The 41,892-nt window shown below is 72.9% G+C and carries 27 protein-coding genes and 1 pseudogene; 11 read left to right on the forward strand and 17 right to left on the reverse strand.

Features of this window, described 5'->3' with window-relative positions; all coding sequences use genetic code 11:
• Both G446_RS17150 and G446_RS17155 read left to right on the forward strand, forming a co-directional pair.
• The coding region (locus G446_RS17150) for a transposase family protein (RefSeq protein ID WP_034469950.1) at positions 1 to 257 on the forward strand (257 nt) is incomplete at its 5' end.
• Between the two features lie 140 nt (positions 258 to 397).
• A complete protein-coding gene (locus G446_RS17155; RefSeq protein ID WP_084779136.1) occupies positions 398 to 1,768 on the forward strand; it encodes an AAA family ATPase in 1,371 nt (456 codons plus the stop codon).
• A 540-nt stretch (positions 1,769 to 2,308) separates the two neighbouring features.
• On the opposite strand, the gene G446_RS0109420 is transcribed toward G446_RS17155, so the two are convergent.
• The 5 genes from G446_RS0109420 to G446_RS0109440 all read right to left on the reverse strand — a co-directional run bounded on the left by G446_RS0109420 (position 2,309) and on the right by G446_RS0109440 (position 13,299).
• A complete protein-coding gene (locus tag G446_RS0109420) occupies positions 2,309 to 3,634 on the reverse strand; it encodes a glycoside hydrolase family 1 protein (RefSeq protein ID WP_026409956.1) in 1,326 nt (441 codons plus the stop codon).
• Positions 3,635 to 3,802: 168 nt separating this feature from the next.
• A complete protein-coding gene (locus G446_RS0109425) occupies positions 3,803 to 5,650 on the reverse strand; it encodes a CocE/NonD family hydrolase (protein ID WP_026409957.1) in 1,848 nt (615 codons plus the stop codon).
• Positions 5,651 to 5,855: 205 nt separating this feature from the next.
• Positions 5,856 to 8,693 carry a family 78 glycoside hydrolase catalytic domain gene (locus G446_RS0109430; RefSeq protein ID WP_026409958.1) on the reverse strand — a complete coding sequence of 946 codons (2,838 nt, stop codon included), beginning with the start codon at positions 8,691 to 8,693 and terminating at the stop codon, positions 5,856 to 5,858.
• 700 nt (positions 8,694 to 9,393) lie between these two features.
• Positions 9,394 to 12,408 carry a family 78 glycoside hydrolase catalytic domain gene (locus tag G446_RS17160; protein WP_084779140.1) on the reverse strand — a complete coding sequence of 1,005 codons (3,015 nt, stop codon included), beginning with the start codon at positions 12,406 to 12,408 and terminating at the stop codon, positions 9,394 to 9,396.
• A gap of 258 nt (positions 12,409 to 12,666) precedes the next feature.
• Positions 12,667 to 13,299, reverse strand: coding sequence for a TetR/AcrR family transcriptional regulator (locus tag G446_RS0109440; protein WP_245574656.1), 633 nt, complete (start codon positions 13,297 to 13,299; stop codon positions 12,667 to 12,669).
• Between the two features lie 207 nt (positions 13,300 to 13,506).
• On the opposite strand from G446_RS0109440, the gene G446_RS0109445 reads away from it, so the two are divergent.
• Together G446_RS0109445 and G446_RS0109450 are read left to right on the forward strand one after the other, a co-directional pair.
• Positions 13,507 to 14,862, forward strand: coding sequence for an MFS transporter (locus G446_RS0109445; protein ID WP_026409960.1), 1,356 nt, complete (start codon positions 13,507 to 13,509; stop codon positions 14,860 to 14,862).
• A gap of 145 nt (positions 14,863 to 15,007) precedes the next feature.
• A complete protein-coding gene (locus G446_RS0109450) occupies positions 15,008 to 16,294 on the forward strand; it encodes a glycoside hydrolase family 1 protein (protein ID WP_026409961.1) in 1,287 nt (428 codons plus the stop codon).
• Between the two features lie 89 nt (positions 16,295 to 16,383).
• On the opposite strand, the gene G446_RS17165 is transcribed toward G446_RS0109450, so the two are convergent.
• From G446_RS17165 to rhaI, 5 genes are all read right to left on the reverse strand, one after another.
• Positions 16,384 to 19,329: an alpha-L-rhamnosidase gene (locus G446_RS17165; RefSeq protein ID WP_051285884.1), complete on the reverse strand. Its 2,946-nt coding sequence runs from the start codon at positions 19,327 to 19,329 to the stop codon at positions 16,384 to 16,386.
• Between the two features lie 758 nt (positions 19,330 to 20,087).
• A complete protein-coding gene (locus G446_RS0109470; RefSeq protein ID WP_026409962.1) occupies positions 20,088 to 20,915 on the reverse strand; it encodes a class II aldolase/adducin family protein in 828 nt (275 codons plus the stop codon).
• A 126-nt stretch (positions 20,916 to 21,041) separates the two neighbouring features.
• Entirely contained in the window at positions 21,042 to 22,202 is a 1,161-nt protein-coding gene (locus G446_RS17170) for an alpha/beta hydrolase fold domain-containing protein (RefSeq protein WP_051285885.1), read from the reverse strand.
• 72 nt (positions 22,203 to 22,274) lie between these two features.
• Positions 22,275 to 23,798 (reverse strand): rhamnulokinase, encoded by a 1,524-nt coding sequence (locus G446_RS0109480; protein WP_026409963.1) that lies wholly within the window; start codon positions 23,796 to 23,798, stop codon positions 22,275 to 22,277.
• A gap of 110 nt (positions 23,799 to 23,908) precedes the next feature.
• Positions 23,909 to 25,093 (reverse strand): L-rhamnose isomerase, encoded by a 1,185-nt coding sequence (gene rhaI / locus G446_RS0109485; RefSeq protein WP_026409964.1) that lies wholly within the window; start codon positions 25,091 to 25,093, stop codon positions 23,909 to 23,911.
• Positions 25,094 to 25,404: 311 nt separating this feature from the next.
• On the opposite strand from rhaI, the gene G446_RS0109490 reads away from it, so the two are divergent.
• Positions 25,405 to 26,445 (forward strand): LacI family DNA-binding transcriptional regulator, encoded by a 1,041-nt coding sequence (locus tag G446_RS0109490; protein ID WP_026409965.1) that lies wholly within the window; start codon positions 25,405 to 25,407, stop codon positions 26,443 to 26,445.
• Positions 26,446 to 26,450: 5 nt separating this feature from the next.
• Here the strand turns inward: G446_RS0109490 and G446_RS17175 are convergent, their stop codons facing one another.
• On the reverse strand, positions 26,451 to 27,761 hold the full coding sequence (locus tag G446_RS17175) for a chloride channel protein (protein ID WP_084779137.1): 1,311 nt from the start codon (positions 27,759 to 27,761) through the stop codon (positions 26,451 to 26,453).
• Between the two features lie 164 nt (positions 27,762 to 27,925).
• Here G446_RS17175 and G446_RS17180 point away from each other — a divergent pair, with 164 nt between their 5' ends.
• A complete protein-coding gene (locus G446_RS17180; RefSeq protein ID WP_084779138.1) occupies positions 27,926 to 29,260 on the forward strand; it encodes an MFS transporter in 1,335 nt (444 codons plus the stop codon).
• A gap of 56 nt (positions 29,261 to 29,316) precedes the next feature.
• Here the strand turns inward: G446_RS17180 and G446_RS0109505 are convergent, their stop codons facing one another.
• From G446_RS0109505 to G446_RS21545, 3 genes are all read right to left on the reverse strand, one after another.
• Positions 29,317 to 29,874, reverse strand: a complete 558-nt coding sequence (locus G446_RS0109505; protein ID WP_026409966.1) for a hypothetical protein — start codon at positions 29,872 to 29,874, stop codon at positions 29,317 to 29,319.
• A gap of 538 nt (positions 29,875 to 30,412) precedes the next feature.
• Positions 30,413 to 31,051 (reverse strand): hypothetical protein, encoded by a 639-nt coding sequence (locus G446_RS18825; RefSeq protein ID WP_156916604.1) that lies wholly within the window; start codon positions 31,049 to 31,051, stop codon positions 30,413 to 30,415.
• Between the two features lie 720 nt (positions 31,052 to 31,771).
• Positions 31,772 to 32,143 carry a transposase family protein gene (locus G446_RS21545; protein ID WP_425393882.1) on the reverse strand — a complete coding sequence of 124 codons (372 nt, stop codon included), beginning with the start codon at positions 32,141 to 32,143 and terminating at the stop codon, positions 31,772 to 31,774.
• Between the two features lie 252 nt (positions 32,144 to 32,395).
• Here G446_RS21545 and G446_RS0109520 point away from each other — a divergent pair, with 252 nt between their 5' ends.
• The gene (locus G446_RS0109520) at positions 32,396 to 32,695 is read left to right on the forward strand and encodes a DUF7668 domain-containing protein (protein WP_026409967.1); all 300 of its coding nucleotides are present in this window, start codon (positions 32,396 to 32,398) and stop codon (positions 32,693 to 32,695) included.
• A 238-nt stretch (positions 32,696 to 32,933) separates the two neighbouring features.
• On the opposite strand, the gene G446_RS0109525 is transcribed toward G446_RS0109520, so the two are convergent.
• Together G446_RS0109525 and G446_RS0109530 are read right to left on the reverse strand one after the other, a co-directional pair.
• Entirely contained in the window at positions 32,934 to 33,410 is a 477-nt protein-coding gene (locus tag G446_RS0109525) for an SUKH-4 family immunity protein (RefSeq protein WP_026409968.1), read from the reverse strand.
• Between the two features lie 233 nt (positions 33,411 to 33,643).
• Positions 33,644 to 34,117, reverse strand: coding sequence for an SUKH-4 family immunity protein (locus tag G446_RS0109530; RefSeq protein ID WP_026409969.1), 474 nt, complete (start codon positions 34,115 to 34,117; stop codon positions 33,644 to 33,646).
• 647 nt (positions 34,118 to 34,764) lie between these two features.
• On the opposite strand from G446_RS0109530, the gene G446_RS0109535 reads away from it, so the two are divergent.
• Both G446_RS0109535 and G446_RS0109540 read left to right on the forward strand, forming a co-directional pair.
• Positions 34,765 to 36,507 carry an ABC transporter ATP-binding protein gene (locus G446_RS0109535; RefSeq protein ID WP_026409970.1) on the forward strand — a complete coding sequence of 581 codons (1,743 nt, stop codon included), beginning with the start codon at positions 34,765 to 34,767 and terminating at the stop codon, positions 36,505 to 36,507.
• The gene (locus tag G446_RS0109540; RefSeq protein ID WP_026409971.1) at positions 36,504 to 38,528 is read left to right on the forward strand and encodes an ABC transporter ATP-binding protein; all 2,025 of its coding nucleotides are present in this window, start codon (positions 36,504 to 36,506) and stop codon (positions 38,526 to 38,528) included. The genes G446_RS0109535 and G446_RS0109540 overlap by 4 nt, the downstream gene beginning before the upstream one ends.
• A gap of 138 nt (positions 38,529 to 38,666) precedes the next feature.
• Here G446_RS0109540 and G446_RS0109545 read toward each other — a convergent pair whose 3' ends face one another.
• Positions 38,667 to 41,021 carry a 6-phosphofructokinase gene (locus tag G446_RS0109545; protein ID WP_026409972.1) on the reverse strand — a complete coding sequence of 785 codons (2,355 nt, stop codon included), beginning with the start codon at positions 41,019 to 41,021 and terminating at the stop codon, positions 38,667 to 38,669.
• 175 nt (positions 41,022 to 41,196) lie between these two features.
• On the opposite strand from G446_RS0109545, the gene G446_RS0109550 reads away from it, so the two are divergent.
• Together G446_RS0109550 and G446_RS0109555 are read left to right on the forward strand one after the other, a co-directional pair.
• Positions 41,197 to 41,454: a hypothetical protein gene (locus G446_RS0109550; RefSeq protein WP_026409973.1), complete on the forward strand. Its 258-nt coding sequence runs from the start codon at positions 41,197 to 41,199 to the stop codon at positions 41,452 to 41,454.
• Positions 41,455 to 41,629: 175 nt separating this feature from the next.
• Positions 41,630 to 41,892: pseudogene (locus G446_RS0109555) on the forward strand (IS1380 family transposase); the annotation flags it as partial.

Below are 41,892 nucleotides of genomic sequence, written 5' to 3' on the forward strand. Positions count from 1 at the left end.
TGGGGATGCCGGTGCTGGCCGACAAGGGGTACCAGGGGGCGGGGATCGGCGTGCTGACCCCCACGAAGAACCCCTGCCCGACACCGGACGAGGAGACCCGCAACAACCTGCTGTCCGCCATGCGGGCCCCGGCCGAGAGGGCCAATGCCATGTTCAAGCACTTCAGGGCCCTGCAACGAGTCTCCCTCGACCCCGCCGCCATCACCACGATCATGGCCGCCGCCCTCGTCATCATCACCCTCTGGCGCGATTCCTGACACGAACCCTGGTGAGAAAGGCTCAATGGGCCGCACTTTTGCGCGAGCAGTCTGAATAGGTCGCAATTAATTTTCACATGCTCGGCCAGTGGAATCGTCCGCAGCCTCGACGGAGAGGGGTATTGGGGTAGGTTATCGGTATGGTGATAGCGCGATTGACGGAAGTCAGGCTCCTCCGTTTCAAGTCCTTTCGCGGAGCGACGGTCCCTCTCGGGGGTCTGACGATCCTGACTGGGCGCAATTCGAGTGGCAAGTCGAATGTTCTCGATGCGATCGGGGTGCTGTCACGAATCTCCGGCGGAGAACCTCTCGGCGATGCCCTCGACGGCGGACGCCGAGAGGGCGGTCCGGTGCGCGGCGGCTCGCGCGGGTGTGCCCCTTACGGGGAGACCTCATTCAAAATCGGGTGCCGGATCGAAATCGGCGGCGACGGGACCGTCCTGGACTACGATGTCGAGATCGGGGTGGATCCGACTCTGAATATCCTAGACGAGAGGCTCGCGCAAACCGGCGCCGGGGAGGAGAAGATCTGGTTCGAGGTCAAGCGTGCGAGTCGGGAGAGCCTGGAGGTATCCTACAGAAGCGGCGTGAACGGATCCAGCCGGTTAGTTGCGATGCGCAACGACCGGAGTGTTCTGGGGCAGATCGGGACCGCACTGATTGTCGAGACGGCAACCGTTCGGCAACTGGTCGGACGTGCGATGACGGTGGCGGACGCGCTGGCCAACACCTTCGACCTGGATCCCGCGCCGCAGTTGATGCGGAATTATGTCCCGCCGGGGGAGTACCGGCTGAGAAGGAACGGCGAGAATCTGGCCGCCACCGTTCTTCATCTTCGGACTGCGGATCCGGGGCGGTTCCAGGATCTGGAGGACATGGTGCGCATCGTCTCGGATTGCAATGTGGAATCCCTCGATTTTTCCCGGACCGATGAGGGTCGGGTCATGCTTGCTCTTGACGAGGGGAGGGGAAGACGCACTACGGCCAGGCTCATGAGTGACGGGATCCTGCGTTTCAGCGCGGTGACCACGGCCCTGATGACGGCGTCGACATCGCTTGATATCGGTGGATCCGGTCCGGCCAGTCCCGCGTTCGATGCACCCGCCCCCGGAGTCGTGCTCGCGATCGAGGAGATCGAGAACGGACTCCACCCCTCTCACGCGGCGCGTCTGCTCGACCTAGTCGAAAGCGTCTCCCGGCAGCCGGGCGTTTCGGTGCTGCTGACGACGCACAGTCCGGCCCTCCTCGACGCAATCGATGGAAAGGCGATCCGTGATGTTCTCGTGTGTTATGGCGGTCGAGTCTCCCCCCCTGATCGATATGCCGGGGTACGCGACGGCAATGGCCGGAGGAGGTCTCGGGCGCGTGGTGAGCCAGGGCGGCCTCGTATCAGCCGGGACTCAGGGCGCCGACGACTACTCCGGGTTCCTGCACCTGATCGGGGCGGAATCATGAACGTCTGGTTCATCGATACTTCTGTTCTCGATCAGATAATGAGCCTTTCTCACTAGAAGCGGCGTCCCAGAGGCTGGAATCGGTGCGGCGGAGCCTGATTCCCGGTGTGGTCCTGGCGGAGGGCCGCTCCCGGGTGATGCGGTTCCTCTTGGGTCGTGCGGGGGTGTTGCACATTCGAGGGCGGCGCCTCCGCGGGCGGATTCCGAGTTTTCCGCATGATTCCGCACCCTTACTAGAACGTCGGTTTCCAGTGGAAGGGCTCCCATGTGCACAGGAACCCGCCCTGCACATGGGAGAATTTCAACGGCGTTGAGCGCCGAGGCGTTTCCGCATGATTCCACCGATCCGCCGCCAACCGATCCCGGTCGAATGTGCAACACCGCCCCGACCGGTCCCAACAGCGTATCCGGGCCCGACGACACCACCCCGACACCGCGGACACGACGCCGTCCCGCGCCCGTCCTCCCGCGCCATAGCGCCGGTCCTAGACCCCGCACCACCACTCCTGGTGAGAAAGGCTCAATCCCGGTTCCGCCGGTCTCGCGTGTCTTTTCCGCCGGTTTCGGTGAAGGGGCGGGCGGCGGGTGGCGGCGGGTTCAGGCCTGCGGCTCCAGCGAGGCGGCGTTCTCCGCGGCGACGCCCCCCAGCCAGGCCAGCGAGGGCTTGGGGGCGCGCTCGAAGTCGTGGGCGCGGTCGACGGCGATGAGGCCGAAGGTCGGTTCCCAGCGGCCCCACTCGTAGTTGTCGAGCAGGGACCAGTGGCAGTAGCCGCGCACGTCGACGCCGTCGGCCGCGGCCGCGACGAGGCCGCGCAGGGCCTCGCGGGTGTAGGCGATGCGGCGGGCGTCGTCGGCGGTGGCGATGCCGTTCTCGGTGACGACCATGGGCTTGCGGTAGCGCTCCCAGTAGCGGCGCAGGTTGATGGCCAGGGCGTCGGGGCGGTAGGCCCACCCGGTGAGGGTGTTGTCGGGGGAGTCGGGGTGGGGCACGGGGCCGTCTGCGTCGACCGGCTGGGAGGTGTAGGACTGCACGCCGATGAAGTCGTCCTGCTCGCAGGCGTCGAGGTAGACGCCCTCCCACTGGCGGAAGACGCGCTCCCAGACCTCCTCGTTGCCGGGCGTGGGCGTGAAGGCCTGGCCGGCGGGCGACCATCCGATCCTGGCGCCCGGCACCCGATCGCGCAGCACCTTCCTGGCGGCCTCGTGCATGGCGATAATGGGGGCGGCCATCTCCGGGGGAGGGGCGGGCAGCGCGGGACGGGCATCGGCGGACCCGTCATCGTCCCCGGTCTCGGCCCCGTCGCCGACCCCGTCGCCGTTCCCGGGCCCGTCGTCCTTCTCATCGTCGCCCGCGGGCCGGGCGATCCCGTCCCCGGCCGCCTGCCGGGAGTGCTCGGCGTCCTGGGCGGCCAGCGTCATGAGGCCGAACAGGGCGAGTATGTTGGGCTCGTTGATGGTGATGATCCAGGGCACGTCGTGGAGGATCTCGCTGACGCAGTCGACGTAGCGGGCGAAGAGCCCGGGCGTGCGGGGCCCCGCAATGCCGCCCTCGGCGGCGAGCCAGGCCGGGGAGGTGAAGTGGTGGAGCGTCACCAGCGGGGTGAGGCCGTGCTCGTGGCAGGCGTCGATCATGTCGCGGTAGTGGAGGAGCTCGGCGCGGGAGAAGCGGCCCTTGACCGGCTCGATGCGGGCCCACTCGATGGAGAAGCGGTAGGCGTTCAGCCCTCCCTCGGCCGCCAGGCGGACGTCCTCGCGGTAGCGGTGGTAGGAGTCGCAGGCGTCGCCGGAGCGCTCCTGGAACATCGGGTTGCCCGGACCGGCCGCGTTCTCGGCGGCCCAGAAGTCCGAGGCGAGGTTGTTGCCCTCGATCTGATGGGCGGCCGTGGAGGCTCCCCAGAGGAAATCTTCGCGCAGGATGGTCATGGTTCGGCCTCTTTCGTTGTCGAAGGTCTCGGGTGAATCGTCTCAGGTCCTGGTGGCGGGGAGCAGGGGTGGGCGAAGCGCAGCGGCGGCTTGGCGGGCAGCTCGGGTCCCGGCGGCGGGGCGGGGGGCCGACCCCGGCGCCGGGGAGCGGGGCCGCCCCCGGCGCCGCTACGACCGGTCCCGGCTGAGGACGGCGAGGTCGACCAGGGGCAGGAGCAGCGCGCTCGGGCGGGCGGCGTCGTGGTGCACGGTGATCTCCACCGGCGCCCCGCCCGCCGGATCGGCCACGTCGTAGCGCGGCCAGCACGAGCCCGCCAGGTCCAGGCGGAGGCGGTGCCCGGCGGGCACGTGCACGCCGGTGGCCCACATGTCCACCTCCACCTCGACCGCCACGCCCGGGGTCAACGGGTCGCGCCGGTCCGTCCCGCGTCGGGCGGACAGGCGCAGCACGCCGTCGGTGAGCAGGACGGAGGCGCCGTCGGGCAGGACCTCGGTGAGGGCGGCGTGCAGGTGCGCGTCGACGGCGTCGGCGCTCACCCAGGCGCGCAGCCGCACCGGCCCCAGGACGGTGACCGGCTCGGCCAGGGGCGGTCCGGTGAACACGGCGACGTCGTCGCGCGCCTCGACGCCGCGCTGATCGTGCGGCCCGGCGCTCTCCGGCGGGCCCATGAGCATCTGGCCGCCCTGCGTGGGGACGGGGTCGGCGGGGTCGTGGGTCCAGGATGTGGCGCCGACGGCGGCCCCCGCCTCGTCGGGCGCGAGCAGGGCGCCGCCGTCGGCGAGCCTCCAGGCCGTCTCCTCGGCGTCCGGTGCCGGCCAGGCGGGCAGGTCGATCCAGCGCCCGGCCCCCATGATGTAGACGCGCACCGGGTCGCGGGGCAGGCGCGCGGCGGCCGCCCCGTCCCCCAGGGCCGCCCTCCAGAAGTCGACCGTGAGCTCGCCCAGCCCCGACTCCCGCGTGCCGCCGCCGGGGAAGGAGCGCCCGGCCAGGTGCCCGTCGAAGGCCAGGTGCGTCCACGGGCCGATGACCAGGCGCTGGCCCGCCCCGGCCGGGCCGTCGGCCATGGCGCGGTAGTTGCGCAGGGTGCCGCCCAGGAACAGGTCGTACCAGCCGGCGACGTGGAGCGCGGGCACGTCCAGGGCGGCCAGGGCCCGCCAGGGGTAGGCGATCGACTCCCAGTGGGCGTCGTGCAGCGGGTGGGCGAGCCAGTCGGCCACGTGGCCGCCGGCCGTGTGCGCCCGCGCCAGCCTGCGGGCGGCCTCCGCCATGCCCACGCGCGCCAGGAAGGGCGTGAAGTCCTCCATCGGCTCGGGCAGGAGCTCCTGGGGCGCGTCCTCCCGCCCGTCGCGCGCCAGTCCCGCGCGCACCTGCTGGCGCGCCCACTCGTAGACGGGGCCGGCCATGAGCACGCCCCCGCGCATGGCCAGGTCCTCGTCGTAGGTGGAGGGGGCGACCCAGGCGGTCATCGCCGCCAGGTGCTCGGTGGAGGCCAGGGCCGCGGTGAACTGGGTGGTGGTCAGGTAGGAGTTGCCGAAGGTGATGACGCGCCCGTCGCACCAGGGCAGGTCGGCCAGGGCCCGGCGCGCGGCCACGCCGTCGGAGGCCTCATCGGCGTGGAAGCGGAAGTCGCCGTCGGAGATGTCCGTGCCGCGGCAGGCCTGGGCGACGACGGCGAAGCCCTCCTCGACGGCCCGGTCCAGGCCCACCGCCGTCTGCATCCCCAGGCAGGCCGCCATGAGGCCGGGCGCGGCGGGATCCTCGCCCAGGTCCTGGGCGATCATGGGGCGCCAGGACCCGAAGTAGGGGCAGCGGGTCAGCAGGACCGGGTGGGCGGCGCCGTCGTCGGGGCGCACGACGTCGGCCCGCAGGATCGTGCCGTCGGGCATCGGGATCGGCAGGATCTCGTGGGCGGCGCGCGAGGCGGCTCCGCCCGGCTCGGGCATCAGGAGCTCCTGGTGCAGCTGCCCGGGGCTCTCGGGCGGGGCGGCGTCGGCGGCGTCAGCGGTGTCGGTCATGTCGGGCTCCTTGCGCTTCTGGGCGGCCACTGTGCTCGAGGGTACGGGTCCGGGCCGGTCCCGGCGGCCGTTTCGAACGGGAGCCCGTCCGGGGCGCCGCGCGGGACGGGCGGACCGGTCCCGGGGTGGGGGCCGGATTGCTGCGAGGCGACGGCGGACCGGTCCCGGGGGCCGGACCGGCCGATCCGGCCCCCGCCGGCGGGCCTCAGCCCACCAGGTGGTGGCGGCCGTGGCCCAGCTCCACCGGCGCCGTCGAGCCCGGCAGCCTCACCCGGGCCCTGGCGCCCACGGGGACGACGACGTCGAGCTCGAGGCGCCCGCCCCCGCCCAGGCGCCACGCCGAGGCGGCCCAGCCGTAGGGGGTGCGGTGGACCGACTCGGCCGAGCTCAGCCCGCCGCCGGGCACCGGGGCGACCTCGATGACCCGGTAGCCGGGCTCGGCGGGCGCCAGCCCCCCGACCGTCCGCTCCAGCCAGGCGGCCACGGCCCCCAGGGCGTAGTGGTTGAAGCTCGTCATGCCGCCGGGGTTGATCGAGCCGTCCGGCAGCATGGAGTCCCAGCGCTCCCACGTCGTCGTCGCCCCCATGGCGACGGCGTAGAGCCAGGAGGGGCAGGAGGTCTCCAGCAGGAGGCGGTAGGCGGCGTCGGCGTGGCCCGTGTCCGACAGGGCGCCGGTGAGCACCGGCGTGCCCGCGAAGCCCGTGGCGACGTTCCCGCCCGAGGCCTCCACCAGGGCGGCCAGGTGCTCCCCGGCGCGCTCGCGGTTGTGCGCCGAGCCGGTCAGGTCGAAGGCGATGGCCAGCGCGTAGGCGCACTGCGTGTGCGAGGTCATCCGGCCCTCGCCGTCGGTGTAGCGGGCGCGGAAGCCCTCGCCGACGGCGTCGGCCAGGTCCCCGTAGCGCCGGGCGTCGTCGTCCCGGCCCAGGACCGCCGCCCACTGCGAGACGATCCGGGCGGAGCGGGCGAAGAAGGCGGTGGCCACCAGGTGGGGGTCGGTCATGGCCTGGAGGGGGTTGTCCGGCGGGGCGCTCGGGTCGAGCCAGTCGCCCAGCTGCATCCCCGAGTCCCACACGTGGTCCTCGGCCGTCAGCGAGTCCACCAGGTCCACCCAGGCCCTGGCGGAGTCGTACTGCCGCTCCAGGAGGCCCGCGTCGCCGGTGGCGCGGAACAGCTCCCAGGGGACCACGGCCGCGGCGTCGCCCCACACGGCCGCCGGCTCGGGCGGGGTCCAGAAGCCGCCGGGGATGACCGGCGCGTACCACGGGACCGTGCCGTGGGCCCTCTGCTCGATGGCCAGGTCGGTCAGCCACGAGCCGAGCAGCCCGGCGCAGTCGTAGTGGAAGGCGGCGGCGGGGGCGAAGGCCTGGATGTCGCCGGTCCAGCCCAGGCGCTCGTCGCGCTGGGGGCAGTCGGTGGGCAGGGCGACGAAGTTGTCGCGCATGGACCACCGGGAGTTCTCGTGCAGGCGGGTGACCCGCTCGTCCGAGCAGGCGAAGGCCCCCAGGCGCTCCATCTGCGTGTGGATGACGACGGCGAGGACGGCCCCGTCCTCGATGGCCGCCTTGGCGGCCGCGGCCCCGCCGGGCCAGCCGGTGACGTCGGCGTAGCGGAAGCCGTGGATGGCGAAGGCCGGCTCCCACTCCTCGACGCCGCCGCCGGCCAGGGTGTAGGTGTCGGTGGCCTGGGCCTCGCGCAGGGTGCGCATGCCCAGGACCCCGTCGTCGAGGACCTCGGCGTGGCGCAGGGTGATCGTCCGCCCGGCCGGCCCGCTCACGCGGATGCGCAGGCGGCCGGAGATGTTCTGGCCGAAGTCGATGAGGACCCGCTCGGGGGACAGCTCCGCCTCGCCCCCGCCCAGGGGCAGGACCCGCCGCTCCTGGACGCTCACCTCGACGGGCCTGAGAGTCTCCACGGCGCGCACGGGGGCGTCGGTGGGCATGACCAGGCGCTCGGCGTCGGAGGCGCCGACCTCGACCGGCAGCCAGGAGGAGTCGTCGAAGCCGGGGCGCGACCACCCGGGGGCGACCCGGCGGGCGTCGACCTTCTCGCCGTCGTACAGGTCGGTGAACAGGATCTCGCCGACGCCGGCCCTCCAGTCCGCGTCCGTGGCGATGAGGCTGCGGCTGCCGTCGTCGTGGGTGACCTCGAGCTGGACGACGGCGGCGATGTCCTCGCCGTAGAGGTTGCGGTAGCCGCCGTCGAAGCCGATGTGACCGCGGTACCAGCCGTCGGCGAGCTGGGCGCCCAGCGCGTGCGCGCCGGTGCCGTCGCCGGAGGCGGTCAGCAGGTCGGTGACGTCGTAGGTCCGGGCGATCAGCCGCTCGCCGTAGACGGTCCATCCGGGCACGAGCTCGTCGGCGCCGATGCGCCGCCCGTCGATCTCGGCGCGGATGAGGCCGTGGGCGCTGATGTAGGCGCGGGCGGCGACGACGGGGCGGGGCAGGTCGAACTCGGTGCGCACGCGCGGCGGGCGGCGGTCGGCCAGCGGGTTCTCCGGCCAGGACGGGCCCACGGGCAGGGCCCGCCAGTCGGCCGGGTCCAGGAGCCCGACCTCGTAGGCGATGGGCTCGGACCAGCCGGTGTCGGCGGGGGAGGCGGTGGCGGGGGAGTCGGCCTCGGCGGTGGTGCCGGCGGCGTCGGAGTCGGTGCCGGCGGCGGCGTCGGGAGTCTCGGATGAGCGGCCGGTCACGCGCACCCGCAGGACCACGCGGTCGCGGGAGGCCAGGGGCGGGGCGGGCCAGGGCGCGAGCACGCCGTCGGCCGCCTCAAGGGGGAGGATTTCGGGCTCGCCCAGGGGGGTGCCGGCGGCGTCGGTGCGGGTGATCTCCAGGTCCGCGCCGGTGGGCGCCCAGCCGGCCGGGGCGGAGGCGATCTCCCAGGACAGGCGGGGGGCGGGGTGGGCGCCGCCCAGGACGTCGCCGGGCAGGTACTGCTCGATCTTGAGATGGGTGGGGGCGGCGAGATCGCCCAGGGGATCGGCCAGGCCGCCGGCGGTGATCTCGGGCTCGGGGACGGTGGGGCGGATGGTCGTGAGGGGCGGCATGAGGACTCCGGTCGTTCGTCGTTGAAACGAATCAATAGTAGGTTCCCGAGGCGCGCGAGGTCAATGATCGGAGGAGCCGGCTGCCCGCTCGCCTCGTCGTCATGGGCGGGCCCTGATCGTCAACGGCCGGGGCGCGCTGCCCCCGCGGTTCCCGCCTGCGAGCCGGTCGGGGCGGATCCCGCCGGAGGCCTTGACGCCCAGGCGGGCGGCTGCCGCACGCGAGTCGGTCAGGGGCGTCCGCCGCGGCCGCCGTCCGGCCCGCGGCGGCGCGAGTTGTCCAAATCTGTTGCAAAGGCCCGGATCGAGTCGCGGTGCCGGAGGAGGATCGTTGATATTCCGCGCTTCTTCTCGGGGCCGATCCCGGTCCGGGGCGCCTTTGCAACAGATTTGGACAACTGCCCGCCCCGGATCGTCCCAGGAGTCCCATGCGCACCACCGTGCGGGCGCCCCTGCGGCGGCGAGCCCGGATGAGGACGGCGGGAGACCCTGCGGGGCGGAGCGATCCCCCCGGGGCGCCATATTCCCGCTTCGGACGGGCCCGCAGGGGCCGGCGCACGGGTTTGATGAGACGCATGGGGCGCCCGGGACTCGGCCCTCCCGGCCGATTCTCGCGAGCGCGCAGGTTTCCAGTCGAACGCGCGGCTGGGAGGTGCGCGTTCGACTGGAAACCTGCGCGCTCGCGAAGGAGCAGCGGGACGGGTCAGCCGCGCTGGGCGGCGGGCGGGGCGGGGGCCGCGGGCGCGACCTCGGCGATGACCGCCTCCAGAGCGGAGGCCGCCTCCTCCATGTCGGGGATGAAGCCGTACATGGTGGCGGCCCCCGGGATCACCCTCGCCGTGGTGTCCAGTTCGTGGGTGAGGAAGCCCGCGAGCGCGCGGGCCGGGTCCTCGGCGTAGACGGGGTGCTTGCCGGCGACGGCGTCCACGACCCGGATCCAGGCGGCCTCGTCGTCGATGAGGTCGCGCACCGTGAGGATCTCGCCGCCCCCGCCGGGCCGTGCGCCGCCCTCGCCCGCCCCGGCGGCGCCGGACGCCTCGCTCGGCACCGTCACGGCGCGCTCGTGCAAGCCGTGCCCGACGGTCTCGGGCGCAGCGCCGGGCAGCACCAGTTCGGCGGTGGCGCCCACGGGCACCCGCGCGCTCACGCGCAGCCGGTCGCCGTCGAGCTCCCAGGCGACGCGGGCGACCCCCAGCGGCAGGCGCCGCACGACGCCCGCCGAGGTGAAGCCGTGGCCGACCTGCGGGGCCACGCGCAGCGCCGCGCCCCCGGGGGCGGCCAGGTCCAGGCCCGCCAGGTCGGAGATGAGCCACTGGGTGACCGCGCCCAGCGCGTAGTGGTTGAAGCTCGTCATCTCGCCGGGGTTGATGGAGCCGTCGGGGAGCATGGAGTCCCAGCGCTCCCAGATGGTCGTGGCCCCCATGGTGACGGGGTAGAGCCAGCTCGGGCAGCCCCTCTCCAGCACCAGGCGCGCCGCCGTGGCCGCTTGCCCGCCCTTGACCAGGGCCGCCGGAACCAGCGGCGTGCCCACGAACCCGGTGGAGATGCGGAAGGAGCGCAGGCGCACCAGGTCCGCCAGCCGCCGCCCGGCGCCTGCCACGCGCCGGGGCGTGTCCAGCAGGTCCCAGGCCAGGGCCTGGGCGTAGACGGTCGCGCAGTCGGAGAGGATGAGTCCGTCGGCGGTGACGTAGGCGTCCAGGTAGGCGGCGCGCACGGCGGCGGCCAGGGCCTCGTAGCGGGCGGCGCGCTCGGTCTGGCCCAGGATCGCGCAGGCGCGCGCGGTGATGCCGGCGCTGCGGGCGAAGTAGGCGGTGGCCACGACGTCGGGGTCCGCCTTGGCGGCCCCCGGGTTCTGCGGCGGGGCGTCGGGGTCGAGCCAGTCGCCGAACTGGAAGCCGCCGCGCCACAGCCGCGAGGGCCCGGCGGCGCGCTCCACGCCGTCGACGAAGCGGGCCATGGCGTCCACGGACGCGGCCAGCACCGCCGCATCGCCGCTCGCCTCGTAGACGGCCCAGGGCACCAGCGCAACGGCGTCGCCCCAGGCGCACGTCAGGCGCGTGCCGCCCAGCACGTCGGGGATCACCACCGGCACGGCGCCGTCGGGCGTCTGGGCGGCGGCCAGGTCCGTCGTCCACGAGGCCAGGAAGGCGGCGGCGTCGTACAGGGACAGGGCAGTGGGCGCGAAGACGCCGATGTCGCCGGTCCAGCCCAGGCGCTCGTCGCGCTGGGGGCAGTCGGTGGGCACGGTGATGAAGTTGTCGATGGTGGACCACCGGGTGTTCTCCACCAGCCTGGCGACCGGCTCGCTGGAGCAGTCGAACCAGGCGGCGCGCTCCATGCCCGCCGAGACGACCCGGGCGGCGGCCGCGGCCAGGAGGGTGTCGTCGTCGCCGGGGAAGCCGTCGACCTCCACGTAGCGGAAGCCGTGCTGGGTCAGGGTGGGGGCGAAGACGTCGTCGCCGCCGGACAGGATGGCCCGGTCGGTCGCCTCGGCGCGGCGCAGGGGGCGGGTGCCCAGTTCGCCGTCCTCCAGCACCTCGGCGTGGCGCAGCGTGACGACGGCGCCCGCCTGCCCCCGCACGGCCAGGCGGACGTGGCCGGTCAGGTTCTGGCCGAAGTCGAGGATCCGCCCGCCCGAGGGCGTGGTCACGACTTCGACGGGCGCGACCTGGCCGATGACGGTGGGCAGCGGCAGCACGGTGGGCTCCAGGGCCGCCCCGGGCAGGGGCAGGACCTCCACGGGCGCCTCGGCGCCGGCCTCGCCGAGCGCGGGCAGGCGCAGGTCCGTGGACTGACCGTTGTACAGGTCGTTGGCGGTGACGTTGGAGGGGCGCCAGGCCCAGGTCCCGTCCGTGGCGACGACGTCGGTGCCGCCCTCGCCGGTCAGCTCGAGTTGGGCCAGCAGCCACAGGGCCCGGCCGTAGACGCACTCGCGCATCTGCCAGGTCAGGTGCCCGCGGTACCAGCCGTTGCCCAGCACGACGGCGATCTCGTGCTCGCCGGGAGGCAGGGCGGCGGTGACGTCGTGGGTCTGGACCAGGAGGCGGTCGGCGTACTGGGTCCAGCCGGGGGCGAGCTCGTGGCGGCCGACCTTGACGCCGTCGATGAACGCCTCGTAGACGCCCGCCGCGGTCAGGTGCAGGCGGGCGGCGGAGACGCCGGCGGGGACGGTGAGGCGGCGCACGAGGACGGGGGCGGCGTCGGTGCGCGCGTTGCCGGGGGCGGCGATGGGGCGCGCGGTCCAGTCCGAGCGCTCCAGCAGACCGGTCTCGACGACGGCGGGGGCGGACCAGGGGGAGAGGACTCCGTCGGGTCCGGCGACCCGCACGCGCCAGGCGGCGCGCTCGCGGGAGGCGAGAGGGGCGGACGGCCAGGGGCGGAAGAGCTGGGAGGGGCCGTCGAGGGCGACGGTCTCGGTGGTGGTAGCGCCGGCGAGGGGGCCGCGGGTGATCTCGACCTCGGCGCGCGCCTGCGTCCAGCCCGCCGGGGCGGCGGGGACCTCCCAGGACAGAGCGGGCGCGGGGCCGGTGCCGCCGAGCACGTCGGCGCCGGCGCGGTGGTGGTCGGCGCGCAGGCGGGCGGGCGCGGCCAGCGGGCCGACGGGGTCGGCCGGGGGCGGGGGCGCGGCGTCGAGGAGGGTGTCGGGGTCGGCGGGGCCTGCAAAGGGGCCGGCGGCGGGGTCGGATACGGGGGCGCGGTCGGGCGCGTGAGCGGGCATGGAGGTCTCCGGATCGTCATTGAACCGTTTCATAAACGGGTTGCTCTCAGGCTACGATCACTTCGGCCGTGGCGTCAACGGGTGACGGCGGGCGGACAGGCCCTCGGCGCCCCGCCTCGATCGGGCGCCCCGCGGGCGCGGGGGCTTCGGTGGGTTGGGGGATGGGCGGGAGTAAAGCGAAAGGGGCGCCCCGCGGGCGCGGGGGCTTCGGGCCACGGGGGTCGGCCGCGACTCGGCGGGCCCGAGCCGGCCGGGGCGTCAGCGCGCCCGGAGCTGCTCGACGAGGGCGCGCACGACGGCGGCCATGTCGATGCCCCGGTCTAGGAGCCATTCGCTCTGGAGCCCCTCGATGAGGCAGGCCAGGTGCGTCGTCGTCAGATCGAGGTCGAGGTCCGCCCGGAGGCGGCCGGCCGCCCGCTCGGCGTCCAGATCGGCCCGCAGCCGGGAGCGGAAGCGGCGGGAGAGCCCGACGGCGTAGTCGTGGGCGGGGTGGTCGGGGTTGACGGCCTCGGCGCGCAGCACGGCGTCGAGCTGGATGAGGCCCGGAATGGCGGCGTTGTGCTCCATGATGAGCGGGAGGGCGTCGAGCAGGCCGCGCTCGGCGACCAGCGCGGCGCGCCATCCGGCCTCCGTCTCCTCGCGGCGGGCCAGGACGGCCTGGAGGACGGCGTCCTTCGTGCCGAAGTGGTGGCGCAGGAGGGTGTGGCTGACCCCGACGGCCTCGGCGATCTGCCGCATGGACAGGTTGTGGAAGCCCCGGGTGGCGAAGACGGTCATGGCCTCGTCGACGATGGCGGCCCGCCGCCGCTCGCCGTTGGCGTAGCGGGTGCGCCCGTCGGGCGGGGCGACGGCGCCGGCCGGGCAGGAGTCGGGGCGGTCCTCGTTCGGCACGGTCTGCCGCCCCCTCCCGGCGTCGTCGGTTGCGATTCCGAGGTCAGCCTACCGGGGGAGAAGGGTCGACGGCGATTGTCTAAGTGATATAGATCTCTTCCAATCTGGATAATGTTTTCGGTACAGTGAACCGTGTCAACAGGTTCGGGCGCTTCCGCCCGGCCGCCGCCGTCGGCGCTGACGCCGACCTCATCTCAAGGACGAACGATGAGCAACCCCACCGACACCCGGCTCCGGGACGAAGACGAGCCGTCCGCGATCGCGGCGGGCGAGAGCCCCGGGCGCGACGAGATCGCGGCCGGCGAGCCCGGGACAGGCGAGCCCGAGGACGACACCGAGGCCATCACCCGCACCTACGGCAAGCCCTCGCGCACCATCCCGCTGGTCCTCCTGGCCGCCGTGGGCGGCTACATCATGATGCTCACCCTGGGCACGGCCCTCCAGCTGCGCCTGTCCGCCATGAACGAGGCCACCGCCACCACCGTCTACTCGCGCATCACCTCCGTGTCGGGCATCCTCATGCTCGTCGCCATTCCGCTGATCGGGGCCCTGTCCGACCGCACCACCAGCCGCTTCGGGCGTCGCCGTCCCTGGATCCTCGGCGGCTATCTCGTCAGCCTCGTCTGCATGGCCACTATCGGCACCATGACGAACCACATCGTCATCGGCATCGCCTACGTCGTGGGCATCACCGCGGCTCAGGCGGGCTTCAACGCCTACGCCGTCATCCCCGTCGAGGGCGTGCCCAACAGGATGCGGGCCCGGGTCATGGGCTTCATGGGCATGATGGGTGCGCTCGCCATGAGCGCCGGCGCGGCTATCGCCGGCCGGCTCGTCGGCACGCCCGCCCTCATGATGACCGTGCCCGTCCTGCTGGCCCTGGCCACCACCTTCCCGCTCATCCTGCTCTACAAGGACCCTCAGCGCGACAAGGCCGACGTCCCGGCCCTGGACCTGGGCGGCCTGTTCGCCGGCTTCTTCGTCAACCCCCGCAAGCACCCGAACTTCGGGTGGGTCTGGCTCTCCCGCTTCCTGGCCGGCATCGCCATGACCGCCTTCCTGTCCTTCTTCGTCCTCTACCTCATCACCAATCTCCACTTCACCCCGGCCGAGGCCGGGGCCAGGGCCAGCCTGCTCTCCCTGTACTCCGCGCCCGTGTCGATCGCCCTGTTCACCGGGTCGGGCTGGCTGTCCGACAAACTCGGCAGGCGCAAGCCCTTCGTCATCGGCTCGGCCCTCGTCATGGCGCTCGCCCTGATCATCGGCGGCCGGGCGGCCAGCTTCAACCAGTTCATCATCGCCTGGATGGTCTTCGCCGTCGGCCAGGCCATGTACCTCACCGTCGACCTGGCCCTGTGCGCCCAGGTCCTGCCCAACGAGGCGGACACCGGCAAGGACATGGCCGTCTTCGGCCTGGCCCTCAACCTGCCCACCATCCTCGTGCCCGCCGCGGCTCCCGCTATTCTGGGGGCGGGGAACAACTACACGCTTCTGTGGGGCATCGCGGCCGTCCTGTGCGCGCTGGGCGCCGTCGTCATCCCCCTGGTCAAGGGCGTGAAGTAGTCCGACGGCGGGACTCGGCCGGGTCGCCCGGGGCCGGCCCGGTCCCGCCGCCGTTGAGGAGCGTCGTGGCGCGCCGGGTCCCGACGCGCCACGGGCCGCCAGGGCCCCCGATACCGTAAGACTGAGCCGACCCGAGGAGACACCCATGACCGCCGCCACTCCCGTCGCCACCCCCTTCCCCGAGGACTTCCTGTGGGGGACCGCCACCGCCTCCCACCAGGTCGAGGGCGGCAACACCAACAACGACGTGTGGCTCTACGAGCACGTCCCGGACACCATGTACGCCGAGTCCTCCGGCGACGCCTGCGACCACTACAACCGCTACCGCTCCGACATCGCGCTGCTGGCCTCCCTGGGGCTCAACGCCTACCGCTTCTCCCTGGAGTGGAGCCGCATCGAGCCGGCCCCCGGGGAGTTCTCCGCCGTCGCCATCGCCCACTACCGCGACATGCTGCGCGCCTGCCACGAGCACGGGCTCACCCCGATCGTCACCTACCACCACTTCACCTCCCCGGCCTGGCTCATCGCCCGCGGCGGCTGGGAGGATAAGGCCACGCCCGGGCTCTTCGCCCGCTACTGCCGCCGCGTCACCGCCGAGCTCGGCGACATGTTCGACCTCGTCTGCACCATGAACGAGCCCAACCTCGCCATCCTCCTGCGCGAGATGGGCCTGTGCGAGGCGACCCCCGGAGCCCGGCTGAACAACCCCACCTGGGTCGGCGCCGCCCGCGCGCTGGGGACGACGGCGGACAGGGTCGCCGGCTTCCAGCTGTCGGCCACGCAGGAGGCCTTCGAGGTCAAGGTCGCCGCCCACCGGGCCGCCGTCGAGGCCATCAAGGGGGTCGATCCCGCGATGAGGGTCGGCTGGACTCTGGCCAACTCCGACTTCCACGCCGCCCCCGGCGGCGAGGAGCGCGTGGCGCGCATGATCGAGGAGAACAATCTGCGCTACCTGCGGGTGAGCGAAGGCGACGACTTCGTCGGACTGCAGACCTACAACCGCACCGTCCTGGGCCCGGACGGCCCGGTGCCGCCCGCCGAGGGCGCCGTGGTCAACCCGGCGGGCGAGGAGATCTGGCCCTGGGCGATCGGCGCCGTGATCCGCCAGGCCCAGGAGATCGTCAAGGTGCCGATCATCGTCACCGAGAACGGCCTGAACACGGAGGACGACGCCCAGCGCGTGGACTTCCTGCGCACCGCCATCGCGGAGGTCGGCGCGGCCATCGCCGACGGCGCGCCGGTGGGCGGCTACATGTGCTGGTCGGCCATGGACAACTTCGAGTGGATCTTCGGCTACGGGCCCAAGTTCGGCATTATCGCCGTCGACCGGGACACCCAGGAGCGCACGCTCAAGGAGTCCGCCCGCGTCTACGGCGAGATCGCCCGGACCAACGGGGCGGTCCTGGGCGGGCGGGCCAGCCGGGACCGGTAGGGCGCCCGAGCGGCCCCGGTGAGCGCTCCGGCCCTCAGCCTCCGTGCCTGCGCGGTGAAGCGCCGGGGCGCAGGGCGGGGGCGGAGCGCTCACCGGGGGGCGCCGTCGGCGGCCGCGCAGACCTCGACGGTCCGCCCGCCGCGCAGCTCGCGCACCCCGCCGTCGGGCGTCACCAGCTCCCCGCTCACCCCGGCGGGCAGCTCGATCTCGTAGCGCACGCGGGAGTGCGCGCCGACGGCGTCGGCGCCGGTCCGGTTGACGCCCGCGCCGGTCCCGCCGGCGTCCCCCGGCGCCGCCGGACCGGTGCGCTCCCAGGACACCTCCACCCGCCCGAAGGGCGTGTCGCGGTGCGCCCGCGCCCAGAACACCGGGCCGCCCGTGAGCGGGGCGACGCGCACCCGCCGGTACCCGGGCTCCAACGGCGCGATCCCGCCCAGGCGGCGGAACATCCAGTCGTCCACGCAGCCGAGGGCGCAGTGGTTGAAGCTCATGGCCCCCACCGTCCCGTCGGGCGCGACCGCCGCCCAGGACTCCCAGATCGTCGTCGCCCCCTCGGCGACCTCGTAGAGCCACGACGGCACCGCCTCCTGCATGAGCACCGCCCACGCCTCGGCCTCGTGCCCGCTGTCCACCAGGACGTCCAGGAGGAAGGGCGTGGACAGGAACCCCGTGTCCAGACGGCCCCCGGCCCCGCGCACCAGCTCGGCCAGGCGCTCGGCCACCCGACCGCGCAGCGCCCGGTCGGCGACCAGGTCGAAGGCGAGGGCGAGGACCTGCTCGCCCTGCAGGCCCGAGGAGACGACGCCGTCGGCGCTCACGTACTCGGCCGCGACCGCCCCGCGCACCGCCTCCCAGCGCTCGCGCAGCCCGGTGGCCTCGCGCTCGTGGCCCAGGGCGCCCTCCACCCGGGCCAGCGTGCGCAGCGCCTCGGCGTGGTAGGCGGAGGCGACGAACTCGCCCGTGCGCCGGGGCGCCTCCATAATGGGCAGCGGCACGTCGGCGGCGAGGGTCGACGGCGCCAGCCAGTCGCCGAAGTGCGTGCGCGAGTTCCACAGCAGGCGCTGGCGCGCGGCCTCCTCCCCGCTCAGGCGCTCCCACCCGTCGGCCGGCCCGCCCGCCTCGGCGCGCAGGCGCTCGGGCAGCTCCCGGTCGGCCTCGCGCGTCTGCTTGGCGACCCACGAGCGCATCGCGCCCAGGTTCTCCTCCAGGGCGGTGGTGTCCCCGTAGCGCTCCCACAGGGCCAGCGGCACGCGGATGACGGCGTCGCCCCACCCGGCGGACACCGCGATCCCGCCCGGCCCGGGGATCCCCTCCACGGCGCCCATGAGCGGGGGCCACGGGCTCATGTTCATCACCGAGCCGTCCTCGCGCTGGTCGGCGCGGACATTGCGCATCCAGCGGGCCAGGAAGGCGTGGACCTCGGCGTTGTTCGCGGCGGCGGGGGCGAAGACCTGGGCGTCGCCGGTCCAGCCGGTGCGCTCGCGCTGGGGGCAGTCGGTGGGGATCCACAGGAAGTTGGCCCGCTGGGACCACACGACGTTCTTGTGCAGCCGGGTCAGGCGCGCGTCGGAGCAGGCGAATCCGCCCGTGGCGGGCAGGTCGGAGGCCAGGACGACGCCGACCGCGTCGCGAGCCCGCAGCCGGCCGGGGTAGCCGGTGACGCGCACGTAGCGGAAGCCGTGGAAGGTGAAGGCCGGCTCGAAGACCTCCGGCGCCTCGGGCGTGCCCGTGCCCGCCAGGACCCACACGTCGCGCTGGTCCTTGTTGGGACCGACGACGTTGGAGAAGAAGGAGCCGTCGGCGGCCAGGTGCTCGGAGTGCTCCAGGACGATCTCGGTGCCGGCCGGCCCGACGGCGGCCAGGCGCAGCCTCCCGGCGATGACCTGCCCCAGGTCGAGGACCGTCTCGCCCGCGGGCGTGGCGAGGACCTGCGCGACGGGCAGCGCCCTGACCCGGCGCGCGGGCTCGCCGCGGAAGGGCTCCAAGCGCGTGGGCGGGTCCAGGCGCGCGGCGGGCACGATCCGCACCCGGTCCCAGGCGCCGTCGTCGAACCCGGGGCGGTCCCAGCCCGCCACGGCGGCGGCGAGCCGGTCGTCGCGCCGCTCGCCCACGAGTATGTCGCTGTAGCGGATCGGGCCGCCCTCGGTGCTGCGGGCGGTGGCGTCGGGGCCGACGACGGCGGTGGAGCCGTCCGCGTACGTCAGGGACAGCTGCCACCAGGCCCGCAGGACGCGCCCGTACTGGGCGGACTCGCCCAGGGCTCCGATGCGCCCGGCGAACCAGCCGTCGGCCAGGCGCAGGCCCAGGACGTGGGGGCCGGGGGAGGCCAGGGCGGCGGTGACGTCGTGGACGTCGAACTCGGTGTAGTCGTGGTAGCTCGTCCAGCCCGGGGCGAGGACGGAGTCGCCCACGGGCGCGCCGTCGATGGAGACGTCGAGGACGCCCTGGGCGGTGGTGTACAGGCGGGCGCGGGTCAGGGCGGCGGGGGCGGGCGGGGCGTCGCCCGGCTCGGCGGCGGCCGAGTCGGCGGGGGCGGTCGGGGCGAGCTCCTGGCGGACGAGCTTGACCGGGTGGAGTCTTCGCCCGGCGGGCTCCCAGGCGCGCTGGCCGCCGTTTTCACCGAAGACGGCCGCGAAGTCGATGGGCGGCTCGGGCTCGGCCGGGGTCTGGGCGGGCTCGACCCAGGGGGCGACGGCGTCGGAGCCGGGGTGCAGGAGGGAGGTGGAGAAGGCGGAGGCCGCCCAGTCGGAGGGGCCGGCGTCGGCGGTCCACACGCGCACCCGCCAGGAGTAGTCGGCGTCGGAGACCAGGGGCGCGCCGTCGTAGGCGACCCAGGGGGACATGGGAGGGGAGGCGATCTCGACGCGGCCGGTCGCCCAGGCCGGCTCGGGCGCGGCGCCGCCGGCCGGGTCGAGGCGGCGCACCTCGATCTCGTAGGCCCGCGCCGGCGCGGGCCCGGGCACCTGCCACGCCAGGACCGGGCGGGGGACGGCGACGCCGATGGGGGAGCTGAGATGGTCGACGGTGAGGTTCACGGGTGCGCGGCACGCGAGGGGCGTCGTGTCCCGACCGGTGCGGGGAGGAGTCATGTCGTTCCGATCGCTCGTCGTTGAAGCGGTTCAGATCGTATCGGGTGACGTCCCCGGGGTCGACATGGATGGCGGTGATCCGGCTGATCCGGTTGTTCCGGCGGGCGCGGGCAGCAAGAAGGGCGAGGACCTCGTCGTCCTCGCCCGGATTCGGTGCGGCGGGATCGTTCCGCCTGGGATCGGTTGTGTCAGTGCTGCTCGTCGTGCTCGGTCACGAAGGCCTTCTCGGCCTCGCGGGCGCGGGCGGCGGCGGCGGCGATGGCGAGCTGGGTGTCGAAGAACATGTGCGTTCCTTCCGGTTGTTCCTTCCCGTTCCGGGGCCGGAACGGGAGAACGCACGTCCAACGGGGGCTCCGTTGTCGTGCGTCGGCGTGAGAATGTACCGAGGGGCCGGAAAGGCGTCAAGCGGCCCCTCGCTGTGCCCTTCATCATGGGGGTGATCCGACGAATCGTTCGTTGCAGCGAACCGGCGGCGAGCCCCGACGCCGCCCCGACGGCCTCCGGGACGGTTTTGGCGTTCTGGGAGGATCGTTCGGACCGGCACGCCGGGTGCGCCCAGCGGCTTCCGCGTGATTCCGCGGTTCTCGGGAGGCGGTCGTCGAGTGCGGGGCGGAACGATCCTCCCAGAACGCCATTTCTCGCGTCCGCGCCCACCCGCCCTTCCCGAGCGGGTGAGGCGCGGGGCCCGGGGATGCGAACCGGGATCACAGCAGGTCGGTGGGCACCTCGAAGGCCTCGACGACGGCGCGCAGCTCGTCGTCGGTCACGCCCTGGCCGAGCCCGCCCGCCATCATGTCGCGGACCTCGTACATGGCGCCGGTCTCGGCGTACTCGACCTTGTCGACCGCGGCCAGGGGCGAGGCGTCGGAGCGCACCATGATGCCGTGCTTGGACCACAGGACGATGACGTGGTCGCGCAGGGCCCGCACACTGCTCTCCATGAGGGTCTGCGAGCCGGGCACCATGAAGTCGAGGACCTCGATGCCGGCGGGCAGCTGGACGATGGTCTCGGGCTCCCAGCGCAGGATGCGTCGGTTGAACTCGCGGGTGGTGCGGATGTCCCTGATGTGGGACAGCTGGACCAGGTGGGGGGGCTGGGCGTGGATGACGGCCTGGAAGCCCACCCCGCGGCGGGCGACCTGGTCGTCGTGGACGGCCAGGTGGGAGTTGAACTCGCTGGTGGGCTTCTCGTAGGCCCGGCGCGGGTGGGTGTACCAGGTGCCGGTGGCCCCGCCCTCGTCCACGACGAAGGCCGACACATTGGCCTCGGGCGAGTCGGCGACGTCGCGCAGGCGGCAGCCCGAGCCGGTGACCAGCACGGTGCGGCCCGCCAGGGCCGGGGCGGGCAGGGGCAGCCCGGTGCCGGGGGCCGCCTGCGGGAAGCGGTCGGTCAGGCCGAGCTCGGCGGCGCCCGCCGCGACGGACACGGAGATATTGCCGGCGCCGGCCTCGACGGCGCCCATGTGGTCCAGGCGGCGCCCGGCGGCGCCCATCTGGGCGAGGATCTCATCGAGGGTCGGGTGGGTGGGCATGGGGTGATCCCTTCTTCGGTTCCGGTGGTGGGGCGGTGGCGGGACGGCGGGGCCGTCCCGCGGCGGGCGGGCCCGGATGCGGGGGAGCCGGGCCGGATGCGGGGCCCGACGGCGTGGGCGGTCCGGTCAGGCCGCGCGCGCCAGGCGGGCGGCGAAGCGGTCGAGCGACCGGCTCGTCAGCGGGCTGCCGACGGCGTTGAGGTGCCCGTGGGGCACGCCGGCGGCGGTGACGACCTCGACGTCGGCTCCGGCCTCGGACAACTGGCGGGCGAACGCCTCGCCGGAGGCGCGCAGGTCGTCGTTCTCGCAGTTCTCGATGTAGGCGGGCGGGTAGCCGGTCAGGTCGGCGGCGGTGCCGTTGCCGTCGCCGACGAAGGCGCAGGGCGGCGCGTCGCGGACCGGCCCGCCCAGGTAGTTCTCGTTCATGAGCGCCAAGATGTCGGCGGGGAAGCGCAGGATCTGGGGCATATCGGCCAGGCGGGCCGCCAGCTCCCCGGAGGGGGCGGGCCAGTGCTCGGCGTGGACGACCGGGTAGGCCAGCAGCGCCTGCCAGGGGGCGGCGCCGTCGTCGCGCCCGCGCAGGGCGACGCCGGCGGCGATGCTGGCGCCCGCGCTGGCCCCGCCGACGGCCAGGCGCCCGGAGTCGATGCCGAGCCAGGCGGCGTGCTCGCGCGCCCAGAGGTAGGCGGCCCAGGCGTCGTCGTGGGGCACCGGGTGGTGGGTGAGGCCGTCGTTGCACAGGCGGTAGGCGACGGAGACGATCGTGGCGCCGGTGCGGGTGACCAGCCCGCGGGCGACGGCGTCGGCCTCCGGCATGTCCAGGTCGCCGCCGATGAAGGCGCCCCCGTGGTACCACACGAGCCCGGCGCGCAGGCCGCCGGCGGCGGGGGAGGGGGTCGGCGGGCGCTGGCCGGGCTCGGGGCGGTAGACGCGCACGGGGATCGGCCCGTGCGGGCCGTCGATCTCGCGGTCCTCGGCGGTGGCGCGGGTCCGCTCCGCCTCGCCGAAGGGGGCGTTGAAGGCGTCCATGGCCGCCATCGCGTCGCCGCCGAAGGGGGCGCCGGCCGCCCGCCCGCCGGAGTCGGGCCCGTCGGGCTCGGATCCGTCGGCCCCGGACTCCTCGTCGAGCAGGGCCGCGCCCATGGCCTCGGCCGACAGCGCGGGGAAGGGCCTGATGATGTCGAGCCGTTCGGCGTAGGGCGGCAGGAAGCCGCCGGCGAGCGGGTCGAGCCCGACGCCGTCGCGGGTGGCGGCGGGCTGCGGCGTGGGCGGTGCGAAGGTGGTCATGAGCGTGTCCTGCTTCCGGTTCGGGCGGTTGACGTGAGTGCTCTGTTCGGGCGGCTTCCGGTTCGGGCGGGCTCAGCCGAAGAGCCGGCGCTCGGCGGCCTCCCAGGCGGGGGCCGCCGCGGGGTCGGGGGCGTACTCGACGATCTCGCTGGAGGCCCGCACCATGCGGCGCAGCTCGGCCAGGTCGCCGTCGATGAGGCCGGCGCCGCGGGCGGCGACGAGGATATTGCCCAGGGCGGTGGCCTCGGCGGGGCCGGCGTGGACGGGCAGGCCGGTGGCGTCGGCGGCGGCCCGGCACAGCAGCTCGTTGGCGGTGCCGCCCCCGACCATGTGCAGCGCCGAGACCTCTCGCCCGGCCAGGGCGCAGGCCCGCCGGACGGCCCGCCGGTAGGCCAGGGCGAGGGAGTCGTCGATGCAGCGCACGTACTGGCCCACGGTCCGGGGCCGGGGCTGGCCGGTGGCGTCGGCGGCGGCGTCGATGCGCACTGTCATGTCCCCGGGGGCGAAGAAGGCCTCGTCGTCGATGTCGACGACGGTGCGCAGCGGCTCGGCCGCCCCGGCCGCGGCGTCGAGCTCGGCGTAGTCCAGGTCCAGGCCCTGCTGCCTCCAGGTGCGCACGGCCTCGTTGAAGACCCACAGGCCCATGACGTTCTTGAGGTAGCGCACGGTCTGGTCGACGCCGAGCTCGTTGGTGAAATTGGCCGCCCGGGAGGCCTCGGTGAGCACCGGGGCGTCGAGCTCGAGGCCGACCAGGGACCAGGTGCCGCACGAGACGTAGGCGAAGTCGGGCCCGACGGCGGGCACGGCGGCCACGGCGGAGGCCGTGTCGTGGCTGCCCACGGCGATGACCGGGGTGGGGGCGCCGTCGGGGCCGAAGACGTCGAGGACCTCCGGGCGCACGACGCCGACGGGGGTGCCGGGCTCGATGGTCTCCGGCAGCAGGCCCTCCAGGTCCAGGCCCGCCTCGGTGCGCAGCCGCGTGAGCAGCGGCTCGGACCACGAGCGGGTGCGGGCGTCCACCAGGCCCGTGGTGGAGGCGTTGGTGACCTCGGCGTACATGGACCCGGTCAACCAGGAGGCGATGAGGTCGGGCAGCAGCAGCATGGTGCGCGAGCCCAGGTCCGCCGTCGCGGGCAGGGAGCCGTCGCGGGCGTCGGCCATGAGCTGGAAGACGGTGTTGAAGTCCTGGACCTGCAGGCCGTTGACGGCGTACACCTCCGGCGCGGGGATCGCCTCGAAGAGCCTGCCGGGCATCCCCCGGGTGCGCGGCGAGCGGTAGGAGTCGACCATGCCGGCCAGGATCCCCTGGCCGGTCACGAGCCCGTAGTCCACGGCCCAGGTGTCGATGCCGATGGCGGACAGCGGCCCCACCTCGCGCACGGCGGCCAGCAGCCCCTCGCGGATCTCGCTCCACAGGCGGAGCACGTCCCAGTACAGGCGCTCCCCGGCCCGCGTGGGCAGGGGGACCGGACCGTTGGCGAAACGGCGCGTCTGGGTCAGGGCGACGCGCCCGTCGCGGACGGTGCCGACCATGACGCGGCCGGAGGAGGCGCCCAGGTCGATCGCTGCGACGTGCACGGGGCGGGAGGGGTTCATGGCGGAGGGATCCTGTCGTCGTGGTTCGGAGTGGGCGGGCGGGCCGGGGCGGCGGTTCGCCGGGGCGGGGCGGCGGCGTCCCCGGCCCCCCGGCAGGTCGGGCGGGCGGGTCAGGCGCCCCAGCCGGCGGCGTCGCCCCCGACGCGCTCGGAGCGGATGCGCTCCAGGTAGCCGGAGGCGAGGAAGGCCCGCATGGGGTCGGGGTCCAGGCCCTGGGACTCGCGCAGCTCGGCCAGCAGCGGGCGCACGTCGGTGTTGAAGGCGTCGACGAAGACGTCGTTGGCGGCCAGGACGTCCCCGACGGCCCGGGCGGCCGACAGGGCCTCGCGGTCCACCAGCAGGGCCTTGGCGGTGGCCTCCTGGACGTTGGTGGCCGAGCGGATCTCGCCGGGGATCTTCTCCTCCAGGTTGTGGCACTGGTCGAGCATGAAGTTGACCCCCGAGTCGGGGGCCAGGGCCCCGGCGTCGACGATCTCGTTCATAATGCGGAAGAGCTGGTAGGGGTCGGCCGCGCCCACGATGAGGTCGTCGTCGGCGTAGAAGCGCGAGTTGAAGTCGAAGGCCCCCAGGCGCCCCAGCCTCAGCAGCTGGGCCACGATGAACTCGATGTTCGTGCCCGGGGCGTGGTGGCCGGTGTCCAGGACCACCTTGGCGCGCTCGCCCAGCGCCAGGCAGTGCACCAGGGAGGTGCCCCAGTCCGGCACGTCGGTGTGGTAGAAGGCCGGTTCGAAGAACTTGTACTCCAGGACGAGCCGCTGGTCGGAGTCGAGGGCCGCGTAGATCTGCGCCAGGGAGTCGGCCAGGCGGTCCTGGCGCTCGCGGATGGAGTCCTGGCCGGGGTAGTTGGTGCCGTCGGCCAGCCAGATCTTCAGGGCCGGCGCGCCGACGGCGCGCATGATGTCGATGCACTCCAGGTGGTGAGCGATCGCCTTGGCGCGGATCCTCTCGTCGGGGTTGCACAGGGAGCCGAGCTTGTAGTCCTCGTCCTGGAAGACGTTGGAGTTGATGGTGCCGATGCTCACGCCCCGCTCCTCGGCGTGGCGGCGCAGCCGGTCGTAGTCGTCGACCTTGTCCCAGGGGATGTGGAGGGACACGCGGGGGGTGATGCCGGTGAAGGCGTTGACCTGGGCGACGTCGTCGATCTTCTCGAAGGGGTCGCGGGGCGCGCCCGCGGTGGTGAAGACGCGGAAGCGGGTGCCGGAGTTGCCGAAGGCCCAGCTGGGCAGCTCGATGGTCTGGGTCTGGAGCAGGCTGAGGGACTGCGGGGGCAGATCCGCCAGGGAGGGTGTGGCCATGGGGCTCTCCTAGTCGTCGGTGACTTTCAGTGCGTCCGGGCTCGCGGGGTCGGAAGGGCGCTGCGAGCGTGATGACGATTATGCTATCGGCTCTTGAACCGTTTCACAATGGTGGGTCAGAAGCTGACCGGCCCCGGAGCGCTCCGTCGGGCGCGCCCGCCCGGCCCCGCGCGCCGCCGTCGGCAAACCGTTTCCGAACCCGATCGCCGTCTTCGCACCGCGGCGGTGCGATCTGCGGAACAATAGTGAGACCGGGGGCGACAGCGGGCGCCCGCCCGCGCGCACCCGGACCCGGTCCAGGGGAGAGCATCATGGATACTCCAGCCACGTCACGTCCGTCCCGCCCCTCGGTGCGCGACGTCGCCCAGTTGGCCGGCGTCTCCGTCGGCACGGTCTCCCACGTGCTCAACCACCCCGACCGGGTCGCCCGGGGCACGCGGGAGCGGGTCGAGGCGGCCATCGCCGAGCTCGGCTTCGTGCGCTCCGAGACGGCGCGGCGCCTGCGCCACGGCGGGTCCTCCCTCGTGGGCGTCCTCGTCCACGACATCTCCAACCCCTTCTTCACCGAGGCGGCCCGGGGGATCGAGGACCGGCTCCGCCAGGGCGGGCGCGTGCCCATGCTGGGCTCGACCGACTCCGACCCCGACCGCGAGCGCGAGCTCATGAGCCTCCTGGCCGGACTGGACGTGCGCGGCGTCATCGTCACCCCCTCGGACTCGACGCTGGACAACCTCGCCGTCCTGGCCGGCCGCGGCATCAGGGTCGTGCTCATGGACCACCCGCCGCTGACCGCCGAGCTGCCCACGGTCTCGGGCGACGACGTCGCCGGGGCCGGCGCCGCCGTCGAGCACCTGCTGTCCCTGGGGCACCGCCGGATCGGCTTCGTCAACGGGCCGGCGTCGGTGCGCCAGTCCGTCGACCGGCGCGCCGGCGCTCTGGCCGCCATCGCCTCGGCGGGGCTGGAGGCCGGGGAGGCCCTGGTCGAGACCGAGGCGGTGCACGACGGCCAGAGCTACACGGCGGACGCGGGCGCGGTCGGCGCGGCCCGCCTGCTCGACGGCCCCCGCCCGCCCACGGCCCTGTTCTGCGCCAACGACCAGATGGCCATCGGCGCCATGCGCGAGATCCGACGGCGCGGGCTGTCCATCCCCGGCGACGTGGCGATCGTCGGCTACGACGACATCTCCGTGGCCGGAGAGCTCATCACCCCGCTGACGAGCGTTCACCAGCCCATGCGCGACATCGGCTGGGCGGCCGCGGACCTGCTGCTGGCCGACGGCGGGGCGGTGCGCCACGTGAGTTTCGTGCCCGAGCTGGTCGTGCGCGAGTCCACCGTCGCCGGGGCGTCCTGACCGGGCTACGACCGCGCCCGGCGCGGTCCGCGGCCGGGGCCCGGGCGGGGGCCGGTGGCGAGCAGGCAGGCGGCCAGCAGGACGGGCAGGGTCCACACCGGTCCGCGGGTCAGCTCCCAGACGAAGACGGCGGCGAAGACCGGGGCGCGCTGCGTGACCGCCAGCGCCGCCCCGGCGCCCACGAGCGCCAGGGCCGCCACGCTCACCGGGGCGCCAGCCGCGCCCAGCCCCACCGCGACCGCGGCGCCCGCGCTCGCCCCCAGCGAGAAGGACGGCGCCAGCAGGCCGCCGGTGGCCCCCGCGCCCAGCGTCGCCCCCGTCAGCAGCGGCTTGAGGACGACCACGCCCACGAGCGCCGCGGCCGCGCCCGGCACCGCCGGGGAGCTCAGGGCCGCCTGGAAGGCGTCCCGGCCATTGCCCGGCAGGACCGCCAGCCACAGCGAGGCCGCGCCCGTGGCCAGACCGGCCGCGCCGATCGCCAGCGGCAGGCCCCACCCGTCGGGCAGCCGGTGGCGCCTGGCCCGGGCCCAGCCGCCGCGGGCCAGGCGCCCCAGCCCCGCCGCCACCGCCGCCGCCGGCAGGCAGGCCGCCGCCGTCGGCCAGGTGAGCGGGGCGGCGCCCATCTCCAGGCTCGGCCGCCCGCCCGAGTGGAGCCAGGAGACCGCCACGGCCAGGCAGGAGACCGCCACGGCCACCGGGATCCCCCGCCGCCGGGTGCCCGCGACCATGACGAGCTCGACGGCGTAGGCCGCCCCGCCCAGCGGCGCGTTGTACATGGCCCCCAGCCCGGCCCCGGCCGCCGAGGCCACCAGCAGCGGCGACCAGGTCCGGTCGATCCCGAGCCGGGCCGCGATCCTGACCGCCACCGCCCCGGCGGCCAGGCGCGGCGCCCCCTCGCGGCCCACCGAGTTGCCGGACCCCACGGTCAGCACCTGCACGACGGCGTCGGCGAAGGGCCGCAGCACGCCCATCGCGCGGGCGCGCGCCCCGGAGGCGTCGGCCACGACGGCCTCGACCCCGACGACCCCGCCCGTGGCCCGCTCCCACCACCACAGGGCCCCGGCCACGAGCCCGCCGAGCGCGGGCGCGGCCACGCGCCGCCAGGCGGGGGCGGCCGCGACGCGCTCGGGCAGGGAGCCGCGGCCCACGCCGTAGAAGACCGTCTCGAAGCCCTCCAGCAGGAGGGCCATGGCGATGCCGATGAACCCCGCGGCCGCGCCCGTGAGCACGACGGCCAGGACCAGGCGCCAGGGGGAGGACGGCGCGGGGGAGGGCGCGGGCGGCGCGGGCGGGGATGCGGGTGCGGGCGGCTCCATCGCGCCCGAGCCTAAGCCCGCCCGGCCGGCGCTGGCCGCACCTCCTGTCGGCCGCCGGATCGCCCCGCCGCCCATGCCGGCTCCGATCCCCGGACCCTTCACTTGTTCTCACGGGTAGGCTGGGCGCGCCCGGCCCGATCGACACCCGACACTGGAGGCGCCCGATGACGCGCAGCCCCCTGCCCGCCGCCCCGCCCGGCCCCCGGCGCCCCCGCCCCCGCCGGCTGGGATCGTGGACCGCGACCCGGCGCTCCGCCTACGCCAGCTTCGTCGTCCAGGCCATCGTCAACAACCTCGCCCCGCTGCTCTTCGTCATCTTCCACACCCGCCTGGGCGTCGACGTCGCCCATCTCGGCATCCTCGCCTCCCTCAACTTCCTCGTCCAGCTGCTCACCGACACCGCCGCCATCGCGCTCGTCGACCGCCTCGGCTACCGGCCCCTCATGGTCCTCGCCCACGTCCTGGCCGCCGCCGGCCTGGTCCTGCTCGGCCTCCTGCCGACCCGGACGGGCGCCCCCTTCGCCTCCCTGTGCGCGGCGGCCGCCGTCTACGCCGTGGGCGGCGGCCTCATCGAGGTCCTCGCCAGCCCCGTCGTCGAGCACCTGCCCGCCGAACCCGGGCGCTCGAAGGAATCGGGCATGGCGCTGCTCCACTCCTTCTACTGCTGGGGCCAGCTCGCCGTGGTGCTCGGCTCGACGGCGCTGCTGGCCCGGCTCGGCACCGCCTCGTGGTGGATCCTGCCGCTCGTGTGGGCCGCCATCCCGGCCCTCAACGCCGCCGTGCTCGCCCGGGTGCCCATGCCCGCCACCGTCCCCGACGCCGAGCGCACCCCGCTGCGCTCGCTGCTGGGCGCCCCCGCCCTCCTCCTCGCCCTGGCGCTCATGGCCATGGGCGGGGCGAGCGAGCTGACCATGAGCCAGTGGTCCAGCTTCTTCGCCCAGCAGGGCGCCGGCGTGAGCAAGGAGCTCGGCGACCTGCTCGGCCCGGGGCTCTTCGCCCTGCTCATGGCACTGGGGCGCACGGGCTACGGCCTGGCCGGGGACCGGCTGCCCCTGCGGGCCTGCCTCGTGGTCTCCGGCGCCGGCGCCGCCGCCTGCTACCTCGTGGCCGCCACCGACTCCCGCCCGGCGCTCACGCTCCTGGCCTGCGCGGGCACCGGCCTGTTCGTGGCCCTCATGTGGCCGGGCGCCACCTCCCTGACGGCCGCCCGCTTCCCCGCCGGCGGGGGCGCGATGTTCGCCCTGCTGGCGCTGGCCGGCGACCTGGGGGCGACCGCCGGGCCCGCCACCGCGGGCGGCCTGGCCGGCTCGGCGACATCCGGGGGACTCCTGGCGGGGCCGGCGCGGATCCTGCCGGGCGACTCGGGCACGGGCCTGCGCCCGGCCCTGCTCGTGTGCGCCCTCATCCCGGTGCTCTACGCGCTCGCGGTCCTCGCCGTCGGGAGGACCGGGCGGGGACGGGCGGAGCGATCTCAGGCGCTTCGCTCGCGCCGGGGCTGAGCGCAGTCCCCCGGGCCCGGGCGGGGGATCCTCCCGGGGCTGGACGGGCGTCCAGGTCATCCGGTGGAATGGTGAGTGGGACGTCGGGTTCCTCCAGGGGCGGGGCGGGCGTCCGCGCCCCCGTCGTCCAGGCCCGGCCGCGCGGCTTCGCGCTCCAGCGTCCGTCTGAGGTCCTTGAATATGATTGACGAGCGGTACTCGCCGGCGGCATAGGCGCGCACCAGCTGCTCCACTGTGGAGTGCTCGCTCACGTACCGGCAGACCATGGCGACCAGGCGCTTGAGGAGTGCGCGACGGGTATTGTCGGGGAGGGCGGTGTACCCGAGATCCTCCAGCATCCGCACGGTCACGTCCTCGTCGATGTCCCAGTCCGCAAGGTACATGTGCAGTTGAAATCCGCTCCCGGTCGGTGAGGACGGAGTCCCGGGATCTTCGGCGGCCAGTCCGCCCGATAACTCGAATGACACCCATTCGCGGCGGGGGATCTTGGCCAGATGAAGGCTCCATCGCACCTCGGGGCCGCTCCAGAACCACCGGAACCCTCTTCGCCGCATCCCGAATTCCTTGAGCTCCGGGGCAATGCAGTCGCGTACGTCGGCCTGGGTCATGGGCATGAGAACCTCCTGAAATTAGTGAGCCTTTCTCATCGGGAGCGGCGGTCCGCGGGCTCGGATCGTCATGATGGCGAGGCCGGGAGGGCGCGGAGTGGTGCTGGTGGGGCTCCTGTGGCGGTCTGGGGCGGAGTCGTGTCCAGATCTGTTGCAAAGGCGTCTCGCGGCGGGATCGGCGGCGGGTAGAAGCGCGGAATATCAACGATTCTCTCCGCGCGCTCCGGTGCGATTCGGGCCTTTGCAACAGATTTGGACAACCGGCGCCCGCCACAGGCCCCGGAAGGGCCGCCGCGAGTCGAGCGGAGGCCGCGGCGGGCGCCCCCGACGCCGAGACGTGCACTTCGCACTCGAAAGTGCAGTTCCAACCGCCACTCTCGAGTGCAAAATGCACCTCTCGAGAGCAGAATGCACATCTCGACGAGGAAGGGGCCGGTCGCGGTCCTCGCGGACCGCGGCGACCGCCCCGCCCGCACCACCACACGCCCGCCCGCGCCATCATGATCATCCTCACCCACGAGCCGCCGTTCCCGGCGAGAAAGGCTCAGTGTATCGCGTCGCAATCGGTGTGCGGAATGGTTCCGCCGTTCTCCGTCGCGAGGATCAGGTCCGCAAGGTAGTGTGTCGAGGGCGGCGCGGGTGGAGGATCGGGGCTGCCGGCCACCAGAGGCGTGAAGGAGTGCTCGTCCGCGGGGACGTCGTCGGGGAAGACGGGGACGACGAGTCGGCGCCGGAGCCATTTGACGAGGAATTCGGCGATGCCCATGGGGTGGACGGACCACTCGTCGTCGCGTCCCGCGCGGATCGCCACCAGGCGGGCGGACGGGTCCCGCCGGCCCGGGATCCAGAAGCACATGTCCCCGTTGTCGGTGCCCGCCCAGGCGACCAGGTCGCCGAAGTCCTCCACCTCCGGCGGCAGCCGCTCGCCGACCGTCCCCGCCAGCTCCTCGATGCCCTTCACCCACACCGGCCCCAGGCGGTGAGCGTCCAGGTTCTCATTCGGATGCTGCGGGGCGAGCAGGCACAGGAAGTCGTCGACGCAACCGGGGCCGTACAGGCCCATGAGTTCCAGATAGTCGTCGGGATACGCCGTGGCATCACCTCTTGCGGGGATCCGCCACCGTGGGCTCACCTCCCCCGGCGGAGGGAGAACACTCAAGAGCAGCCGCGTCCAGTCCTTCATCGTCGGCCTCCTCCCGGCAGTGTTCCAGTGGCCGTTCGAGATCGCTCCGCCGCCTTGACGGATCTTATCGGGGATCCGCGGGTGCGGAGGCGGGCGTTCTTCCGGGATCAGCGGCGGGATCCGACGGTTCTGCCGCGCGGCACCGGCGGCCTCGGCGCTGTCCCACGAGGGGTAGAGCCGTCGGCCTTGCAGATCCCGCGCTCGTCCTAACCGGAAGAGGAGACCGGATGGCGTTCGGGGCCTCGGAGCGCCTGCGCAGACTCATTTCAATGCGAAAAGACTTGCAGTCGCGTCCGAGCACCTTCCCACCCGGTCCGCGGGGGCGGTCGACTCAGAAGTTATCGAAGATCTTCCGACGTCCAGTCGGAGATGGCGACATCCCAACAGATCTCATCCCAGAAGGTATTGTCTCCGATGGCCGGCGGGTCGAGCGCGGCCAGTCGCCTCCGCAGATCCTCTGCGGCCGCTTCCAAGGGGTTCGGCTCAGCATCTGGATCTGGATCATCATATGGGAGCCCCCGGCGAACTCGAGAAAAAACGCCTCGAAGGTTATTCAGAGTGTGGTTTTGAATGCGTAGAGCATGAAGGTGGCGGTGAAGGTCCGCTCGAATGCGTCCGGGGTCGCCACGTCGTGCATGGAGCCGGGTAGGGGCGGAGGCCCGCACCAATCTTCCGTCGGGCAGGACCAGGATCTGGACGTTCATACTGGCCGTCCCGTGCTCACCACGACCATAATTCACGGCGCCTCCGCCAGCTCCAGCAGAGGAGGGGCTGCCGTCCAGCACGAAAGTTTCGGTTCTCGGGCACCTCCTCCGCTGTGAGCAGCATGTTCTTCAGAGCTCGGACGATCGTGTCGGTCAGGGCCCTGACGGCCCGCGAAACAGTGGGCTGAGACATACCCAGCTGTTCGCCGATCACCGTCTGCACTGCACCATGGCGCATGCGGATCAACGTCACCTGCAGGGCATTTCTCAGCCCCGGACTCGGCGGACGCCCCTTGACGCCCTCCTCGCGCAGACGGATGAGCGGGGCGGCGAGCCTCCCGGCGTGCGACCCCCGTGGTATAGTCCATGACGATGACCTGTTTCTTATGAGTTGTGGACTTTAGATTTCCACTGGCCATCATATCTCATAGGAGCGAGCTTGCTGTATCGCTCCCCAGAAAGAAATTCGCGCAGACGGCCGTCGATTGGCTTTCATTAACACTCGATCGCACGGATGAATGCTCCAAGAGTGTTTTAAAGTCGTTGAAAGCACGTCCATCAGAATCTCAAGGAACAGGGTGAGGCCATGACGGAACGCGGAGTCCTTCCAGGTGAACTCGTCGAACAATTGTATGAACTCATGGTCATCATCGTTGAGGGTCGGCATGACATCAATGAGATGTTTCTTCCGGGCGGGCATGTCAGGTGGAGGGATGCGGAGCGCGTGCTCCGCGAGTATCCAGCCACCTTCGTGCTGCCGCCGCAGAATTTTTTGGATCCAGTTGAGTGGATTGAACTGGCCGACGGAACGGGATTCTCGGTCGACTGCCCCTTGTGGTCATTGGAGGAGGGGCGTTCGGATCTGGAAGTGCAACTCTTTGCGATAATTGCGGGAGATGGTGCCTGGGATCTTGACGTCACGGATATACTGGTGCCATAATGGTACCGATTTTAATCAGTCTTTCTCACCAGAAAGATCCCCGGACTGGCCGGGATTGGCGTGATGACGCAGGAGGTCCTGGGACGGCATAGGGTGGGGCGACCCCCTGCGCCGAGGACGAGTTCACGGATCTGCTCATCCGATTGCGCGATGGGAGGGGCATCCGTCGATCGTATTCGCCGCCACCTCCGAGTGGCGCTTCTGAGCGTCCTGAGATGCGAGCACATGGACAGTTCGCCTACTGCCAGTCCCCGTTGGCGATGTCCCAACTCACCTCGTTCCACATGGTGTTACCTTCTGCGGCTCTCGGGTCGATGTCCTTGATCGTGCTCCTGAACTGCTGCGCGGCGGCACCCAGGGTGTCGTCATCCGGAGCAGTATCATGGGGCATGTAGGGAAGTCCTGCGGTGAAGGCGCGGAATGATGTGACATACTGGCCCAGTGTGCTGTTGGCGAAATAAGGCCTCCATCCCGGGGCGATAAGTTCAACAACGTGATGCGAGACCAGGTCTATGCCGACAAGAGAGTCGATCTTTGATTCGCAGAATAATAAATAGCGCCCCGAGGGGTCGATTCGAAGTCCGTCCAACGGAGAGAAGACCCCGTATTCGTCGATAAAAGGAACGCCGTCGACTTCTAGGACCTCGCATTCATCCGGGTTGAGAGACGCACGGAGCCGGTCCGGGATCTCAAAACATTTCACATACACGTTCATTCCGACGTTTCCTTCATCTACGCCCTTTGGGATGGAGGGGCGCCCAGCCGGGCCTTGGCGGAGTCGGCTCAGATGAGCGACGTGGGGTGGGGTTGCGCACCCGGGGGCGACCCGCATGAGTAAGGATACGCAGACGTGCGGCATCGCGGCCCCGCAGTGGCGGCAGGGCGGCCAGCATGAGTAAGGCGCTGAAGGCGGGGCGGCGCGCCCGGGGGCGCCCGGGCGGCGAGCCTTCAGCCTTCCGAGGACCACTCGCCATTGACCACGTCCCAGGAGATCTCGTTCCAGAAGGTGTTGTCTCCGATGGCGGGAGGGTCGATCCGCGCAATCCGACGGCGGAGCCCGTCGGCCTGGGCCAGTATGTTATCGGGGTACCCCTCCTCGTCGGCGTCATAGGGCAGCCCCTCGGCGAAGACGGTAATGGAATCGGCGTACAGGCTGAGCGAGGAGTTCGCGAAGCACGGCGGCGCCCAGGGCCAGATGGCCCCCACCTCCCCGGTCTCAACATTCAGCCCCAATTGCATCACTCTTGGACTTCCGCAGAGCAGCAGGAATTGTCCGACGATTTTCGGGTTGGAGATGGGCGAGAACGGCGCGGCGTCCTCCAGCACCGGCAGGCCGGATGAGACCAGCAACCGCAGATCGCCCCCGGCGATGCGTCCCTGGATTTCGGGAGGAATAGTGAATCTGTGCCTGGTCGGATGCATTGAAGGCGCTCCTGAAGATCGTTCCGAGGGGGCCCGGAAGTGCTTCTCGTGCGCGGCATGATGATGTCCCGTCGCCGCGGGGCGTCGCGGAAGGTACTGCCAGGGTCGCCCCGGACGGGCCTCACTGCGCTCGTGCATCGGCCGCTTCGAGATTCCAGTCCCCGTTCTCGGTCGGATGCGCTCGGAAGTGGCTCGTGCTCCGTCATGGTCCCACTCTATTCCCCGGGGTTCTGGTGGACCCGCTGTCGGTAACGCTCAAGGCGCCTTGTGATTGAGCAGCTGCGGCCCGGCCGACGGGAACGAATTCTATCATCGCACCGCCGTCGGCGCCGCCGACGCTCTCGGCGCGCAGGCCCCCGCCCGGTGCGGCCGGCGGCGCCCGCCCGGGCCGCCCCGGGCGGAGCAGGCGCGCCGTCCCTGGCGCCGGACGGACGGCCGTGCACGACGGCGAGGTGCCAGGCGGTGCGTCGTCGCCCCTGGCGCCGGACGGACGGTTGCACCCTGACACGGCGTCAGGGACTAGGCTTGCACATCATCCCCCGCGCAGCCGCGGTCGCGACCGACTCCCCGCCCCGCCGGGGCCAGGTCGGTCGCACCGGTCCGACGGCGGTCCCGCCATCGCCCCATCGACCTCTTCCGAAAGTCCCATGCTCGTCAGTCTTCTCCGCACCTACCTGCGACCCTACCGGGCCCTGCTGGCGGGGGTCCTCGTCCTGCAGGTCGCGCAGGTCATGGCCTCGCTCTACCTGCCCAACCTCAACGCCGACATCATCGACACCGGCGTCGCCCGGGGCGACACCGGCTACATCTGGCGCACCGGCGGCCTCATGCTCGGCGTGTCCGTGCTCCAGGGGGCCTGCACCGTCTGGGCGACCTGGCTGGCCGCCCGCTCGGCACTGGGCGCCGGACGCGACCTGCGCGCCCGCATCTTCCGCCGGGTCGGAGACTTCTCCGAGCGGGAGGTCTCGATCTTCGGGGCGGGCTCGCTCATCACCCGCACCACCAACGACGTCCAGCAGATCCAGATGCTCGTGCTCACCAGCTGCACCATGCTGGTGACCGCGCCGCTGCTGGCCATCGGCGGCGTCGTCATGGCCGTGACCCACGCCCCGGCCCTGTCCTGGCTCATCGCCCTGGCCGTCCCCGTGCTCCTGGTCGTGGTCGGGGCGACCGTGCGACGCATGGTGCCCCTGTTCCGCTCCTACCAGGAGCGGCTGGACTCCATCAACCGCATCATGCGCGAACAGCTGACCGGCATCCGCGTCGTGCGCGCCTTCGTGCGCGAGGAGGCCGAGACCGAGCGCTTCGACGCCGCCAACTGGGACATCTCGAGGGTGGGGGAGAAGGTCGGACAGCTCTTCATCTTCCTGTTCCCGGCCGCCATGCTGGTGCTGGACATCACCATGGTCGGCGTCATCTGGTTCGGCGGGCACAGGGTCGGCCAGACCGGGTCGGGCCACGTCGACGTCGGCACCCTCGTGGCCTTCATGACCTACCTCATGCAGATCCTCGTGGGCATCGTCATGGCCAGCTTCATGACCATGATGATCCCGCGCGCCGCCGTGTGCGCCGAGCGCATCAGCGAGGTCCTGGCCACCGACCCCTCCCTGGCCGTCGACGCCGACCCCGTCTCCGACTTCCCCCGACCGGGCGAGGTCGAGATGCGCCACGTGCGCATGACCTACCCCGGCGCCGAGGAGCCCGCCCTGGACGGGATCTCCTTCACCGCCCGCCCCGGCCAGACGGTCGCCGTCGTCGGCTCCACCGGCTCGGGCAAGACGACCCTGATCAACCTCATCCCGCGGCTCCTGGAGGTCTCCGGCGGCGCGGTGCTGGTCGGCGGGGTCGACGTGCGCCGCGCCGAGCCCGAGGCCCTGTGGTCCCAGCTGGGCCTGGTGCCCCAGAAGCCCTTCCTCTTCGCCGGCACCGTCGCCTCCAACCTGCGCCTGGGGCGCGAGGAGGCCACCGACGCCGAACTGTGGCAGGCCCTGGAGCTCGCCCAGGCGCGCGACTTCGTGACCGAGATGGACGGCGGGCTGGAGGCGCCCATCGCCCAGGGCGGCACGAACGTCTCCGGCGGGCAGCGCCAGCGCCTGGCCATCGCCCGCGCCCTCGTGCGCCGCCCCGCGGTGCTCGTCTTCGACGACTCCTTCTCCGCCCTGGACGTGGCCACCGACGCCCGCCTGCGCGCGGCCCTGTGGCCGGCGACGGAGGGGATCACCAAGATCGTCGTCGCCCAGCGCGTCTCGACGATCACCGGGGCGGACCTCATCCTCGTCCTGGACGAGGGCCGCCTCACGGCCGCCGGCACGCACGAGGAGCTGCTGGAGGCCAGCCGGACCTACCGCGAGATCGTCATCTCCCAGCTCGGAAGCGAGGCCTTCGTATGAGCGCCGCCGACCCCACCGCCACCGCCGCCGTCGACGGCGCCGACGAGGAGGAGCTCGCGCTGGCCGCGAGCGCCCGGGCCTCCTCAGGCGACTGGAGCGCCGGCCCGCCCCCGGGCCGGGCCAACGCCTTCTGGCCCTCCTTCACCCGGATGATCGCCCTCCTGGCCCCCTTCAAGATCCAGCTCGCGGTGGCCGGGGCGGCCTCCGTGGCCTCCGTCGTCCTGGCCGTGGCCGCCCCCAGGGTCCTGGGGCGCGCCACCAATATCGTCTTCGAGGGCGCCATCAGCTCCCTCCTGCCGGCGGGCATGACCAAGGAGCAGGCGATCGAGGCCGCGGCCGCCTCCGGTCACGGCGATATGGCGGACATGATCCGCGCCATGGACCTGGTGCCCGGGGCGGGCATCGACTTCACGGCCCTGGGGCGCGTCCTGCTCCTCGCCCTGGCGGTCTACGCGGCCTCGGCCTTCCTGGCCTGGCTCGAGGGGTTCGTCCTCAACCGCGTCATGATCCGGGCGATGTACCGGCTGCGCGCCGACGTCGAGGCCAAGATCCACCGTCTGCCCCTGTCCTACTTCGACCGCGTCCAGCGCGGCGAGCTCCTCAGCCGCCTCACCAACGACGTCGACAATGTCGCCAACACCCTCCAGCAGTCCCTGTCCACCGCGGTGACCTCCGTGCTGACCGTGGTGGGGGTGGTGGCCATGATGCTGTCGATCTCCTGGAGGCTGACCCTGGTGGCGCTCATCGTCCTGCCGCTCATGGGCGTCATGTTCGGCGTGATCGGGCCGCGCTCGCAGAGGGCCTTCACCGCGCAGTGGGCCAGGACCGGGCGGCTCAACGTGCGCGTCGAGGAGTCCTTCTCCGGTCACGCCCTGGTGCGCACCTACGGGCGCACGGCCGATTCGCGCGCGAGGTTCGACGCCGAGAACGAGGAGCTCTACCGGGCCGGGCTCAGGGCCCAGTTCCTGTCCGGCATCATGATGCCGATCATGCGGGTCGTCGGGAACCTGTCCTATGTGGCGATCGCGGTGGTCGGCGGACTCATGGTCGCCGGCGGCGGCCTGCGCCTGGGCGACGTGCAGGCCTTCATCCAGTACTCCCAGCAGTTCTCCCAGCCCCTGGCCCAGCTGGGCGGCATGGCCACCGCCGTCCAGTCGGGCACCGCCAGCGCCGAGCGCATCTTCGAGCTGCTCGACGCCGAGGAGGAGCGGCCCGACGACGCCCCCGTCGCCGAGCCGGCGTGCACCGGCGCCGGGACCGGGGTCATCGAGATGGACCACGTGCGCTTCTCCTACTCGCCCGACGCCGAACTCATCGGCGACCTGTCGCTGCGGGTCGAGCCCGGCCAGACCGTCGCCATCGTGGGCCCCACGGGGGCGGGCAAGACCACCCTGGTCAACCTCCTCATGCGCTTCTACGAGATCGACGGCGGGCGCATCGCCCTCGACGGGCGGGACACGGCCGCCATGAGCAGGCGCGAGGTGCGCGCGCGCACCGGCATGGTGCTGCAGGATCCGTGGCTGTTCGCCGGCACGATCCGCGAGAACATCCGCTACGGGCGCCCCGGGGCCTCCGACGCGGCCGTCGAGGCGGCCGCGCGCGCCTGCTGCGTCGACCACATCGTGCGGGCCCTGCCCGAGGGCTACGAGACGGTCCTGGACGAGGACGCCGCCAATATCTCGGCCGGCGAGCGCCAGCTGCTCACCATCGCCCGGGCCTTCATCGCCGACCCGGACGTGCTCATCCTCGACGAGGCCACCAGCTCGGTGGACACCCGCACCGAGCTGCTGGTGCAGCAGGCCATGGCGGCGCTGCGCTACGGGCGCACGAGCTTCGTCATCGCCCACCGCCTGTCCACCATCCGCGACGCCGACACGATCCTGGTCATGGAGCACGGCGACATCGTCGAGCAGGGCACCCACGCCGAGCTGCTGGAGCGCGGCGGCGCCTACGCCCGCCTCCACGCCGCCCAGTTCGCCCACGCCATGACCAGGGACGAGGACGCCGTCGACGACGAGTGAGGCCCGCCCGGCCGGCGGGGCGCGGGCGGGGCGGCGCGCCGCCGGACGAGGACGGCGCCGGCCTTGCGCGGGCGGTCGGGGACGGGCGCGGCGCCGGGCGGGCCGTGACTGACCCGCCCGGCGCCGCGCCCCGCCCACTCAGTCCGAGGCGGCCGCGGCGCTCACCGACGCGCCGAAGTCGGGGATGTTCTCCAGGGGGATGACGCCGGCGTTCTGGCTGACCAGGGCGATGGCCTCGCGCAGGCCCATCCACCACTGGTGCAGGGGGCGGCGCGAGTTCAGATCCAGCTCGTCGTTCATGTGCTCCAGGCGGTGGTGGGTGATCCTCCCGCCCGTGAGCCCCACGTAGCTGGAGTGGTGGGTGCCCGCCTCCAGCTGGTCGGCCAGCAGGCCCAGGGCGTGGGCCACGAGCTTGGTGGCCATGATGCGGTCGAAGGCCGACGGGTCGCCGCCCTGCTGAAGGTGGCCGATGGCCGCGTGGCGCACGTCGTACAGGCCGCGGCCCTCCTGGGCGAAGATCTTGGCGAGCACGTCCAGGGTGTAGTTCTCGCTCGCCCTCTCGTTGCGGATCACCAGGTAGAGCTGGCGGCCCGAGCGGAAGGACTCCACCATGCGCGCCGAGTCGCGGGCGAGCTGGGCCAGGGTGAGGCCGTCCTCGTGGAGGTAGACGCGCTCGGCCCCGGTGGCGATGCCGCTCATGAGCGCCAGGTAGCCGCACTTGCGGCCCATGGACTCGGCCACGAAGCAGCGGTGCGAGGCCGCCGCCGACTGCTTGATCGAGTCCAGCGCGCCCACGGCGTTGTTCAGGGCCGTGTCCGCCCCGATGCTCAGCTCGCTGCCGGGCAGGTTGTTGTCGATCGAGGCGGGCACGCAGATGATCGGGATCTTGAAGGCGGGGTAGCGGGGCCGCTCGGAGACCAGCTCGTAGGCGGACAGGTAGGCGTTGTACCCGCCGATGATGAGCAGGGCGTCGATCTCGTGGGACTCGATGGCGCGCCCCAGCGCGTAGAGCTGCTCGATGGTGGGGACCTCGCGCCGCGTGCCGAGCTGGGCGCCGCCGTCGCCGACCCAGCCCTCGACGTCGTCCCAGCTCAGCTCGCGCACATTCCCATCCAGGAGTCCCGGGAAGCCCCCGTAGACCCCCAGCATGGTGAAGCCGTGGTCCAGGCCCAGGCGCACCGCGGCCCGCGCCGCCGTGTTCATGCCCGGCGCCAGGCCGCCCGCGTGGACGATGGCGACCCGCTTGGAGCCGGCGCCCGCCTGACCGCGCGAGGCGACGACCTCGGGGTCGAGCTCGGGGGGAGTGGACATGGTCTCGAAGATCCGCAGCATCTCCTCGAAGCTCGCGCCGCGGGCGGCCACCGCCCCCTCGTAGTCCCCGCCGGCCACGAGGTCCTTGACCGCGCGCGTGGCGCGGATCTGCTCCATCATGGGCAGGCGGCTGATCCGGTTGTGGCGCTCGGCGATGATGACCGGCTCCGTCTGCGGGGTGGCGACGATCATCTCGCGGGCGGCGGCGCAGCCCAGCAGGGTCGACATCCACCGGTCGTAGGCGCTGGGCTTGCCACCGCGCTGGACGTGGCCCAGGATCGTCACGCGGGCGTCCTCGCCCAGCCGCTCGGCCAGGACGCGCTTGACGTCGTCGGCGGAGATGCGGTTGCCGGACCGGTCGGTGGCGCCCTCGGCGACGACGACCATGGACTCGCGGCGCCCGGCCTCCCGGCCCTTGGCGAGCTTGCGGCACATGTCCTCCTCCCAGCCGCCGGCGGGCGGGAGCTCGGGCACCAGCACGTAGTCGCAGCCGCCGGCCACCGCCGCCATGAGGGCCAGGTAGCCGCAGTGGCGGCCCATGACCTCGACGATGAAGGTGCGCTGGTGGGAGGCCGCGGTGGAGGAGATGTCGTCGATCGCCTCCAGGATGCGGTGCAGGGCGGAGTCGGTGCCGATGGTCATGTCCGCGCCGACCAGGTCGTTGTCGATGCTGCCGACGAGGCCGGTCACCATGAGCGCGGGGTGGGCCGCGGCCGTCTCGGGGGAGATCTCGCCGCGCTCGGCCAGCTCGGCGACCAGGCCGGGCCAGTTGGTGCGGAACGCGTCGGTGCCGGTCAGGGACCCGTCGCCGCCGATGACGACGAGGCGGTCGATGCCGTGCTCCAGGAGGTTGCGGGCGGCGGCCAGCTGGCCCTCGCGCTCGCGGAATTCGGCGGAGCGGGCGGTGCCGATGAGGGTCCCGCCGCGGTGGAGGATCGATCCGACCGAGTCCCACTGGAGCGGGTGGATGCTGTCACCCCCGGCGACGGCGCCGGCCCAGCCCTCCATGACGGCGTAGGGCTGGGCGCCCATGCGCAGGGCGGCGCGCACGACGGCGCGCACGGCCGCGTTCATGCCCTGGGCGTCGCCGCCGGAGGTCAGAACGCCGATGCGCACCGGTTCCGGCGGCGCGGGCGCGGGGGAGGTGTCGGCGGCTTCGGTGGGGGGCGTGTCGGCTGGCATCTGTGGATCCTTCCGGGCGGGCGAGACATCCTGTGATGAGTACCATTGTGGCCCGTTCCCGGCTCCCGCGCTTGCATCGGAGGTCCCGGGGCGGGGCGTGCCGCGCTGCCCGTGCGATGGCACGGGGCGATGACGCTGGACGTCAGTGTTATCAACCGGAAGTGAGGTTCTCGCGATGAGGGGCATGACCGGGGACCTGGTCGGGCTGGTGCCGCCCCCGGAGGAGCCCGATCCGACGGTGGAGCCACTGAGGGGCGTGCTCGGCGCCGGCGCCGGGGCGTTCGATCCGGTGGCGCCCCTGGCGGACTCGCTCCGCGCCGCGGCGTCGGCGGCGGTGTGGGGGTCGACCGATAATGGCGGTCTGTGCTCGTGGGCGGTGCCGGTCGACGGCGAGGCACTCGTTACCTCACCGGCGATCAGTGCATCCGGGTGATGGATGCGTGGCCCGCGCCCTGGAAGACCATCCAGGAGGAGCGGGAGAAGCGGACCGGGGTCGAGTGAGTTCGTGAACACGAGCGGATTCGACGCGTTAACCTCGGTTTTTCGTCGTGGGGTGCCGGGGGGTGGGGGTGAGGGTGCTCCTCGTCCTGGGATAATGCGGGTTGTCGATGTCCGTGCATGTCCAGGGGAGGGGCACCCTCGTGGTGAATGGTACCGGGTTGTACCCGCAGGCGGGTGTGGAGGCGGGGGAGGGGCCGGCGGGGGGGCCGGCCGGGGCGAGGCTGCTGACCGGGGCGATTCGGGCCGTGGGCCTGGACACCGCGCTGTCGGGGGCCCTGGCGCCCTGGCGCAAGCCCCTGGCGGTGCACGACCCGGGCAAGATCATCGTGGACCTGGCGCTGTGCGCGGCCCTGGGGGGCCGGTGCCTGTC

It is taken from the genome of Actinomyces dentalis DSM 19115 (assembly GCF_000429225.1).
Classification (GTDB): Bacteria; Actinomycetota; Actinomycetes; order Actinomycetales; family Actinomycetaceae; genus Actinomyces; species Actinomyces dentalis.

What these genes read in the sequence shown, in the direction of transcription:
- G446_RS17155 (WP_084779136.1), top strand. Translation starts at nt 398, where the DNA reads ATGGTGATAGCGCGATTGACGGAAGTCAGGCTCCTCCGTTTCAAGTCC.
- G446_RS0109420 (WP_026409956.1), bottom strand. Translation starts at nt 3,634, where the DNA reads ATGACCATCCTGCGCGAAGATTTCCTCTGGGGAGCCTCCACGGCCGCC.
- G446_RS0109425 (WP_026409957.1), bottom strand. Translation starts at nt 5,650, where the DNA reads ATGACCGACACCGCTGACGCCGCCGACGCCGCCCCGCCCGAGAGCCCC.
- G446_RS0109430 (WP_026409958.1), bottom strand. Translation starts at nt 8,693, where the DNA reads ATGCCGCCCCTCACGACCATCCGCCCCACCGTCCCCGAGCCCGAGATC.
- G446_RS17160 (WP_084779140.1), bottom strand. Translation starts at nt 12,408, where the DNA reads ATGCCCGCTCACGCGCCCGACCGCGCCCCCGTATCCGACCCCGCCGCC.
- G446_RS0109445 (WP_026409960.1), top strand. Translation starts at nt 13,507, where the DNA reads ATGAGCAACCCCACCGACACCCGGCTCCGGGACGAAGACGAGCCGTCC.
- G446_RS0109450 (WP_026409961.1), top strand. Translation starts at nt 15,008, where the DNA reads ATGACCGCCGCCACTCCCGTCGCCACCCCCTTCCCCGAGGACTTCCTG.
- G446_RS0109470 (WP_026409962.1), bottom strand. Translation starts at nt 20,915, where the DNA reads ATGCCCACCCACCCGACCCTCGATGAGATCCTCGCCCAGATGGGCGCC.
- G446_RS17170 (WP_051285885.1), bottom strand. Translation starts at nt 22,202, where the DNA reads ATGACCACCTTCGCACCGCCCACGCCGCAGCCCGCCGCCACCCGCGAC.
- G446_RS0109480 (WP_026409963.1), bottom strand. Translation starts at nt 23,798, where the DNA reads ATGAACCCCTCCCGCCCCGTGCACGTCGCAGCGATCGACCTGGGCGCC.
- rhaI (WP_026409964.1), bottom strand. Translation starts at nt 25,093, where the DNA reads ATGGCCACACCCTCCCTGGCGGATCTGCCCCCGCAGTCCCTCAGCCTG.
- G446_RS0109490 (WP_026409965.1), top strand. Translation starts at nt 25,405, where the DNA reads ATGGATACTCCAGCCACGTCACGTCCGTCCCGCCCCTCGGTGCGCGAC.
- G446_RS17175 (WP_084779137.1), bottom strand. Translation starts at nt 27,761, where the DNA reads ATGGAGCCGCCCGCACCCGCATCCCCGCCCGCGCCGCCCGCGCCCTCC.
- G446_RS17180 (WP_084779138.1), top strand. Translation starts at nt 27,926, where the DNA reads ATGACGCGCAGCCCCCTGCCCGCCGCCCCGCCCGGCCCCCGGCGCCCC.
- G446_RS0109505 (WP_026409966.1), bottom strand. Translation starts at nt 29,874, where the DNA reads ATGCCCATGACCCAGGCCGACGTACGCGACTGCATTGCCCCGGAGCTC.
- G446_RS18825 (WP_156916604.1), bottom strand. Translation starts at nt 31,051, where the DNA reads ATGAAGGACTGGACGCGGCTGCTCTTGAGTGTTCTCCCTCCGCCGGGG.
- G446_RS0109520 (WP_026409967.1), top strand. Translation starts at nt 32,396, where the DNA reads ATGGTCATCATCGTTGAGGGTCGGCATGACATCAATGAGATGTTTCTT.
- G446_RS0109525 (WP_026409968.1), bottom strand. Translation starts at nt 33,410, where the DNA reads ATGAACGTGTATGTGAAATGTTTTGAGATCCCGGACCGGCTCCGTGCG.
- G446_RS0109530 (WP_026409969.1), bottom strand. Translation starts at nt 34,117, where the DNA reads ATGCATCCGACCAGGCACAGATTCACTATTCCTCCCGAAATCCAGGGA.
- G446_RS0109535 (WP_026409970.1), top strand. Translation starts at nt 34,765, where the DNA reads ATGCTCGTCAGTCTTCTCCGCACCTACCTGCGACCCTACCGGGCCCTG.
- G446_RS0109540 (WP_026409971.1), top strand. Translation starts at nt 36,504, where the DNA reads ATGAGCGCCGCCGACCCCACCGCCACCGCCGCCGTCGACGGCGCCGAC.
- G446_RS0109545 (WP_026409972.1), bottom strand. Translation starts at nt 41,021, where the DNA reads ATGCCAGCCGACACGCCCCCCACCGAAGCCGCCGACACCTCCCCCGCG.
- G446_RS0109550 (WP_026409973.1), top strand. Translation starts at nt 41,197, where the DNA reads ATGAGGGGCATGACCGGGGACCTGGTCGGGCTGGTGCCGCCCCCGGAG.